At 65.1% G+C, this 56406-nt stretch carries 53 protein-coding genes (2 of these 53 running past the window's edge); 35 read left to right on the top strand and 18 right to left on the bottom strand.

What is annotated here, in order from left to right; translation table 11 throughout:
• A protein-coding gene (locus tag BM118_RS23095; protein WP_092187786.1) for an OmpA family protein crosses the window boundary here: on the bottom strand, positions 1-567 show its 5' portion. Its footprint begins 75 nt before the window's first position; 567 of the gene's 642 nt are visible here — the first part of the coding sequence; it begins with the start codon at positions 565-567; its stop codon lies beyond the left edge, outside the window.
• Positions 568-1110: 543 nt separating this feature from the next.
• On the opposite strand from BM118_RS23095, the gene BM118_RS23090 reads away from it, so the two are divergent.
• The 3 genes from BM118_RS23090 (at position 1111) to BM118_RS23080 (ending at position 3015) form a co-directional block, all read left to right on the top strand.
• A complete protein-coding gene (locus BM118_RS23090; protein ID WP_060912949.1) occupies positions 1111-1356 on the top strand; it encodes a hypothetical protein in 246 nt (81 codons plus the stop codon).
• 122 nt (positions 1357-1478) lie between these two features.
• Positions 1479-1733: a hypothetical protein gene (locus BM118_RS23085; protein WP_092187785.1), complete on the top strand. Its 255-nt coding sequence runs from the start codon at positions 1479-1481 to the stop codon at positions 1731-1733.
• A 115-nt stretch (positions 1734-1848) separates the two neighbouring features.
• Complete coding sequence (locus tag BM118_RS23080; protein WP_092187784.1) at positions 1849-3015, top strand: winged helix-turn-helix domain-containing protein; 1167 nt, start codon at positions 1849-1851, stop codon at positions 3013-3015.
• Between the two features lie 18 nt (positions 3016-3033).
• Here the strand turns inward: BM118_RS23080 and BM118_RS23075 are convergent, their stop codons facing one another.
• Positions 3034-4086: an NAD(P)-dependent oxidoreductase gene (locus BM118_RS23075; protein ID WP_244550202.1), complete on the bottom strand. Its 1053-nt coding sequence runs from the start codon at positions 4084-4086 to the stop codon at positions 3034-3036.
• A 106-nt stretch (positions 4087-4192) separates the two neighbouring features.
• On the opposite strand from BM118_RS23075, the gene BM118_RS23070 reads away from it, so the two are divergent.
• The gene (locus BM118_RS23070; RefSeq protein ID WP_177234590.1) at positions 4193-5227 is read left to right on the top strand and encodes a LacI family DNA-binding transcriptional regulator; all 1035 of its coding nucleotides are present in this window, start codon (positions 4193-4195) and stop codon (positions 5225-5227) included.
• Here the strand turns inward: BM118_RS23070 and BM118_RS23065 are convergent.
• On the bottom strand, positions 5193-5669 hold the full coding sequence (locus BM118_RS23065) for a ribosomal maturation YjgA family protein (RefSeq protein WP_177234635.1): 477 nt from the start codon (positions 5667-5669) through the stop codon (positions 5193-5195). The genes BM118_RS23070 and BM118_RS23065 overlap by 35 nt on opposite strands.
• An 80-nt stretch (positions 5670-5749) precedes the next feature.
• Here BM118_RS23065 and BM118_RS23060 point away from each other — a divergent pair, with 80 nt between their 5' ends.
• The 10 genes from BM118_RS23060 to BM118_RS23015 all read left to right on the top strand — a co-directional run bounded on the left by BM118_RS23060 (position 5750) and on the right by BM118_RS23015 (position 19934).
• Complete coding sequence (locus BM118_RS23060) at positions 5750-7081, top strand: MFS transporter (RefSeq protein WP_092187780.1); 1332 nt, start codon at positions 5750-5752, stop codon at positions 7079-7081.
• 235 nt (positions 7082-7316) lie between these two features.
• Entirely contained in the window at positions 7317-8423 is a 1107-nt protein-coding gene (locus BM118_RS23055; protein WP_092187779.1) for an efflux RND transporter periplasmic adaptor subunit, read from the top strand.
• Between the two features lie 181 nt (positions 8424-8604).
• Positions 8605-11742 (top strand): efflux RND transporter permease subunit, encoded by a 3138-nt coding sequence (locus BM118_RS23050; protein WP_092187778.1) that lies wholly within the window; start codon positions 8605-8607, stop codon positions 11740-11742.
• Between the two features lie 33 nt (positions 11743-11775).
• On the top strand, positions 11776-12375 hold the full coding sequence (locus BM118_RS23045) for a TetR/AcrR family transcriptional regulator (protein WP_092187777.1): 600 nt from the start codon (positions 11776-11778) through the stop codon (positions 12373-12375).
• A gap of 181 nt (positions 12376-12556) precedes the next feature.
• Complete coding sequence (locus BM118_RS23040) at positions 12557-13180, top strand: flavin reductase family protein (RefSeq protein ID WP_092187776.1); 624 nt, start codon at positions 12557-12559, stop codon at positions 13178-13180.
• A gap of 289 nt (positions 13181-13469) precedes the next feature.
• The gene (locus BM118_RS23035; RefSeq protein WP_092187775.1) at positions 13470-15737 is read left to right on the top strand and encodes an acyl-CoA dehydrogenase; all 2268 of its coding nucleotides are present in this window, start codon (positions 13470-13472) and stop codon (positions 15735-15737) included.
• Positions 15737-17020, top strand: coding sequence for an acetyl-CoA C-acetyltransferase (locus BM118_RS23030; RefSeq protein WP_092187774.1), 1284 nt, complete (start codon positions 15737-15739; stop codon positions 17018-17020). Before BM118_RS23035 ends, BM118_RS23030 begins: the two co-directional genes overlap by 1 nt.
• A gap of 2 nt (positions 17021-17022) precedes the next feature.
• Entirely contained in the window at positions 17023-19119 is a 2097-nt protein-coding gene (locus tag BM118_RS23025; protein ID WP_177234589.1) for a 3-hydroxyacyl-CoA dehydrogenase NAD-binding domain-containing protein, read from the top strand.
• Positions 19120-19140: 21 nt separating this feature from the next.
• Positions 19141-19551: an acyl-CoA thioesterase gene (locus tag BM118_RS23020; RefSeq protein ID WP_092187772.1), complete on the top strand. Its 411-nt coding sequence runs from the start codon at positions 19141-19143 to the stop codon at positions 19549-19551.
• A gap of 191 nt (positions 19552-19742) precedes the next feature.
• Positions 19743-19934, top strand: a complete 192-nt coding sequence (locus BM118_RS23015; RefSeq protein ID WP_092187771.1) for a single stranded DNA-binding domain-containing protein — start codon at positions 19743-19745, stop codon at positions 19932-19934.
• A gap of 111 nt (positions 19935-20045) precedes the next feature.
• Here BM118_RS23015 and BM118_RS23010 read toward each other — a convergent pair whose 3' ends face one another.
• A complete protein-coding gene (locus tag BM118_RS23010; RefSeq protein ID WP_092187770.1) occupies positions 20046-20528 on the bottom strand; it encodes a nuclear transport factor 2 family protein in 483 nt (160 codons plus the stop codon).
• 155 nt (positions 20529-20683) lie between these two features.
• Here BM118_RS23010 and BM118_RS23005 point away from each other — a divergent pair, with 155 nt between their 5' ends.
• Together BM118_RS23005 and BM118_RS23000 are read left to right on the top strand one after the other, a co-directional pair.
• A complete protein-coding gene (locus tag BM118_RS23005) occupies positions 20684-21370 on the top strand; it encodes an HAD family hydrolase (protein ID WP_177234588.1) in 687 nt (228 codons plus the stop codon).
• 91 nt (positions 21371-21461) lie between these two features.
• A complete protein-coding gene (locus BM118_RS23000; protein ID WP_092187981.1) occupies positions 21462-22295 on the top strand; it encodes a DeoR/GlpR family DNA-binding transcription regulator in 834 nt (277 codons plus the stop codon).
• A 2-nt stretch (positions 22296-22297) separates the two neighbouring features.
• Here BM118_RS23000 and BM118_RS22995 read toward each other — a convergent pair whose 3' ends face one another.
• Together BM118_RS22995 and BM118_RS22990 are read right to left on the bottom strand one after the other, a co-directional pair.
• Positions 22298-22720, bottom strand: coding sequence for a type II toxin-antitoxin system VapC family toxin (locus BM118_RS22995; RefSeq protein ID WP_092187768.1), 423 nt, complete (start codon positions 22718-22720; stop codon positions 22298-22300).
• A complete protein-coding gene (locus tag BM118_RS22990) occupies positions 22717-23001 on the bottom strand; it encodes a type II toxin-antitoxin system Phd/YefM family antitoxin (protein ID WP_092187767.1) in 285 nt (94 codons plus the stop codon). The genes BM118_RS22995 and BM118_RS22990 overlap by 4 nt, the downstream gene beginning before the upstream one ends.
• Before the next feature lie 233 nt (positions 23002-23234).
• Between BM118_RS22990 and glpD the strand changes: the two genes are divergently transcribed.
• The 7 genes from glpD (at position 23235) to BM118_RS22955 (ending at position 30949) form a co-directional block, all read left to right on the top strand.
• Positions 23235-24785 (top strand): glycerol-3-phosphate dehydrogenase, encoded by a 1551-nt coding sequence (glpD, locus tag BM118_RS22985; protein WP_092187766.1) that lies wholly within the window; start codon positions 23235-23237, stop codon positions 24783-24785.
• Positions 24782-25858 (top strand): ABC transporter ATP-binding protein, encoded by a 1077-nt coding sequence (locus tag BM118_RS22980; protein WP_092187765.1) that lies wholly within the window; start codon positions 24782-24784, stop codon positions 25856-25858. The genes glpD and BM118_RS22980 overlap by 4 nt, the downstream gene beginning before the upstream one ends.
• 12 nt (positions 25859-25870) lie before the next feature.
• Positions 25871-26956, top strand: coding sequence for an ABC transporter ATP-binding protein (locus BM118_RS22975; protein WP_092187764.1), 1086 nt, complete (start codon positions 25871-25873; stop codon positions 26954-26956).
• A complete protein-coding gene (locus BM118_RS22970) occupies positions 26956-27930 on the top strand; it encodes a carbohydrate ABC transporter permease (protein WP_092187763.1) in 975 nt (324 codons plus the stop codon). Before BM118_RS22975 ends, BM118_RS22970 begins: the two co-directional genes overlap by 1 nt.
• Positions 27930-28736: a carbohydrate ABC transporter permease gene (locus tag BM118_RS22965; protein WP_035699955.1), complete on the top strand. Its 807-nt coding sequence runs from the start codon at positions 27930-27932 to the stop codon at positions 28734-28736. The genes BM118_RS22970 and BM118_RS22965 overlap by 1 nt, the downstream gene beginning before the upstream one ends.
• A 10-nt stretch (positions 28737-28746) precedes the next feature.
• Positions 28747-29076, top strand: coding sequence for a DUF2160 domain-containing protein (locus BM118_RS22960; protein ID WP_092187762.1), 330 nt, complete (start codon positions 28747-28749; stop codon positions 29074-29076).
• Between the two features lie 130 nt (positions 29077-29206).
• Entirely contained in the window at positions 29207-30949 is a 1743-nt protein-coding gene (locus BM118_RS22955; protein ID WP_177234634.1) for an ABC transporter substrate-binding protein, read from the top strand.
• Between the two features lie 237 nt (positions 30950-31186).
• Here the strand turns inward: BM118_RS22955 and BM118_RS22950 are convergent, their stop codons facing one another.
• The 5 genes from BM118_RS22950 to BM118_RS22930 all read right to left on the bottom strand — a co-directional run bounded on the left by BM118_RS22950 (position 31187) and on the right by BM118_RS22930 (position 38008).
• The gene (locus tag BM118_RS22950) at positions 31187-32287 is read right to left on the bottom strand and encodes an alkene reductase (protein ID WP_092187761.1); all 1101 of its coding nucleotides are present in this window, start codon (positions 32285-32287) and stop codon (positions 31187-31189) included.
• A 182-nt stretch (positions 32288-32469) separates the two neighbouring features.
• Positions 32470-32973, bottom strand: a complete 504-nt coding sequence (locus tag BM118_RS22945) for a DUF1993 domain-containing protein (RefSeq protein ID WP_092187760.1) — start codon at positions 32971-32973, stop codon at positions 32470-32472.
• Between the two features lie 306 nt (positions 32974-33279).
• Positions 33280-34584, bottom strand: coding sequence for a lytic murein transglycosylase (locus BM118_RS22940; RefSeq protein WP_092187759.1), 1305 nt, complete (start codon positions 34582-34584; stop codon positions 33280-33282).
• A 122-nt stretch (positions 34585-34706) separates the two neighbouring features.
• Positions 34707-36644, bottom strand: a complete 1938-nt coding sequence (locus BM118_RS22935; protein ID WP_244550219.1) for a glycosyltransferase — start codon at positions 36642-36644, stop codon at positions 34707-34709.
• A gap of 5 nt (positions 36645-36649) precedes the next feature.
• Positions 36650-38008, bottom strand: a complete 1359-nt coding sequence (locus BM118_RS22930) for an HlyD family secretion protein (RefSeq protein ID WP_092187758.1) — start codon at positions 38006-38008, stop codon at positions 36650-36652.
• 287 nt (positions 38009-38295) lie between these two features.
• Here BM118_RS22930 and htpX point away from each other — a divergent pair, with 287 nt between their 5' ends.
• Together htpX and BM118_RS22920 are read left to right on the top strand one after the other, a co-directional pair.
• The gene (gene htpX / locus BM118_RS22925) at positions 38296-39240 is read left to right on the top strand and encodes a zinc metalloprotease HtpX (RefSeq protein ID WP_092187757.1); all 945 of its coding nucleotides are present in this window, start codon (positions 38296-38298) and stop codon (positions 39238-39240) included.
• Positions 39241-39376: 136 nt separating this feature from the next.
• On the top strand, positions 39377-40018 hold the full coding sequence (locus BM118_RS22920; RefSeq protein WP_177234587.1) for a tetratricopeptide repeat protein: 642 nt from the start codon (positions 39377-39379) through the stop codon (positions 40016-40018).
• A 242-nt stretch (positions 40019-40260) separates the two neighbouring features.
• Here the strand turns inward: BM118_RS22920 and BM118_RS22915 are convergent, their stop codons facing one another.
• Together BM118_RS22915 and BM118_RS22910 are read right to left on the bottom strand one after the other, a co-directional pair.
• Positions 40261-40608, bottom strand: a complete 348-nt coding sequence (locus tag BM118_RS22915; protein WP_092187755.1) for a hypothetical protein — start codon at positions 40606-40608, stop codon at positions 40261-40263.
• A 173-nt stretch (positions 40609-40781) separates the two neighbouring features.
• Positions 40782-41588 (bottom strand): hypothetical protein, encoded by an 807-nt coding sequence (locus BM118_RS22910; protein ID WP_177234586.1) that lies wholly within the window; start codon positions 41586-41588, stop codon positions 40782-40784.
• Between the two features lie 228 nt (positions 41589-41816).
• Between BM118_RS22910 and BM118_RS41585 the strand changes: the two genes are divergently transcribed.
• Positions 41817-42110 carry an antibiotic biosynthesis monooxygenase gene (locus tag BM118_RS41585; protein WP_027543691.1) on the top strand — a complete coding sequence of 98 codons (294 nt, stop codon included), beginning with the start codon at positions 41817-41819 and terminating at the stop codon, positions 42108-42110.
• Positions 42111-42292: 182 nt separating this feature from the next.
• On the opposite strand, the gene BM118_RS22895 is transcribed toward BM118_RS41585, so the two are convergent.
• Positions 42293-43738 (bottom strand): helix-turn-helix domain-containing protein, encoded by a 1446-nt coding sequence (locus BM118_RS22895; protein ID WP_092187752.1) that lies wholly within the window; start codon positions 43736-43738, stop codon positions 42293-42295.
• Between the two features lie 230 nt (positions 43739-43968).
• Here BM118_RS22895 and BM118_RS22890 point away from each other — a divergent pair, with 230 nt between their 5' ends.
• From BM118_RS22890 to BM118_RS22880, 3 genes are all read left to right on the top strand, one after another.
• A complete protein-coding gene (locus tag BM118_RS22890; protein WP_092187751.1) occupies positions 43969-45600 on the top strand; it encodes an isocitrate lyase in 1632 nt (543 codons plus the stop codon).
• 69 nt (positions 45601-45669) lie between these two features.
• Positions 45670-45879 carry a DUF4170 domain-containing protein gene (locus BM118_RS22885; RefSeq protein WP_018323282.1) on the top strand — a complete coding sequence of 70 codons (210 nt, stop codon included), beginning with the start codon at positions 45670-45672 and terminating at the stop codon, positions 45877-45879.
• Positions 45880-46067: 188 nt separating this feature from the next.
• Entirely contained in the window at positions 46068-46622 is a 555-nt protein-coding gene (locus BM118_RS22880; protein ID WP_177234585.1) for a hypothetical protein, read from the top strand.
• Positions 46623-46720: 98 nt separating this feature from the next.
• Here the strand turns inward: BM118_RS22880 and BM118_RS22875 are convergent, their stop codons facing one another.
• On the bottom strand, positions 46721-47602 hold the full coding sequence (locus BM118_RS22875; RefSeq protein WP_092187749.1) for a metallophosphoesterase family protein: 882 nt from the start codon (positions 47600-47602) through the stop codon (positions 46721-46723).
• Positions 47603-47706: 104 nt separating this feature from the next.
• Here BM118_RS22875 and BM118_RS22870 point away from each other — a divergent pair, with 104 nt between their 5' ends.
• From BM118_RS22870 to BM118_RS22845, 6 genes are all read left to right on the top strand, one after another.
• Positions 47707-48198, top strand: coding sequence for an NUDIX domain-containing protein (locus BM118_RS22870; RefSeq protein ID WP_092187748.1), 492 nt, complete (start codon positions 47707-47709; stop codon positions 48196-48198).
• A 100-nt stretch (positions 48199-48298) separates the two neighbouring features.
• A complete protein-coding gene (locus BM118_RS22865; RefSeq protein WP_244550201.1) occupies positions 48299-49207 on the top strand; it encodes a glycosyltransferase family 2 protein in 909 nt (302 codons plus the stop codon).
• A 123-nt stretch (positions 49208-49330) separates the two neighbouring features.
• Complete coding sequence (locus BM118_RS22860; protein ID WP_092187746.1) at positions 49331-49846, top strand: GNAT family N-acetyltransferase; 516 nt, start codon at positions 49331-49333, stop codon at positions 49844-49846.
• Between the two features lie 36 nt (positions 49847-49882).
• A complete protein-coding gene (locus BM118_RS22855) occupies positions 49883-50554 on the top strand; it encodes a class I SAM-dependent methyltransferase (RefSeq protein WP_027543683.1) in 672 nt (223 codons plus the stop codon).
• A gap of 36 nt (positions 50555-50590) precedes the next feature.
• Complete coding sequence (locus BM118_RS22850; protein ID WP_092187745.1) at positions 50591-51748, top strand: hypothetical protein; 1158 nt, start codon at positions 50591-50593, stop codon at positions 51746-51748.
• A 127-nt stretch (positions 51749-51875) separates the two neighbouring features.
• Entirely contained in the window at positions 51876-52358 is a 483-nt protein-coding gene (locus BM118_RS22845; RefSeq protein ID WP_092187744.1) for a GNAT family N-acetyltransferase, read from the top strand.
• A gap of 102 nt (positions 52359-52460) precedes the next feature.
• Here the strand turns inward: BM118_RS22845 and BM118_RS22840 are convergent, their stop codons facing one another.
• The 3 genes from BM118_RS22840 to BM118_RS22830 form a co-directional block, all read right to left on the bottom strand.
• A complete protein-coding gene (locus tag BM118_RS22840; RefSeq protein WP_092187743.1) occupies positions 52461-54857 on the bottom strand; it encodes a TonB-dependent receptor in 2397 nt (798 codons plus the stop codon).
• Positions 54858-55013: 156 nt separating this feature from the next.
• Complete coding sequence (locus BM118_RS22835) at positions 55014-55418, bottom strand: DUF2946 domain-containing protein (RefSeq protein WP_177234584.1); 405 nt, start codon at positions 55416-55418, stop codon at positions 55014-55016.
• Positions 55419-55814: 396 nt separating this feature from the next.
• Positions 55815-56406 carry the final stretch of a hypothetical protein gene (locus BM118_RS22830; RefSeq protein WP_092187741.1) on the bottom strand. It continues 1472 nt past the right edge of the window, so the window shows 592 of its 2064 coding nt (coding positions 1473-2064); its start codon lies off the right edge, out of view; its stop codon occupies positions 55815-55817.

Below are 56406 nucleotides of genomic sequence, written 5' to 3'. Positions count from 1 at the left end.
ATCCTTCAGCTTGGTCTTGCCGTAGCCGACGGTGACGAGATCGGTGCCGTTGAGGCCGTAGTTCTGCACCAGGTACTTCTTGATGGTGTCGGCCCGGCGTTCGGAGAGCCCTTGATTGTACTCTTCGCCGCCGATCGCGTCGGTGTGTCCGGCGACCACGAAGGTCGAGCCCTTCAGCGCCGGGTCGGAGAGCGCCTTGCCGAGCGCCTGCACCGACGGCACCGACGTCTTGGCGATGTCGGCCGAGTTGTAGTCGAACTGGATCTCCAGATCGATCTTCGGCTTGGTCGCAGCTAACTCGGCGATCTGCTCGCGCTCGCCGGTCGAGAGCGACCGGGTCGAGCGGTTACGCACGGTGTTCAGGAACGTCGTTTCCTTGGCCTGCACCGCCGGATCGGCCTGCGGACCGGCGGAGAGGCCGCGCGTCACCGGCTTCGGCTTCAACGCATCCAGGATCTTGTCGGAAGAGACGTTGTTGTCGCCGGCCAGTGCCAGGCCCGCCGTCATCGACAGCGCGGCCGTGAGAGTAATCGCCTTCAGTCCAAAAAACTTATCAAAACGGGTCATTGTCGTATCCTCGCTGTTACGCCTTATGGCGATTTGATGCTGCGAGCGTAGGGCAGGTTCAAAAGCCCTGATGTGATCCTCGTCACGTTGGAAACAGCAGATTCCGTGGTTATCCTAGCGCGGTTTAGGCCGGTTCGGGTGTGAGATCAGGCAGCCGGTGCTCCGCACCGGGGGCAGGCGCGACGAGGTGAACAGCAATTGTCGCCTCTGCTTCCGTGCGGGGTTCGAGACGCCGAAATCCTGGCGTGATCCAGATCACATTGATGACGTGCGGCCGGGCCTGGCGGGCAAAGGTCCAGCCTCATGCCGGAGCGGGGGCTGCCCGTGAGGCCCGGTTCGCTTGCGGAAACCTTTGCACACCGATGGTCGCAAAGCCGTCTCCACAGGGCCCGCTCGCGAACAAGAAATCGGCCAGATGCACGCCTAGCAGAGTTCGCCACCAACCGCAGACGAAGGGGAGCCGAGTTCCATCCAGTGCCGAGGCCGAGTGATTATCAATCCTACCGCAGTGGCCCGCCGGATCGGACTGTGTCCCTGAGCTCCATGCCCATCTATATCGGCGCGGCGATGATCGCGGTGGCGATCCTGCTGTCGACCCTGATCACGGGCCTGACCTCCCGCTATGTCGGCCTCGACGGGCCGAACGACGAGAACATGTGGCTGGTCGACCGTCTCACCGGCAGCGTCTATCGCTGCCAGGCGGAGGGGCGCGGCAAGGCCTCGTGCGAGCCCGATATCGCCACCGGCAGCCTCAGCGATCGGCCCAGAGCGCCGAAAGACGGCCGTTGAGGCCTTTCGTCTTCGCAGCGCAGCAAGAAAATTGTCTTCTCCGCGAAACGTCTGAGCGAGAGAATGCGTAATTGCGAGGGCCGGCATGACGCCGGTTTCGTTTTACGGAGGAGATTTTTCCAATGAAGATCTTGCTCACGACCGCAGCCTTTGTCGCGTTCACTCTTTCCCTGTCCCCCGCATCGGCCGCGATGATGGCGTGCACCAAGGACAACATGATGAAGTCCGCCGCCATGATGGGCGGCACGGCCGACACGCCGGCCAAGATGGCGTCGAACAAGGAAATGGCCATGGCCAACGCGGACATGAGCAATGGCAAGATGAAGAGCGCCTGCATGCACTACATGAAGTCGCAGAAGGCCATGACGGCGAAGTAGGCGCCGGCCACATCAAACAGCCGCGCTGTCAGCAGATGGCAGCGCGGCATTTTCTTTTGTTGTTCCTGGTCCGCTTCTTTCTCCCGGCGCGAATCCCGCTACATTGCGTCCTGCAATGTCACGCGCGCCCAAACCGCTCCCACTCACCACCACACAGGCCCGACAGATCTGGCTGCACGCCCAGCGGCTGGATGAGCGCACCCCGTTCGGCGAGGGTGCGCGGGCCGTTGCGGACGCGACCGCTCATCTCGGCTACGTGCAGATCGACACCATCAACGTCATCGAGCGCTGCCACCACCACATCCTGTTCAGCCGCATTCCGTCCTACCGCCGCGCCGATCTGCGCCAGGCCCAGAGCGTCGACAGAAGCGTGTTCGAATACTGGACCCATGCGCTGTCCTACATCCCCTCGGACGATTTCCGCTTCTTCCTGCCGGCGATGCGCGAGCACCGGCGCGAAGGGCACCGATGGTTCGCCTCGGTGAAGCCGGTCGATACGCGCAAGGTGATGCGGCTGGTGCGCGCCGGGCCGCTGACGATCCGCGACATCGAGGATGACGTGCTCACCGAGAAGGAGCATCTGTGGCAGAGCCGCAAACCCTCGAAGCGCGCGTTGCAGCTTGCCTTTTACACCGGCGCCGTGACCATCAGCGAGCGCCAGGGCATGCTCAAGACCTACGAGCTGATGACGCGCCATTTCGGCTGGGACAAGCTGCCGAAACCGGCATCGGCAAAGGACATCACGGCCTATCTGCTCGATCGCGCGCTGCGGTCGCAGGGCGTGGTGAGTCTCGATTCGGTCTGCCATCTCGACGCGCCGAGCAAGAAGGCGGTCGCGCGCCTGATCGCCGCGCGCGTGCGTCGCGGCGAGCTCGTCCCTGTCGCGATCGACGGCGCCGGCAGGCAGGACCATTGGGCAGCGCCCGCGGTGCTGGAGGCCGGCGGCGAGGGGCCATCGCCCGATCTCGTCCACATCCTTTCGCCGTTCGATCCCCTGATCATCCAGCGCAAGCGCACCAGCCTGATCTTCGGCTACAACCATCTGTTCGAGGCCTATGTGCCTAAGGCCAAGCGCAAGCTCGGCTATTTCGCACTGCCGGTGCTGGTCGGCGACGAGATCGTCGCCGCGCTCGATCTCAAGACTTACCGGCAGGCCAGGAAGCTCCTGATGCAGAAATGGACGTGGGTCGGGGAGGGGAGGAAGACCGCGAGGCGCAAGGAGCTCAAGCGCGTGATCGAGGAGGAGCTCGATCGCTTCGAACGGTTTCAGCTCGCGGAGTGAGCGTCATGATTCCCCTGTCTAGGGCCTGTCCCTGAGTTCGTGCAAGTCTCGTGGCTCGGCTCCCGGACCGGACAGCACGTGCGCGTACCGGTCCAGCACCTCGTCGGCGGAATAGCCCGAACGTCGCGCGAACTCGTCCCGTAGCCCCAGCCGCGCGGAGACTCTCAAGCGCTCGGTCGTGGCGGTGGTCATCACGGGGTCGAAGCCCAGTTCCCGCAGGCCCGCCGCCACACCATCCATCTCCACCGCACGGCGCTCGGCATGCAGGACGTCGGAGCGGACGCACATGTCCAGGAACTTGCTGAACGTGGTGGCATCCATCGACGTGCAGAGCCCGCGCATGGTTTCATCGCGCACGCCGGCAAGCGTCGCGGCGGTCAGAGCTTCGACCAGCAGCGCCTCCATGCCTTTCGTCACCACGCTCCGCAGCATCTTCACGGCCGCTGCGGTTCCGGCTTCGGGACCCGCCACATCGATGCGGAAGCCGAGTGGTTTGAAGATTTCCGCGAAGCGCTCGGCACCGCTGCCGGACGTGTAGAGCGTGACCGCGGCACCATAGAGATCGACGGAGCCCATCAGGTTCGCATCCGCGAACAGGCCTCCGCGCGCCTCGACGGCTTCGGCGATACGCTTCTTCGTTCGCGGGGTCGCAGCGTTGATGTCCACCACGAGACAGCCGGGACGGACGATCTTCGAAATGGCCTCACCCGTCTCAGCCGCGACGGCAACGACGACGGCGGAAAAGATCACGTCCGCGTCCGTGAGATCCTCGAGCCGATCGGCGAGCATGACGCCACAATCGGCCGCCACCGCGCGAAAAGCCTGAGAGTAGGGCGGCGCGTTCGTCTTGCCCTGACAGAATGCGACGACCTGCGCTCGGGTCTGGGTCGCGAGATGCTTTGCGAAGCATTGCGCGGCCTCGCCAAATCCAACGAAGGCGATCTTGGGCTGCTGCATGGCTGAGCTATCTCCTGTCTCCGACCGGTCCGATGGAGGGTGAGGTCTCCTCGCGCGACCTTTCACCGCCGCCATTGTGGCGAGTTCGACGCTGGAGTCAATGAACCGGTTCATTAGCGGGGCGATCGTTGGAAGCAGTGTCTGAGTAGATCGTCTAATTATGAGGCAAATCCTGATCGGACGAACTTGCCTGAGGCTGTGAACCGGTTCATATAGCGTTATGCCGTCACAGACTCGCCGATCGCAAACCGTGAAGGTCAGGGACGTCGCCCGGGAGGCTGGCGTCGCGGTCGGCACGGTATCTCGTGTGCTCAACGATCATCCCACGGTGACCAGGGAGCTGCGCGAGCGCGTCGAAAGGGCCATGGCGCATCTCGGCTATGAGGTCGACGTCACGGCCCAGAGCATGCGCGCGGGCCGGTCGCGGCTCGTCGCCTGCGCCATTCGTGATTTCGACATCCCGCGCTTCGCGCTGTTCATCAAGGAGGCCGAAGCGGTCCTGCGTGAGGCCGGATACACCTTGCTGCTGGCGAGCACGACGAATCGTCCCGAAGTCGAGATCGCCCTGTTGAGTGCTTTCCGCAGGCGCCGGGTGGATGGCGTGATGATGACGCTGAGCGATGAGCAGCATCGCGACGTGCGCGAAGCGCTGTCGGAGGCGCCGATGCCGGTCCTGCTCATCGACCGGGATCGTATCGAGGCGCTGGATCGCGTCACAGCCGATCATCGCCAGGGCGCGCGCCTTGTTACGAGCCATCTGCTCGGCCTTGGGCACCGGCGAATCGCCATGCTTGTCGGCGACACCAAGGCGTTCCCGTCGCGCAGCCGCCTCGAGGGACTTCGTGAGGCCTATGCGGCGGCGGGCGTCATGCCGGATCCGAGGCTGCTGCGCGACAATGTGCTCTCGAGTGAAGAGGCCTATCGGGCGACGGCGTCGCTGATGAGCCTTGCCGATCCCCCGACGGCGCTCTTCGTCGCGGCGATGGACATGCTCGGCGGTTGCCTGAGAGCGCTGCGGACGATGGGCATCGCGGTCGGGGACGGGATTTCGGTGGTGGCCGGCAGCGATTCGGATCTCGCCGAATTGCACACGCCGCCCATCACGGCGATTGCGTGGGATCTGGCGGCGATGGGCCGCCATGCCGCGACCATGCTGCTGGAGCGGATGCGCGGCGATGAGATCGAGCGCGGCCGTGGTCTCGCCGTGCCGACGGAGCTGATCATTCGCGGGTCGACGCGGCCTGTTGCGAATTGAGCGTGCTTGGCCGGGGCTGGATCCGGTTTCTCGCGACGCGGCTGTCGAGCCAGATGCCGACGACAATACCGATGAGGTAGGCGACCAGATTCCACAGCGAGAAGATACGACCGAGCAGCAGCGCGCCGGCCGTGGTCAGCCGGAACGCATCGAGCCACGGCACATGCACCAGCCGGGAAAATTCCACGACGACCGCGATCACCACCGCGATGGCCGCAAGCTGCATCCGCGACAGCTTCGGCAGCAAAACCCCGACCAGCAAAAACACCATCGTCGCCCACAGCAGCGAGCCGCCGTACTTCACGACGAAGGCGGGAAGGCCGAGCGGAAAGCCGTACCAGCGCAGGGAGAGGCCGCAGACGATCACGACCAGCGCCAGCCCGGCCCGGACCAGGGATGTCCGAAGTGGCGCAATGGGTTTGGCCGGCTGCGCCCCATGCATTGCTTGCTCCATTGACTCTTTCGCGGCGATGCTCAAAACCCCGGATCAGCCCATAAAAGCAACAACCCTGGGGGGAAGCCATGAGCCAGACCACGACCTTTGCCGGTTCCGCCGGCACAGCCAAGACGGAAGTCGAGACCTCGACCATCCGCGCCATCTCCTGGCGCCTGATCCCGTTCCTGGTGCTGGCCTACTTCTTCTCCTATCTCGACCGCGTCAATCTCGGCTTCGCCGCGCTGACCATGAATGCGGAGCTGAAGTTCACGCCGCTGATCTTCTCCTGGGGCGCCGGCATCTTCTTCATCGGCTATTTCATCTTCGAGGTGCCGAGCAATCTGGCGCTGGAAAAGTTCGGCGCCAGCCGCTGGATCGCCCGCATCATGGTGACGTGGGGCATCATCTCGGCGCTGATGGCGATGGTCAGCGGCGTGACGAGCTTCTACGTCCTGCGCTTCCTGCTCGGCGTCGCCGAAGCCGGCTTCTTCCCCGGCATCATCCTCTATCTCACCTATTGGTATCCGGCCGAATATCGCGCCCGCTTCCTTGCGGCCTTCGCCATCGCTGTCCCGGTCTCGACCGTGATCGGGGCGCCGGTCTCGGGCCTGCTGCTCGGGCTCGATGGGATCATGGGCCTGAAGGGCTGGCAGTGGCTGTTCATCATCGAGGGCATTCCTTCCGTGCTGCTCGGCATCGTCACCTGGTTCTATCTCACCGACAGGCCGGAGAAGGCGGATTGGCTCTCGGCCGAGCAGAAGGCCTGGCTCAAGGCGAAGCTCGATTCGGAAATCGCGGCCAAGCAGGCGGTGAAGCATCTGTCGCTCGGCGAAGCGCTGTCCTCGCCGAAGGTGATCGCGCTCAGCCTGATCTATTTCGGATTCGTCGGCGCGCTCTACGGCATGCAGTTCTGGCTGCCGCAGATCGTGAAAGCGTTCGGCCTGACCAATGCCCAGACCGGCTTCGTCACCGCGATCCCGTATCTGTTCGGCACCATCGCGATGATCCTGTGGGCACGGCACTCCGATGCCACACGCGAGCGCGTGATGCATGTCGGCGCGCCGTTGCTGCTCACCGCGGTCGCGCTCGGCGTCTCCTCCTATCTCACCGATCCCACCATGACGATGGTGGTGCTGACGGTGGCCGCGATCGGCGTGTTCTGTTGTTTTGGTGTGTTCTGGACCCTGCCGACTGCCTGGCTGTCCGGCACGGCCGCGGCCGGCGCCATCGCCCTGATCAACTCGATCGGCAACCTCGCCGGCTTCGGCGGGCCGTATCTGATCGGCTGGGTCAAGGAAGCCACCGGGCAGACCTCGACCGGCCTGCTCGTGCTCGCGGTGCTGCCTCTCATCGCCGGCATCCTGGTGTTTGTCGGCCGCCACGACAGCAAGCACGAGTTCGCCGAACAGGGGCGATGAGCCAAGGTCGCCCTGGCGAAAGCCAGGGCCCATACTCCGCGGCTCCTCTCGGGGGGCGCGGGGAGACGGCTTCTCCCAGCAACCGACTTCAGGGGTAATGGGCCCTGGCTTTCGCCAGGGCGACGGAGGGTTACCACCCCTTAACGATCACAGATTCCTGATGACTGACGATTATTGACTTTTATCAGTGATTAGTCGACATTCCTCTCATTGCAGTCGCAGGAGTGTCCTCCCGATGTTCGTCCGGTCGGTTTTATCCAGCTATTCCAAGCTCTTGGCGGGTGTGTCGCTGGCCCTGATGGCCGCAGCCCTGGCCGGGTGCAATGACACCGTCGCCGAGAAGGCCGAGCCGCCACGGCCGGTTCTGGTCGCCACCGCGCATTATGATGCCGAAACCCCGGAGCGGAGCTTCGTCGGCACCGTCAGGCCGCGGATCGAGAGTGATCTCGGCTTCCGCGTCGCCGGCAAGGTCGCCAAGCGCCTCGTCGAAGTCGGCCAGACCGTCGAGATCGGCCAGCCGCTCGCCACCCTCGATGAGGTCGATCTGAAGCTCCAGGCCGAGCAGTCCGTGGCCGAGCAGACCGCGGCGACCGGCGTGCTGGCCCAGGCCGCCGCCGCCGAGCAGCGCGCCAAGGATCTGAAGGCCAAGGGCTGGACCACGGACGCGCAGATGGATTCGAGCCGCGCCGCCGCCGATGAGGCCCGCGCACGGTTGAACCGGGCCGAGCGCTCGGTCGAACTGACCAAGAATTCCCTTTCCTACGCGACGCTCAACGCCGACGCCCGTGGCGTCGTCACCGCAACGCTGATCGAACCCGGCCAGGTGGTTGCCGCAGGCCAGGCTTCGATCCGTGTCGCCCGCTTTGCCGAGAAGGAAGCGGTCGTCGCGATCCCTGAGACGCTGGTCGGACGTGCCAAGTCGGGCGCCGCCAGCGTCACTCTTTGGTCGGAGCCGGGCAAGAAATATACGGCCAAGCTGCGCGAGATCGCGCCCACCGCGGATACCGCGACGCGCACCTATCTCGCAAAATTCTCGCTGCCCGAAGCCGACGACAAGGTTTCGCTCGGCATGACCGCGACGCTGACGCTGTCGGACGCCGCCACCGAGCGCGTCGCGCGGCTGCCGTTGTCGGCGCTGTTCAACGAAGGCGGCAAGCCCTCCTTCTACGTCGTCGACGACAACGGCGCGGTGACGTTGAAGCCGGTGGTGGTGAAGTCCTACGAGAGCAACGACGTCGTCATCACCAGCGGTGTCGAAGAGGGCGCCAAGATCGTCGCCCTCGGCGTGCAGAAGCTCGATCCGGGCCAGAGGGTGCGGATCGTCTCGTCACTGTCCTTTTAAGTCGCGTCTTACGAGTTTCGTCGTGTGAGGTGAGTTTCGGCCCAAGCGCAAATGCTGGGGCTGAAGCGGCGAAGCGATCCAGAATCTGCCCAGCCCCCTGGATTGCTTCGCTGCCTCGCGACGACGGGTTGAACAGAGTGGCTGACGTTTTTGCAACTGGATCGTCTTTTCGGAGAGAGCGATGAAGCGCTTCAACCTTTCGGCCTGGGCCGTCAGCCATCCGACGCTGGTCCTGTTCCTGATGCTCATACTCGGCGTCGCCGGCTTCTTCTCCTATCAGAAGCTCGGGCGAGCCGAGGATCCGTTCTTCACGGTGAAGGTGGTCAACGTCTCCGTGATCTGGCCGGGCGCGACCGCGCAGGAGATGCAGACCCAGGTCGCCGATCCCATCGAGAAGAAGATCCAGGAGCTGCCTTACTTCGAGAAGGTGCAGACCTATTCCAAGCCTGCCTTCACCGCGCTCCAGGTGACCTTCCGCGACTCGACGCCGCCGAAGGACGTGCCTTACCTCTTCTATCTGCTGCGCAAGAAGCTGGTCGACGTGCAGGGCCAGCTGCCCTCGGGCATCCTCGGACCCGTCGTCAACGACGAGTTCTCCGACGTCGATTCGATCCTCTACATGATGACCGGCGACGGCGCCGACTATGCCCAGCTCAAGAAGGTGTCCGAAGGCTTCCGTCAGCGCCTCCTGAAGGTGCCGGGCGTGACCAAGGTTGACGTCTACGGCAATCAGGACGAACGCATCTTCGTCGAGTTCAGCCACGCCAAGCTCGCCACCCTCGGCATCACGCCGCAGGCGCTGTTCGACTCGCTCGCCAAGCAGAACAACGTGACCCCGGCCGGCACGGTCGAGACCTCCTCGCAGCGCGTGCCGCTGCGTGTCACCGGTGCGCTCGACGGCGCCAAGGCCGTCGCCGAGACCCCGGTCGAGAGCAACGGCCGCGTCTTCCGCCTGGGGGATATCGCCACCGTCACCCACGGCTATGTCGATCCGCCGAGCTTCGTCGTGCGCCAGGAAGGCAAGGCCGCGATCGGCATCGGCGTCGTCACCGCCAAGGGCGCCAACATCCTCGATCTCGGCAAGGAGGTCGAGAAGGCCACCGCCGAGTTCATGAAGGCGGTGCCGCAGGGCATCGATGTCAAGCTCATCGCCGACCAGCCCAAGGTGGTCGAGCACGCCGTCGGCGAGTTCGTGCACTCCTTCATGGAAGCGCTCGTCATCGTGCTGTTCGTCTCGTTCCTGGCGCTGGGCTGGCGCACCGGCATCGTGGTCGCGCTGTCCGTGCCGCTGGTGCTCGGCATCGTCTTCATCGTCATGAACACGATGTCGCTCGACCTGCACCGCATCACGCTCGGCGCGCTGATCATCGCGCTCGGCCTTCTGGTGGATGACGCCATCATCGCGGTCGAGATGATGGTGGTGAAGATGGAGCAGGGCTGGGACCGCATGCGCGCGGCGTCCTTCGCCTGGGAATCCACTGCGTTTCCGATGCTCACGGGAACGCTGGTCACGGCCGCTGGCTTCCTCCCCATCGGCTTTGCCAATTCCGCGGTTGGCGAATATGCCGGCAGCATCTTCTGGATCGTGGCGATCGCGCTGGTCGCCTCCTGGTTCGTGGCGGTGATCTTCACGCCCTATATCGGTGTCATGCTGCTGCCGAACATCAAGGTGCACCACAACCACGATCCGCACGCCGTCTATGAGACCCGCATGTACCGCGGCCTGCGCGCCGTCGTGCAATGGTGCGTCAATCACCGCATCACCGTGGTGGTCGCGACCGTCGGTGTCTTCGCCGCCTCGATCGTCGGCTTCGGTCATGTCCAGCAGCAGTTCTTCCCGCTGTCGGAGCGGCCCGAGCTGTTCCTCCAGCTGCGCCTGCCCGAGGGCACCGCCTTCAACGTCACCGAGAAGGCGGTGAAGAAGGCCGAGACGCTGCTCAAGGACGACAAGGACATCGAGACCTATACCGCCTATGTCGGCCAGGGCTCGCCGCGCTTCTGGCTCGGTCTCAACCCGCAGCTGCCGAACGAGGCCTTTGCCGAGGTCGTCATCGTCGCCAAGGGCGTCGAGGCGCGCGAGCGCATCAAGGCCAAGATCGAAAATGCGGCTGCCGAGGGCTTTCTGTCCGAGGCGCGTGTCCGTGTCGACCGCTTCAACTTCGGTCCGCCGGTCGGCTTCCCCGTGCAGTTCCGCGTGATCGGCCCCGACGCCAACAAGGTGCGCGAGATCGCCTACCAGGTCCGCGACGCCATGCGGCAGAACAAGAGCGTCAAGGATGTCCAGCTCGACTGGAACGAGCAGTCGCCCTACCTCAAGCTCGTCGTCGACCAGGATCGCGCCCGCGCCATGGGCCTGACCCCGCAGGACGTGTCGCAGGCGCTCGCAATGCTGATCTCGGGCTCGCAGGTCACGACCGTACGCGACGGCATCGAGAAGGTCGGCGTGGTCGCCCGTGCGGTTCCGTCCGAGCGCCTCGACCTCGGTGGCGTCGGCGACCTCACCATCACCTCGCGCAATGGCGTTGCCGTGCCGCTCCAGCAGATCGCCAAGATCGAGTACGCCCACGAGGAGCCGATCATGTGGCGGCGCAACCGCGACATGGCGATCACCGTGCGCTCCGATGTCGTCGACGGCGTGCAGGCGCCCGACGTCACCAACCAGATCACGCCGAAGCTGAAGGCGATCAAGGATCATCTCGAGCCGGCCTACCGCATCGAGCCGGGCGGCGCGTTCGAGGAATCCGCCAAGGGCAACGCCTCGATCTTCATCCTCTTCCCGGTGATGGTCATGGTGATGCTGACGCTGCTGATGATCCAGCTTCAGAGCTTCTCGCGCCTGATCCTGGTGTTCCTGACCGCGCCGCTCGGCATCGTCGGTGCGTCCCTGGGCCTCAACGTCGCCAACGCCCCGTTCGGCTTCGTGGCGCTGCTCGGCCTGATCGCGCTCGCCGGCATGATCATGCGCAACACGGTCATCCTGGTCGACCAGATCGAGACCGACGTCAGCCACGGCCTGACCCGGCGCGAAGCGATCGTGGAGGCGACCGTCCGCCGGGCCCGCCCCGTGGTGCTGACGGCGCTCGCCGCCATCCTGGCCATGGTCCCGCTGTCGCGCTCGGCGTTCTGGGGCCCGATGGCGATCACCATCATGGGCGGCCTGTTCGTGGCGACCTTCCTGACGCTCCTGTACCTGCCGGGCCTCTACGCCCTGTGGTTCAGGAAGAGCCTGGACGAGGCCGGCACCCCCGAGCAGCCTGCCGCGCCGCAGCATGGGAGCGATGACCCGCACGCAATTCCGCTTGCTGAAGCGGCTGAATAAATGAGAAGACTGCTGACTGACGAGTCCTGACACATGACACTGATTGCGGAACATATCGAAGGCGACACCCGGGATCGTATCCTCGAGGTGGCCGAGCGGCTGTTCCGCCAGATCGGCTACCAGAAGACCACGGTCGGGGACATCGCCAAGGAGCTCAGGATGAGCCCCGCCAACGTCTATCGCTTCTTCGAATCGAAGAAGGCGATTCACCAGGCGGTGGCGCGGGGCCTGATGGGCGAGGTTGAGCTGGAGGCCCAAGCGATCGTGGCGCGGCCCGGCGCGGTACTCCCGCGCTTCCGCGAGCTGCTCACCACCATCCACCGCATGAACACCGAGCGCTATGTCGGCGACAACAAGCTGCACGAGATGGTCGCGATCGCGATGGAGGAGGACTGGGACGTCTGCGTCGCCCATATGGAGTGTATTGCCGGGGTGATCGGCCAGATGATCGCGCAAGGCGTTGCCTCCGGCGAGTTCGAGGCGCCCGACCTGCAACTGGCTTCGCTGTGCGCCTGCACTGCGATGATACGCTTCTTCCACCCCCAGATGATCGCCCAGTGCGCCACCAAGCCGGGCCCGACCATCGACCAGATGATCGATTTCGTCATCGCGGGTCTGTCGCCGCGTCACTGACGGGCTGGGCCGTTTCCTCCTATAAGCAAGCTGTCCGCCCCGGAATGACGGGCCGGTGGCGGGCAAGGACGGACCAACAAACTCCGTCATTGCGAGCGTAGCGAAGCAATCCAGAGTCCCTCCGCGGATACATTCTGGATTGCTTCGCTGCGCTCGCAATGACGATCAGGGGAAAGCCAGCGTGACCGACAAAGACCTGTACTTCTACGAGCCCTCCAAGGGCCACGGCCTAAAGCACGATCCCTTCAACGCCATCATCGCGCCGCGGCCGATCGGCTGGATCTCGTCCCGCAACTCCAAGGGCCACGTCAACCTCGCGCCCTACAGCTTCTTCAACGCGTTCTGCTACGTGCCGCCGATCATCGGTTTCTCCTCCACCAACTGGAAGGACACGGTCGAGAACATGGAGCAGACCCGCGAGTTCGTCTGGAATCTCACCACAATGGACCTCGCCAGGCACATGAACGCGACCGCCGCGCATGTCGCGCCTGAGGTCGACGAGTTCGAGATCGCGGGCCTCACCGCCGTGCCCGGCAAGCTCGTCAACGTGCCGCGCGTCGGCGAGAGTCCCGTCGCCTTCGAATGCAAGGTATCCGACATCGTCCGCCTCAAGGGCGCCGACGGCAAGGAGGCCGACGCCTGGCTGACGCTGGGCGAGGTCGTCGCCGTCCACATCGACAAGGCCATGATCAAGGACGGCGTCTACCAGACCGCCGCCGCCCGCCCCATCGTCCGCGCCGGCCGCCGCGGCGACTATTTCGAGATCAAGCCGGAAAACATGTTCGAGATGGTGCGGCCGGATTAGGCCGGCGCTTCTCTCTCTACCGTCATTCCGGGGCGCGCCGTCAGGCGCGAGCCCGGAATCCATACTCCCGATCGCGGTTATGGATTCCGGGCTCACGCTTCGCGTGCCCCGGAATGACGATGTGGAGGTATCTCCCCCATTCCCCCTCCCGGAACTGCCACCACGTCCCGCCCGTTATGGCCCCTGGGCGGCCGCCCGGCCGCGTCAATTTCGCAGGCGAAGTGTTCACCTCCGCCCGCCACTTTCCGCTAAAATGTCGGTCACCCGCGCTGATCCATGAGGTTTTGCCATGAGCTTCCGCCGCGACACCATCACAAAACCGATCTTCTCCTGGGCGCGCGGCGTGCTGCCGGCGATGTCCGACACCGAGCGCGAGGCGCTGGAGGCCGGTGACGTCTGGTGGGACGCCGATCTGTTCACCGGCAATCCCGACTGGGCGAAGCTGCTGAAGGTCCCGCAGGCGACCCTGACCGGCGAGGAGCAGGCCTTCCTCAACGGCCCGGTCGACGAGCTCTGCGCCATGCTCGACGAGTGGAAGATTTTTTGGGAATGGCGCGATTTGCCGCCGGATGTCTGGCACTTCGTCAAGCGCGAGAAATTCTTCGGCATGATCATCCCGAAGGAGTTTGGCGGCCTCGGCTTCTCGCCCTACGCCCATTCGGAAGTCGTGCGCAAGATCTCGACCCGCTCGATCGCTGCCGCCGTCACGGTGATGGTGCCGAACTCCCTCGGCCCCGGCGAGCTCCTCATGCGCTTCGGCACGAAGGAGCAGCAGGCGCGCTGGCTGCCGCGGCTCGCCGACGGCCGCGACATTCCCTGCTTCGGCCTCACCAGCCCCGAAGCCGGCTCCGACGCCGCCTCGATGGTCGACACCGGCATCATCTGCAAGGGCGAGTTCGAGGGCCGCGAGGTCATTGGCCTCAGGCTCAACTGGCACAAGCGCTACATCACGCTCGGCCCGGTCGCGACGCTGCTCGGGCTCGCCTTCAAGGCCTATGACCCCGACCACCTCGTCGGGAGCCAGGAAGAGCTCGGCATCACCGTCGCACTGATCCCGACCAATCTGCCCGGCGTCAAGATCGGCCACCGCCATTTGCCGTCGATGCAGGTCTTCCAGAACGGCCCGAACTGGGGCCGCGACGTCTTCATCCCGCTCGACTACGTCATCGGCGGCAAGGAGCGCCTCGGACAGGGCTGGAAGATGCTGATGACGGCGCTCGCCGCCGGCCGCGGCATCTCGCTGCCGTCGCTGTCCGCGGCCGGTGCCGCCTATGCCGCCCGCACCACCGGCGCCTATGCCCGCATCCGCGAGCAGTTCGGCATCTCCATCTCCAAATTCGAGGGTGTCGAGGAGCCGCTCGCGCGCATTGTCGCCACCGCCTATCAGCTCGACGCGGCGCGCCGGCTGACCTGCGCGGCGCTGAATGCCGGCATCCATCCCGCCGTCATCTCCGGCATCATGAAGCTGCACGCGACCGAGCGGATGCGCATCGCAGTCGACGACGCCATGGACATTCACGGCGGCAAGGCCGTGATCGACGGTCCGCAAAACTATCTCGGCAATCTGCACCGCGCCGTGCCGGTTGGCATCACGGTCGAGGGCGCCAACATCCTGACCCGCAACCTCATCGTGTTCGGGCAGGGCGCCATCCGCGCGCATCCCTATCTGCTCGACGAGATGAACGCGCTTGCGGACACCGACCGCGCGCGCGGGCTCACCGCGTTCGACAAGGCGTTCTGGAAACATGCCGGCCACAGCTTCCAGACGCTGTTGCGTGCGTTCGGCCGGAGCTGGAGCTTCGGCGCCTTTGCGCTTGCGCCGGATGCGGGCGATGCCACGCGATTCTATCGCCAGCTCGCGCGCTACTCCGCGGCCTTTGCGCTCTGCGCCGACATGGCGCTGCTCACGCTCGGCGGCGCGCTCAAGCGCAAGGAGATGCTGTCGGCGCGCTTCGGCGACATCCTCTCCGAGCTCTATTTGCTCTCGGCCGCGCTGAAACGCTGGCAGGACGAGGGCCGGCAGAAGGAAGACTTCGCTGCGCTGGAATGGTGCATGGCGACCGGCTTCAAAACGATCGAGAACCGGCTTGCCGAGATCCTCGCCAATCTGCCCAATCGTTTTGTCGCTGTCATCCTCAAGCTCATCGTCCAACCCTTCGGCGCGCGGGTGCTCGGCCCGTCCGACCGTGTCGTGCACCAATGCGCCAGCCTCGTGCTGGAGCCTTCGGCCGCGCGCGAGCGTCTCACGCCGGATCTCGCTTATGTCGACGACGATGGCGGCTTTGCCCGGCTGGAGCGCGCGTTCAAGCTGGTTGCGGGCACCGATGCCATCGCCAAGCGCCTGCGCGCGGCGCATGTCCGGGACTGGAAGGATGGCGTCGCCAAGGGCGTGATCACGCAGGCCGAAGGCGAGCAGCTTGCTGCCGCTCATGAAGCCGTCACAAAAGTGATCGAGGTCGATGATTTTGCGCCGGAAGTGCTGTCGCCGATTTACAAGAAAACCGGAGATGTGCATCAGTTCTTCCAGGAACTCGGTGAACAGAGGGCGGCGAGCTGATGGCACGACCGGTATTCATCGTCGACGGCAGCCGGACGCCGTTCTTGAAGGCGCGCTCGGGGCCGGGGCCGTTCACACCGGTCGATCTCGCCGTGCAATGCGGACGGCCGCTCTTGGCGCGCCAGCCGTTTTCGCCCACAAGCTTCGACCAGGTCATCCTCGGCTGCGTCAACGTGATCGCGGACGAGATGAATCCGGCTCGCGTCGCGGCGCTCCGGCTCGGCATGGGCGAGGACATGGTCGCCTTCACCGTGCAGATCAATTGCGGCTCCGGCATGCAGTCGATCGACACCGCCTACCGCTACATCCGCGAGGGCCACGCCGACATGATCCTGGCCGGCGGCACCGAGGCGCTGAGCCACGCGCCGCTGGTCTGGCCGAATTCCGGCGTGCGCTGGTTCGCCGGCCTTGCCACCGCCAAGGGCGTCGCCGCGAAATTGGCCGCCTCCTTCAAATTGCGGCCGCGCTATCTCAAGCCGATCATCGGGCTGGAGCGCGGGCTCACCGACCCCATCACGGACTTGAACATGGGGCAGACCGCCGAGGTCGTCGGCCATCTCTTCGGCATCACCCGCGCGCAGTCCGACGCCTACGCCGCCGAGAGCCATCGCCGGCTCGCGCATGCGCAGGCCGAATGTTTTCTGAAGGGCGAGGTCGAGACGGCGTTCTCCCGCGACGGCAAGTTCTTCGACCATGATGACGGCGTGCGGCCGGACTCCACGGCCGAGACGCTCGCAAAACTGAGGCCGGTGTTCGAGCGCCCCTGGGGCCAGGTGACAGCCGGCAATTCCTCGCAGATCACCGACGGCGCCTCCTGGGTGATCCTCGCTTCCGACGCGGCAGTCGCAAAACACAAGCTGACGCCGAAGGCCGTCATCGTCGACAGCAACTGGGCCGCGCTCGATCCGGCTATCATGGGGCTTGGCCCCGTGATGTCGGCGACGCCGCTGCTCCAGCGCAACAACCTCACCATCAACGACGTCGAGACCTGGGAGCTGAACGAAGCTTTCGCGACGCAGGTGCTCGGTTGCCTCGCCGCCTGGAACGACGACAAGTTCTGCCGTGAGATTTTGGGGCTCGACGGTGCGGCCGGCGAGATCGACCGTGACAAGCTCAATGTCGATGGCGGTGCGATCTCGCTCGGCCATCCGGTCGGCACCTCCGGCAACCGCATCGTGCTGCATCTGGTCAATGCGATGAAGCGCCTCGGCACCCGGCGCGGCGTCGCCACCGAATGCATCGGCGGCGGGCTTGGCGGCGCTATGCTGATCGAGGCGGTGTGACCATGGATTCCAGGATCATGTCCGCTCTCGGCGACCGCGTGCTGACGCTCGGGCCCCAGCCCGCGGCCGACGGCCCCTACAAGCACTTCAAGCTGACGCGCGATGCCGACGGCGTCGCCTGGCTGCTGTTCGACCGCGCCGAGACAAGCGCCAACACGCTGTCCTCCGACGTGATGGAGGAGTTCGACGCGGTGCTCGCGGCGGTCGAGACCGAGCGCCCTGCAGGCCTCGTGATCCGCTCGGCCAAACCGTCCGGCTTCATCGCCGGCGCCGACGTCAACGAATTCCGCGGCGCATCGGATCCCGAGATGGTGGAAACGCGCATCCGCGCCGCACATGCCGTCGTCGATCATCTGGAGGCCTTGAAGCTGCCGACGGTCGCGGTCATCCATGGCTTCTGCCTCGGCGGCGGCCTCGAGGTCGCGCTCGCCTGCCAGTCGCGCATCGCCATCGACGGCGCGCGCTTCGGCTTCCCCGAGGTGATGCTGGGCCTGCATCCCGGTCTCGGCGGCACTGCGCGCTTTACCGCACTGGTCAATCCGACCCAGTCGATGGCGCTGATGCTGACCGGCCGCACCATCGATGCACGCCGGGCCAAAGCGCTCGGCCTCGTCGACACCGTGACGCAGGAGCGCCACGTCCGTGGCGCCGTGAAGGACGTGCTGTTCGGCCGGCTGAAGCGGGCCAGGCCTGGTCTGCTCACGCGCGCGGCCAATCTCGGACCGGTGCGTGGACTGCTCGCCAAGCGCATGCGCTCGGAGGCTGCGAAGGCGGCACCGCGTGAGCACTATCCGGCGCCTTACGCGCTGATCGATCTCTGGGAGACGCATGGCGGCAGCAAGGCTGCGATGCTGGGGGCCGAGCAGGCGTCATTCGCCAAGCTGATGGTGACGCCGACGGCGCAGAATCTCATCCGCGTCTTCTTCCTGCGCGAGCAGATGAAGAAGGCGGCAGGCTCCGGCAACACGGTGAAGCATATCCATGTCATCGGCGCCGGCGCCATGGGCGGCGACATCGCGGCGTGGTGTGCGGGGCAGGGGCTGCGGGTCTCGCTCGCCGACATGAAGGCGGAGGCGGTCGCGGGCGCGGTGAAGCGCGCGGCCGAGCTTTACGGCAAGATCATCCGCAAACCCACCGAGGTGCGCGACGCCCTCGATCGCCTGCTTCCGGACATGGATGGGGAGGGGGTCCGCAACGCCGATCTCGTCATCGAAGCGGTGCCGGAAAAGCTCGAGCTGAAGCAGAAGGTCTATGCCGGTCTCGAGCCGCGGATGAAGCCGGGTGCGATTCTTGCGACCAACACCTCGAGCATTCCGCTTCAGGATTTGCGCACCACGCTGGCGCGGCCGGAGCGGCTGGTCGGACTGCACTTCTTCAATCCGGTGTCGCGGCTGCAACTGGTCGAAGTCGTCAGCCATGACGGCAACGATCCGCAAGTGTTGAAAGAGGCGCTCGCCTTCGTCGGCGCGATCGACCGCCTGCCGCTCGCCGTGAAGAGCTCGCCCGGCTTCCTCGTCAACCGCGCGCTGACGCCCTACATGCTGGAGGCGATGGTGATGCTGGACGAGAAGACCGACCAGCGCCTGATCGACGCCGCGGCCGAGCAGTTCGGCATGCCGATGGGGCCGATCGAGCTGGCCGACCAGGTCGGGCTCGACATCTGCCTCGATGTCGGCGACATGCTGCGCACCAAGTTCGGCGATCTGTTGCCGCCGACACCCGCCTGGCTGCGCGAGAAGGTCGCCAAGGGCGAGCTCGGCCGCAAGACCGGCAAGGGCTTCTACACCTGGAGGGACGGCAAGGCGGAGAAGGCGCCGCTCTCCGAGACCGGCCCGCGTGTGACCGACCAGATGATCGACCGCCTGGTGCTGCCGATGTCCAACGTCTGCGTCGCGGCGCTTCGCGAAGGCATCGTCGACGATCCCGATGCGGTCGATGGCGCCATGATCTTCGGCACGGGGTATGCACCGTTCCGCGGCGGTCCGCTGAACTATGCGCGCTCCCGCGGCGTGGATAATGTCGTGTCCACCTTGCGTGAGCTCGCCGATCGATTCGGCGGACGTTTCGCGCCTGACGCGGGCTGGGACAATTTCAAGTGAGCAATCTCAAGTGAGAGAGGCATGAACGAGCAGGCGAATACCGGGCCGAGCGGCGATCTCTGCATCCGCACGCTGGCGATGCCCGCCGACACCAACGCGAACGGCGACATTTTCGGCGGCTGGCTGCTCAGCCAGATGGACGTCGGCGGCGGCGTGTTCGCCTCGAAGGTCGCGAAGTCGCGCACCGTGACGGTTGCGATCGAGGCGATGAACTTTCGCAAAGCCGTCTATGTCGGCGATCTCGTCTCGGTCTATGCCAATCTCGTGCGTGTCGGGCGCACCTCGTTGACGGTGCATCTGGAGGCGTGGGCGCTGCGCCGCGGAGAGGAACATCCGTTCCTCGTCACCGATGGCAACTTCACCTACGTCTCGATCGACGAACACGGCCGCCCGCAGGCGGTTCGCCCGTCCGACACGGTGATCGCGACGTAATCGCGCGCGGTGTATGACCGCGCGGCGTTGCATCCGCGCTCGTCGCGTCTTCGCCAAGAACAAGTCATAAAACGGATGAGGTCCCGGCGTACTCCATTGCGAGTCGATTCGGGGTGGAAACGGCCTCAAATGCCCAGGAACCTTTGGGCAGAAGTGTCGTTATTTGCCCGCACTTGAGGAATCCACGGGCCATGCCGGACAGCTACATCATCGAAGTCAATTCGCAGACCGCAGGTATCGTCGTTCGTTCTCAAGGAGGCTACTGCTTTTTCGCCTCGTCCGACCGCTTCTACCGCCTCGAAGGCCAGCTCTTCCGCAACGCCCGCGAAGCCGAGCGCGCCGCGCGCAAGCTGGTTAACGGCGATGTGACGGAAGCGGCGTAATTTCGCCTGTCATTCCGGGGCGCGCGGCCGGAATCCATCGTGCCACAGAGAATGTCGATGAATGGAGTCCGGGTCCGCGCCTTTCGGCGCGTCCCGGAATGTCGCCGTTGATCACAATTTCGTCGCCGCGCGTGACAGCAGCTTCCAGTCGTCGCCCTGCTTCTGCCAGTTCATCAGGATGTGAAGGTTGGTCGGCACTTTTTTCCCATCGGCTGCCATCTCCTGTTCCGCCACCCAATGGAAGCGCACGATCGCGGCCGGGCCGACGACCTTGATGGTCGGGTCCTTGTATTCGACCGACAGGAATTTCGATTTGCCGTCGGTGGCGTTGGTGATGAAGGTCGCCTTGTCCTCCACCTTGCCGCTGGAATGGCTGTAGCTCAGATCGTCCCAGCACAGCGTGCCGAGCGCCTTCGGGTCGGCCGCGATCTGGGCGAGGCGGAAGGCCTCCACCTTCTTCGCCACGGCCTCTTCGTCCGCTGAGGCGGCCAGCGCCGGTGTCGCGAGAGCGAGCGCGGAGACGGCAAGAGCCGGAACGGCAAGAGCCGGAACGGCAAGGGTCGAGAGAGCCAGATCGCGTCGGTTGATCGTCATCGTTTCCTCCTTTTTGATCTTGAAGAGAGTGTTGCAGCCACGCGCGGCTTTGTCGAGTGGTCACGTCGTCGTCATGCGCATGCGTCATTGCGTGATCGCAGCCATATTGATACGTGTCGCGCATCGATGCGTCGTGCATTTGGGAAAGTACGGAAATGATCGAGGCCAAGGACAATGCGACGGGCAGGGCATTGCTGTTCGACATCGACGGTACGCTTGCCAATACCGATCCGCTGCACCTGAGGGCTTTCAACGAGGTGCTCGGTCCTCACGGCCATGTCTTCGATCACGCGCGGTTCTCGAGGGAGCTGCAAGGGTTCGCCAATGTATCGATCGGGGAGCGCTTTCTGCCCGACGAGGCGCCGGAACGGCGCGCCTTGATCCTCGATGAGAAGGAGGAAGTCTTCCGCGCGCTCGTCGCCGGGCAGATCGAGCCGCTGCCGGGCCTGATGGCGCTGCTCGACCGGGCGGACGCGGCCGGCGTTCCCATGGTTGCCGTGACCAACGCACCGCGTCTCAACGCCGAGCTGCTGCTCTCCGGCCTCGGCATCACGCACCGTTTCAAGGGCCTTGTGATCGGCGACGAGCTGCCGCACGGCAAGCCGCATCCGCTGCCCTATCAGGAAGGGCTGCGCTTCGCCGGCGCGAGGCCGGAAACCTCGGTCGCATTCGAGGACTCCCGCACCGGCGTGCAATCGGCCACGGCGGCCGGCATTCCGACCATCGGGATCCGGACCAGCCTCGGCCATGCCGACCTGATTGCAGCCGGCGCGGTCGCCTCCGCCAGCGGCTTCGACGATCCGGACCTGCTCGCGCCTCTGGCGGCCGCGATGGCGTGGTGAGAGGCCTCGTCCGTTAACCGTGATCGGCGCGCGCATTGACCGATCGCCCGAACCGCCGCACCATGCACCTTCCAGACTTGAGGCCATTGCCGTGACCGGATTGACCCATCGCCAAGCCGAAATCCTCAACATCGCGCGCGCCTCCGGCCGCGTCATGGTCGAGGAGCTGGCGCGCCGGTTCGAGGTCTCGGCGCAGACCATCCGCAAGGATCTCAACGACCTCTGCGAACGGCGCTCGCTGACCCGCATCCATGGCGGCGCCATCATCGCCTCGGGCGTGGAAAACCTCGCCTATGAGGCGCGCCGCTTCGTCGCCGCCGAGGAGAAGAAGGCGATTGGGGCTGCGGCCGCCTCGCTGATCCCGAACGGATGCTCGCTCTTCATCAACATCGGCACCACGACGGAGGAGGTCGCGAGCGCGCTGACCTCGCATGAGGATCTCCTCGTCATCACCAACAACCTCAATGTCGCGATGCTGCTCTACCGCCATCCCCGTATCGAGGTGGTGGTCGCCGGCGGCACGGTGCGGCGTGCCGACGGCGCAGTGGTCGGCTCGACCGCGACGCAGCTGATCGGCCAGTTCAAGGTCGATTACGCCATCATCGGCGCCTCCGCGATCGACGAGGAGGGCGCGCTGCTCGACTTCGACTATCGCGAGGTGCAGGTCGCGCAAGCCATCATCGCCAATGCCCGCAGCGTCATGCTGGTCGCGGATTCGACGAAGCTTCGCCGCAGCGCACCGGTGCGCATCGCCCACATGACCCAGATCCAGACCTTCGTCACCGACCAGGAGCTGCCCGAACGCCTCGCCACCATTTGCCACAGCAAGGGCATCGAAGTGGTGGAGGCGATGCCGAAGGGAGCGGATATTGATGATGTGCAGGCCGACGCTCAGGAACCCGCACCGGTGGTGCGGCTGAGATAGGACTATGGGTCCCACGGGTTGAGCAGGGGGACGCCGAATGCCGCAAAATCCTTCACATTGCGCGTGACGAGCGTGAGGTCGTTTGCAAGCGCAGTCGCGGCAAAGAAGCCATCCATGACGGACAGGGCAACGCCGCTGCGGCGGCTCTGAGCCGTCAGGTCGCCCCAGCGCTCGGCCACCGCCTGGTCGATCGGCAGGACACGTTCGGCAAACCGCGTCGGCAGATCGTGGGTAAGCCACGCGGCCAGTGCCGAGCGCCGCCGGCCATCCTCCAGCAATGCGATGCCGCGGCGAAGCTCGGCGATCGATGCAACGCTGATGAACGCGCGATCCTCATCGATCGTATCGAGCCACGCCAAGACTTTCGGCGAAGGCGCGGGCCGCTGAACCTCCGACAGCACGTTGGTGTCGAGCAGCAGGTTCACGGCATCTCGTCGCGTGGCGCGTCGTGCACGCGTTCAAGTTCAAGGTCGGCGCCGCGCAGCGGAGAGGCCAGCAGGAATTCGGCCAGCGTGCCTTTGCGTGCGGCCTTGCGCGCCCATTCCTCGGCGGAAACGACCACGGCGTTCGGCTTGCCGTGACGGGTGATGACCTGGGGGCCGGTTTGGGCACGGTCGATCACCTCGGACAGTCGTGCCTTGGCGTTGGCAAGCGTCCACGTGCCATCAGCCGGAAGCGTGTCGGGTGCAGGGTTGTGATCGGCCATTCGGGTGAGAACCAATATAACTATAATGACTATAATTCTGTGTGGCTGACCATTCAAGAGTGCGGTTGCTTATGGAATCGCAGTCCAAGCTGCTCATTTCCTCGGCCGATTGCCCACCAAAAAAGTTCCGCTTTCACTTCCTTTCGCCTCTCTTTCATCTTGCTTTCGCTTTTCGGTGTGATCTAATCAAAAACGAAAGTAACCACTCGAAGGAACGAGTGAGTCGCCGGGGGATGCGTCTGTTGGAGCGTATTTTCGACCTCGCCATCATCGGAGGCGGTGTTAACGGCTGCGGCATCGCGCGCGACGCGGTGGGCCGCGGCAACACGGTTTTCCTGTGCGAAATGAACGATCTGGCGAGCGGGACGTCGTCCTGGTCGACCAAGCTGGTGCATGGAGGCCTGCGCTATCTCGAATATTACGAGTTTCGCCTGGTCCGCGAAGCGCTGATCGAGCGCGAGATCCTCTGGGGCATCGCGCCCCACATCATCCGCCCGTTGCGTTTCGTTTTGCCGCATCACGCAGGGCTCCGCCCGGCCTGGCTGCTGCGCCTCGGCCTCTTCCTCTATGACCACATCGGAGGCCGCCACCTGCTGCCGGTGACGCGCTCGGTCGATCTCAGGCGCGACGAGGTCGGCCGTCCGCTGATCCCGAATCGCTATACCCGCGCGTTCGAATATTCCGACTGCTTCGTCGATGACGCCCGCCTCGTCGTGCTCAACGCGCGCGATGCCGCCGACAAGGGCGCCGAGATCCGCACCCGCACCCGTGCCACCGAGATCCGCCAGGCCGACGGCATCTGGACCGTCAGCATGGTCAACACGCTGACCGGTGCACGCTCATCCATCCAGGCCCGGGCGCTGGTCAATGCCGGCGGCCCCTGGGTCGAGGACGTGCTCGGCCGCGGCGCCGGCGTCAACGCGAAAGCCAAGGTGCGCCTGGTGCAGGGCTCGCACATCGTGGTGAAGAAACTCTACGACCACGACCGCGCTTACATGTTCCAGAACGCCGACGGCCGCATCATCTTCGTGATCCCGTATCAGGACGATTTCACGCTGATCGGCACCACCGACCGCGACTATGATGGCGATCCCGCCAAGGTGAAGGCGACGGCCGAGGAGATCCAGTATCTCTGCGCCGCCGCGAGCGAATATCTGGCCAAGCCGGTGACGCCGGAGGACGTGGTCTGGACCTATTCCGGCGTGCGCCCGCTCTATGACGACGGCGCCAGCGAAGCCAAGGCCGCAACGCGCGACTACGTGTTCGAGCTCGACACGCCCGGCGGCGCGCCGCTGCTCTCGATCTATGGCGGCAAGATCACGACCTACCGCCGCCTTGCCGAAGAGGCGCTGGAGCGGCTTTCGCCCTATCTCCGCAGCGCGAAAGCCCGCGAAGGCTGGACCGGCAAATGGCCGCTGCCTGGTGGCGACATGGATGTGTCCGACATCGACGGGCTGATCGCCGAGCTCCAGCGGGGCTATCCCTTCCTCGGCCACGCGCATGCGCGCCGCCTCGCGCGCGCCTATGGCACCCGCGCCATCAAGCTGCTCGGTGACGCGAAATCGGCCGCCGATCTCGGCCAGTCCTTCGGCGCGACGCTCACCGAGCGCGAGGTCCGCTACCTCATGGCCAACGAATGGGCTGTGACCGCCGAGGACATCGTCTGGCGCCGCTCCAAGCTCGGCCTGCGACTATCTGCCGACGAGATCGCGGCGCTTGACGACTGGATCAGGACCCACGCCGTGCCGCAAAGTCCCCTGCTGGAAGCGGGAGGACGCTCATGACCGTCATGCTCGATCACGTGACCAGGACCGTCGATGGTGTTGCGCACATCCGCGATGTCTCGCTGACGCTCGAGAGCGGCACGCTCAACGTGCTGCTCGGGCCGACGCTGTCGGGCAAGACCTCGATCATGCGGCTGCTGGCCGGCCTCGACAAGCCGACCACGGGCAAGGTGCTGGTCAACGGCAAGGACGTCACCGGCGTCGACGTGCGCCAGCGCTCGGTCGCCATGGTCTATCAGCAGTTCATCAACTACCCCTCGTTCACGGTCTACGAGAACATTGCCTCGCCCTTGCGCGTGCAGGGCAAGCCGCGCGATGAGATCGAGGCGCGCGTGGCGGAAGCGGCAAGGCTGCTCAGGCTCGAGCCGTTCCTGAAGCGCACACCGCTCCAGCTTTCCGGCGGCCAGCAGCAGCGCACTGCGATGGCGCGCGCGCTGGTCAAGGGCGCCGATCTCGTGCTGCTCGACGAGCCGCTCGCCAATCTCGACTACAAGCTGCGCGAGGAGCTGCGCGCCGAGCTGCCGCGCATCTTCGAGGCCTCGGGCGCGATCTTCGTCTATGCCACCACCGAGCCGACCGAAGCGCTTCTGCTCGGCGGCAACACGGTGTGCATGTGGGAGGGCCAGGCGCTTCAGATCGGCGGGACGCCCAACGTCTACCGTCGTCCGCAGACGCTGCGCGTCGCGCAGGTGTTCTCGGATCCGCCGCTCAACCTCGTCGGCATCGAGAAGAAGAACGGTTCGGTGCAATATGCGGGAGGTATCGCCGCGCCGGCGTCCGGCCTCTATTCCTCTCTCGCCGACGGCGTCTATCGCGTCGGTTTTCGCGCGCATCAGCTTGCGCTCGCCAATGGCGAGACCGACCGCCACGCCTTCCATGCCACGGTGACGGTGACCGAGATCACCGGTTCGGAGAGTTTCGTGCATCTGACCCGCGACGGATTGAACTGGGTGGCGGTGCTGCACGGCGTGCACGAGTTCGAGCCCGGCCAGTCCATCGATGCCGTGCTCGATCCCAACGACGTCTTCGTATTCGACGCGGCTGATCGCCTCGTCGCAGCTCCAAGCTCGTGAGGGGGATGCGCCATGGCCCGCATTGACCTCGTCGATCTCGCCCACTCCTACGGCGGCAACTCTGCGCCGCAGGAAAGCTTTGCGCTGAAGCCGGTGACCATGACCTGGCGGCAGGGCGGCGCCTATGCGCTGCTCGGGCCGTCCGGCTGCGGCAAGACCACGCTGCTCAACGTCATCTCCGGCATCATCACGCCGTCGCGGGGGAAAATCCTGTTCGACGGCAAGGACATCACACCGCTGTCAACCCAGAAGCGCAACATCGCCCAGGTGTTCCAGTTTCCGGTGATCTACGACACCATGACGGTGGGGCAGAACCTGGCGTTTCCGTTGAAGAACCGCGGCGTGCCGAAAGCCGAGATCGACAGGCGCGTCGCCGAGATCGGCCGCCTGCTCGACCTCGAGCCCTACCTGAACCGCAAGGCGACGCGGCTCACGGCCGACGCCAAGCAGAAGATCTCGCTCGGCCGCGGCCTCGTGCGCAACGACGTCGCCGCGGTGCTGTTCGACGAGCCGCTGACCGTGATCGATCCCGAGCTGAAATGGCAGCTGCGCTCGAAGCTCAAGGCGCTGCATCGCGAGCTCGATCTCACGATGATCTACGTCACCCACGACCAGACCGAGGCGCTGACCTTCGCCGACACCGTCGTCGTCATGCATGACGGCCGCGTGGTGCAGAGCGGCACGCCGGCGGAGCTGTTCGACAAGCCGGCGCACACCTTCGTCGGCTATTTCATCGGCTCGCCCGGCATGAACATCCTGCCGGCCGAGGTGAGGGGACGAGAGGCGCTGATCGACGGCCACGTCATCGCGCTGAACCGTAGCTACGATCATTTGCCCGCGGGCGCGAAGATCGAGATCGGCGTTCGGCCGGAATTCGTCGAAGCCGTCGCGCCGGCGCCGGGCCTGCTCTCCGCGAAGATCGAACGCATCGACGATCTCGGTCGCATCCGCTTCGCGCGCACGCGCCTCGGCGATGCCAAGCTCGCGGCGCGTGCGCCGGCGGGCTTCACCGGCGCGGACGGCACCGCCGGGCTGAAGTTCGATCCGTCGCATGTTCACGTCTATGCCGACAGCCTTCTGGTGGAGGGAGCCGCCTGATGGACAAGACCATCAACCAAAAAGCCTGGTTCCTGGTGCTGCCGGTGTTCCTGGTCGTCGCCTTCTCGGCCGTGCTGCCGTTGATGACGGTGGTGAACTATTCGATGCAGGACACGTTCGGCAACAACCAGTTCTTCTGGAACGGCGTCGGCTGGTTCAAGGAGCTGCTCGATCCCTCGACCGATCTCGGCGGCCGCTTCCTCGCCTCGCTCGGCCGTAATCTGTTCTTCTCGCTGGTGATCCTCGCCATCGAGGTGCCGCTCGGCATCGTCGTCGCGCTGTCGATGCCGCGCGACGGCTGGACCGTCGCGGCCTGCCTCGTCATCCTCGCGCTGCCGCTGCTGATTCCGTGGAACGTGGTCGGCACCATCTGGCAGATCTTCGGCCGGCCGGACATCGGCCTGCTCGGCTATGTGCTCAACCACATCGGCTTCGACTATAATTACGTCTCCAACGACATCGACGCCTGGGTCACCGTCATCGTGATGGACGTCTGGCACTGGACCAGCCTGGTCGCGCTGCTCTGCTACGCCGGCCTGAAGTCGATCCCGGAGGCCTATTACCAGGCGGCGCAAATCGACGGCGCCTCGCGCTGGGCGGTGTTCAAGGCGATCCAGCTGCCGAAGATGAACCGCGTGCTACTGATCGCGGTGCTGCTGCGCTTCATGGACAGCTTCATGATCTACACCGAGCCGTTCGTCGTCACCGGCGGCGGACCCGGCAACTCGACCACCTTCGTCTCGATCGAGCTGGTCAAGATCGCGCTCGGCCAGTTCGACCTCGGCAAGGCTGCCGCGCTGTCGCTGGTCTACAACCTCATCATCCTGATCGTCTGCTGGATCTTCTACACCGTCATGACCAATGCCGGTGTCGAACGCAAAGTCCAGGCGGAGAGCGAGCCGGGGGTGGAGCCCAAGGCTTCGGCCGCGCTCAAGCCCGTGCCCGCGTTCAAGCCAAAGGAAGGAGTGGCCTGATGCATTCGATCCCCGGCCGCCGCCTCATCATGGGGCTGTTCCTGGTCTTCCTGCTGCTGCCGATCTACTGGCTGGTCAACATGAGCTTCAAGACCAACAGCGAGATCGTCTCGACGATGACGTTGTGGCCGCACACCCCGACGCTCCAGCACTACAAGCGCATCTTCACCGACGAGAGCTGGTATTCCGGCTACATCAACTCGCTGGAATACGTCGTCCTCAACACCATCATCTCGATCTCGGTGGCGCTGCCGGCGGCCTACGCGTTCTCGCGCTACCGCTTCCTCGGCGACAAGCATCTGTTCTTCTGGCTGCTGTCGAACCGCATGGCACCGGCTGCGGTCTATGCGCTGCCGTTCTTCAACCTCTATTCGGCGATCGGGCTGTTCGATACGCCCTGGGCCGTCGCGCTCGCGCACTGCATCTTCAACGTTCCGCTGGCGGTCTGGATCCTCGAAGGTTTCGTCTCCGGCGTGCCGCGCGAGATCGACGAGACCGCGTTCCTCGACGGCTATTCCTTCCCGCGCTTCTTCATCAAGATCCTGGTGCCGCTGATCGCCAGCGGCATCGGCGTCGCCGCGTTCTTCTGCTTCATGTTCTCCTGGGTCGAGCTGCTGCTCGCGCGCACGCTGACCTCGGTGCAGACCAAGCCGATCGCGGCGATCATGACGCGCACGGTGTCGGCCGCGGGCATGGATTGGGGCCTGCTGGCCGCGGCCGGCGTGCTCACCATCATTCCGGGCGCGCTGGTGATCTGGTTCGTCCGCAATTACATCGCGCGCGGCTTCGCGCTCGGCCGGGTGTAGGGAGGCTGTTATGGAATCCATCGCATGGATGGCCTGGACGCTGCCGACTGCGATCTTCTTCGCCGCGCTTGCCTGCACGCTTGCGGCGATGACGTGGCTCGCGGCGGTCTATCCCGAGGCCGAGCGCGTCGGCGTGCTGCGCATCCCGACCACGCGCGGCGACCGCCTGTTCGTCTCGCTGATTGCGGCCGCCGTCATCCACCTCGTGTGGATCGGCCTCGTCGGCAACGACGCGATCGCCACGCTGCCGATCGGCGAGGAGGGTTTTGAGATCTCGAGCCTGTGGCTCGCGAGTGGGATTTCGCTGGCCACGGCCGTGCTCATTTTCCGCACGGTCTGAAGCTCGCGAAGGGACGGCCAGATCCGGGGGCAACCCGGGCCTGTATAAAATTTTGTCGCTGCAACGGAGGAACAACATGCGACAGTTTAGGAGAAGGAAAGGTCCATTGACCAAGAGCAGTTTTCTGACCATGTCCAGCACTGCCGCGCTTCTGGCGGCGTCGTTCGCCGTCTCGGCGCCGGCTCGTGCTGCCGACGACGCCGCGATCCAGAAGTGGATTGCGGAATTCCAGCCCTCGACGCTGTCGAAGGAAGACCAGAAGAAGGAGCTGGAGTGGTTCGCCAAGGCCGCCGAGCCCTTCAAGGGCATGGAGATCAACGTCGTCTCCGAAACCATCACGACCCACGAATACGAATCGCAGACGCTGGCCAAGGCGTTCTCCGAGCTCACCGGCATCAAGCTCAAGCACGACATCATCCAGGAAGGTGACGTCGTCGAGAAGCTGCAGACCCAGATGCAGTCCGGCAAGAACGTCTATGACGGCTGGATCAACGATAGCGACCTGATCGGCACGCACTTCCGCTACAATCAGACGATCGCGCTGTCGGACTACATGACCGGCGAGGGCAAGGACGTCACCGATCCCATGCTCGACGTCAACGACTTCATCGGCAAATCGTTCGGCACGGCGCCGGACGGCAAGCTCTACCAGCTGCCCGACCAGCAGTTCGCCAATCTCTACTGGTTCCGCTACGACTGGTTCACCAACCCCGACTACAAGGCCAAGTTCAAGGCCAAGTACGGCTACGAGCTCGGCGTGCCCGTGAACTGGTCCGCCTACGAGGACATCGCCGAGTTCTTCACCAACGACATCAAGGAGATCAACGGCGTCAAGGTCTACGGCCATATGGACTATGGCAAGAAGGACCCCTCGCTCGGATGGCGCTTCACCGACGCCTGGCTGTCGATGGCCGGCAACGGCGACAAGGGCATTCCGAACGGTCTGCCGGTCGACGAGTGGGGCATCCGCATGGAAGGCTGCCGTCCGGTCGGCTCCTCGGTCGAGCGTGGTGGCGACACCAACGGTCCGGCCGCGGTCTACTCGATCACCAAGTACCTCGAGTGGATGAAGAAGTACGCGCCGCCGCAGGCCCAGGGCATGACGTTCTCCGAGTCCGGCCCCGTGCCGGCCCAGGGCAACATCGCCCAGCAGATGTTCTGGTACACCGCCTTCACCGCCGACATGGTGAAGCCGGGCATCGCCGTGATGAACGCGGACGGTACGCCGAAGTGGCGTATGGCTCCGTCGCCGCACGGTTCGTACTGGAAGGAAGGCATGAAGCTCGGCTACCAGGACGCCGGCTCCGTGACGTTGTTGAAGTCGACCCCGGCGGATCGCCGCAAGGCAGCCTGGCTCTATCTCCAGTTCATCGTCTCCAAGACGGTGTCGCTGAAGAAGAGCCATGTCGGTCTCACCTTCATCCGTGAATCCGACATCTGGGACAAGTCGTTCACCGAGCGTGCGCCGAAGCTCGGCGGCCTGATCGAGTTCTACCGCTCGCCCGCGCGCGTGCAGTGGACCCCGACCGGCAACAACGTGCCCGACTATCCGAAGCTCGCCCAGCTCTGGTGGCAGAACATCGGCGATGCGTCGTCCGGTACGAAGACGCCGCAAGCCGCGATGGACGCACTGGCCGCTGCCCAGGACTCCGTCATGGAGCGCCTGGAGAAGTCCGGCGTACAGGGCGCCTGCGGTCCGAAGCTGCACAAGAAGGAGTCGGCCGAATACTGGTTCGCCAAGGCCCAGAAGGACGGCACCATCGCTCCGCAGCGCAAGCTCGCCAACGAGAAGCCGAAGGGCGAGACGGTCGACTACGACACGCTGATCAAGTCGTGGCCGGCCACCCCGCCCAAGCGCGCGGAAGTGAAGTAAGCCTCGCGCAGAGCGTCATCAAGCACGAAAGGCCGGGAGCGATCCCGGCCTTTTTCTTCTGGTCGAGTCAGGTGCGCTCGCAATGGCGAGATTGTGGGACGGCCTTACCGCACCACAACGGTCATCGCCCGCGAAGGCGGGCGATCCAGTACGCCCCGGCCTCTCGGATGAATCTCACTGCTGGTGGAATACTGTCATGCCCCGCCTTCGCGGGGCATGACGGCGTGTGGAGAGGACCTACTCCGCCGCCTCGGCCGCCAGCGTCGGGTAGTCCGTGTATCCCTTCGCGCTGCCGCCGTAGAACGTCGTCTTGTCCCAGTCGTTGAGCGCCGCGCCGGTCTTCAGCCGCTCGACGAGGTCGGGGTTGGAGATGAACGGCTTGCCGAACGCGATGAGATCGGCGGCGTTCGCGTCCAGCACCTTGGTCGCGAGATCGAAATCGTAGCCGTTGTTGGCGACGTAGGCGCCGGAGAAGCGCTTGCGCAAGGACGCGTAGTCGAACGGGGCGAAGTCGCGCGGCCCGCCGGTGGCGCCCTCGACGACGTGGAGATAGACCAGCTTCAGCGCGCTGAGGCCGTCGACGATGTGATCGAACAAGGCTTGCGGATTGCTGTCGGAGACGTCGTTGGCCGGCGTCACCGGCGAGATGCGGATGCCGGTGCGGTCGGCGCCGGCCTCGGCGGCAACTGCCCTGGAGACCTCGAGCATCAGCCGCGCGCGGTTCTCGATGGAGCCGCCGTAGGCGTCGGTGCGCTTGTTGGCGCCATCCTTGGCGAACTGGTCGAGCAGATAGCCGTTGGCGCCGTGAATCTCGACGCCGTCGAAGCCGGCCTCCAGCGCATTCTTCGTGGCGCGCTTGAAGTCGTCGATGATCCCTGGAATTTCGGAGAGCTCGAGCGCGCGCGGCTCGGAGACGTCGGCAAAGGTGCCGTTCACGAAAGTCTTGCCCTTGGCACGGATCGCGCTCGGCGCCACCGGGGCTGCGCCATTGGCCTGGAGGTCGACATGCGAGATGCGACCGACATGCCAGAGTTGGATGAAGATCTTGCCGCCGCGCTCATGCACCTTGTCGGTGACCTTGCGCCAGCCGGCGACCTGGTCCTTCGAGTAGATGCCGGGGGTGTCCTGGTAGCCCTGGCCCTGCTGCGAGACCTGGCTCGCTTCGGTGATCAGCAGGCCCGCGGAGGCGCGCTGGCCGTAATAGTCGGCGGCGAGCGCGCCGGGGACGAACGTGCCGGGAATGGCGCGGTTGCGCGTCAGCGGCGCCATCACCAGGCGATTGGCCAGCGTGATCGGGCCGAGCTTGTAGGTCTCAAACAATTTGGTCGAACGGCTCATGGGATGCTTCCAGGCGGTGAGAGGTCCGGAACACTTGTGCATCGCGGCAATCAGCGCAAGGGAGGAGCCATACGGAAAGTGCAGGCGAGCTACGCGGCAAGGTCCGCGTAGCATAATTCATGTGCAATTCGGGCCGCGGCGGCGGATTTGATCTCCCTGCCGCGCCCGCTTGATATGCGGGCTTAGTTCGCGCCGAGGAAATCGCGCTTGCCGATCTCGACGCCGTTGTGGCGCAGGATGCCGTGCGCGGTCGTGGCGTGGAAATAGAAGTTGGGCAGCGAGAACGCGCTGAGGAATTGCTGGCCCTTCATGGTGATGGATTTGTCGGGGCCGGCCGGGAAGGTGACGTCCTTGGTGTCGGCGCCCTCGAATTGCGCGGGCTTGAACGACTTCACGTAGTCGATCGTCTTGGCCAGCCGCTGCTTCAATTCGGCAAAGCTGGTCTCGGTGTCGGGCGTCGAGGGCACGTCGCTGTGGGTCAGCCGTGCGCAGCCCTTGGCGGCGAAATCGCTGACGAGCTGGATCTGCTTCGACAGCGGCAGCATGTCCGGGAACAGGCGGGAGCCGAGCAGGACGCTCGGGTCGACCTTCTTGGCCGCGCAATGCGCCTCGGCTTTGGTGAGCAGGCCGGTCAGGCTGTTCAGCATCTGCAAATAGGCGGGGACGACGGCGTCGTAGAAGGACATGTGATGCTCGCTTCAATGGTGGGAAATCTCAGGAGAAAACCTGAGCCACTCACATGGGAACGTCATGGAAAAATACAATCGCGAAAGCGGCTTGTGCGGTGCGAAAATTCTACGGCGCCGGCTTGCCACGATGCCGTTCGTGCCACTCCCTCGCTGTCGTCGCCCGGCTTGGCCGGGCGATCCAGTACTCCGAGACGTTTGTGGTCAAATCGATGGGCCGCGGCGTACTGGATGCCCCGCCGGAGCCTGTCATCGGGCTCGCCAAAGGCGAGACCCGGTGGCGGGGCATGACGGAGAGTAGGTGGGCTACCGCACTGTCGCCTGGGGCTGTGCCTGCGCCGTGCCGCCGCCGCGCATGCGCGCGAGCAGCTCCGCGGTCGGCCAGGAATCGGCCGGCAGGCCGTACTTGATCTGCATCGCCTTCACGGCGGCGCGGCTCTGCTGGCCCAGCACGCCGTCGACCTTGCCGACATTGAAGCCGGCCTGGACCAGAAGCTGCTGCAATTGCTTGAGCTCGTTGAACGGCAGTTGTGCGACCGGCGCGGCTGGCTTGCGCATCGGAGCCGCGCCCGCGATGCGGGTGGCGAGATAGCCGGCCGTGGTCGAGTAGATCAGCGAGTTATTCCACTCGGTGTAGGCCGCGAAATTCGCATACGCCATGAAGGCAGGACCGGTCCGTCCCATCGGCAGCAGCACGGAGGCCGGCAGATTGTCGTTCGGCAGCGGCCGGCCGTCGGGATAGGTCACCCCGAGCTGCGCCCATTTCGAGCGCGGCTGCTGCACGGTGAGGTCGGTCTGCTCCCATGGCAGGTTCTGCGGCACCTTGATCTCCTCCAGCCACGGTTCGCCGCGCCGCCACTTCAGGCCGTTGGCGATGTAGTTGGCGGTCGAGCCGATCACGTCGGGCTCGCTGCGCAGGAGGTCGCGCCGTCCGTCGCCGTCGTAATCGACGGCGTAGTTGACGTAATGCACGGGCAGGAATTGCGTCTGGCCGAGCTCGCCGGCCCAGGAGCCGATCATCTCGTCGGGTGTGAGATCGCCACGGTCGATGATTTTCAGCGCGGCGATGGTCTCGTTCACGAACATCTCCGAGCGGCGGCAGTCATAGGCGAGCGACACCAGCGATTTCAGCGTCGGCAGATTGCCCATGTTGGCACCGAAGTCGCTCTCCAGGCCCCAGAACGCAGCGATCACCGCCGGCGGCACGCCATATTCCTTTTCGGCGCGCGCGAACGCGGCGGCGTGGGCCTTGATGTGCTGCTGGCCGTTCTGCATGCGATAGGGCGCGGCCATGCGGCCGGCGAACTCGGTGAAGAGCTGGCCGAACACGCGCTGGCCGCGGTCGCGGTTGACGATGCCCTGGTCGTAGACGAGGTAGGGCGAAGCCTCTGAGATCGTCCGCTGCGACACGCCGGCGGCCACCGCCTGCTGTTTCACGTCGGCGAGGAAGCGATCGAAGCTCGCGCCATTGTGGCACGAGGCCGCACGCGGCGAGGAGGCGGTGGCCTTCGGCGCCGCAGGCCTTGCGGGCAGCGGCGCGAGCTGGGCGGAGGCAGTGGCGGAGCATGCGAGGAGCGCGACGGCCGCGATCAGAAATCGGGTCTGGACCATAGGGGTTCCGGCGGGGAGGGAAGGCGTGGATTCGCCTGAAGTCTAGGTGAAGTGACGGCCTCAGGCCATCCTTTCCATGCCATGCCAACATGCCGAATGCGAGGGAGCGGATGTCGCGCGGCCTAGCCGAACAGCCGCATCAGCAGTGCTTTCCCGACAGGGAGCGCTCTGACGCCGCGATAGGCGCGGACATATTCGCCGGCATAGAATGCCCGGATCGCATGCACACGCGTATCCATGCCTTCCTCGAACCGCACCGCGAATCCGTCCGTGGTTCGCCGCACGACGATCGCCGCGATCGAGCGGCCGTAGATCCGGCATTCGATCGTGCTGCCGAGGAGCGGCGGATCGGAATCGATCAGCCGCGCGCCGGTAATGGAGATGTCGGCGAGCCGTGCGAGATGCGACTTGCCGTCCTGACGCAGCAGCACCGGCTCATTGCGATGAAAGCGCTCGGCCTTGCGCTTGCGCGGCTGCTCGATGCAGACGAAGCAGACCACGGTGAGGATGAGCGCGTTGTAGAGGCTCCAGGCCAGGGCCAGTCCGCCATAGGCGATGTTCTCGCCGCGCAGGTCCAGGATGAAGGCATAGGCAATGGCCGCCAGCGTGATGAGAAGCGCGCAGCCGTAGATCCGCAGGAGCGGCCATTCGACAAATCTCCTGTCGCGGTCGCCGCCCTTCGCCGTGACCTTGAATTTGTGTCCCTTCGGCTTCAACAGGCCGGCTGCCACCGCCTTGAGCACCGCGGGCGCGGCGATGAATTGCGAGACGTCCGTCATCATGGCGAGCGAGCGGCCGTGCGACAGCCAGGCCATGGTAAGACCGTGCCAGACGTAGAACGGCAGGAAGAAGCGCAATAGCTCGGTGAGATCCGCCTGCACCGCCTTGACGCCGAACAGCAGGAACAGCCAGGGCACCATGAGCCCCGCGACCTTCGACGTGTAGACCGCAGACCAGCTCATGAAGGCATCGATCAGCGAGAGCCGGTCGATAAAGGACAGCTTTGAGTCCTGCGAGAGCGGTCCGCTGCGGCCGCGCACGATTTGCATCAGGCCGAGGCACCAGCGCGCACGCTGGGTGATGTATTCCTTCAGCCCCTCGGGCGCGAGCCCGATCGTCAACCGTTCGTTGAGATAGATGGTGTTGAAGCCGTTCTCCTTCAGGCGAAGGGTGACGAGGTAGTCTTCCGTGACGGAGTCGGTTGGAAAGCCGCCGATCTGCACCAGCCCGGCGTAGCGAATGAGGGATGAGGTGCCGCAGCAGAAGGCGACGCCCCAGGCGTCCTTCGCCGGCAGGAGGATGTCGAAGAAGAAGCGCTGCTCGTCCGGCCATACATCGGTCGCAGCGAGGTTGGTCTGGATCGGGTCGGGATTGATGAAGTGCTGCGGCGTCTGCACCACGCCGACCGATGCGTCGTCCATGAGCGAGATGGTGCGCGCGAGGAAGTCGGGCCGCGGCACGAAGTCCGCGTCAAGAATGGCCACGAAATCCGGCCGCTCCGGCAGGGCGCCGACGTGCTTGAGCGCATGATTGATGTTGCCGGCCTTGGCGTGGTGGTTGTCGGGCCGTGTGAGATAATGGCAGCCGAGTTCGCCTGCGAGCCGCCGCAGCCAGGGGCGTCGGCCGTCGTCGAGCACCCAGACGCGATAATGGCCGTACGCCAGACCGGTCGCACCGATGATCGTGCGCTCGAGGATCGATCGCTCCTCGTTGTAGGTGCAGATGAAGACGTCGATCAGCGGCGCGCGCGGATCGATGGCACGGCCGTCGATCCTGGCCGCGCCGGTGCGGTCGATGGTCCGGCTCAGAAACAGCAGGGACAATGCGACTGCGACGAGCGAGGCTGTCTCCAGCAGCATGAAGGGATAACCGATCACGGCGTCCGCCGTCAGATGCGGTGGCGGGAGCGTCGCGGTGACACGCCAATAAAGATAGCGGAGCAGGAAAACCAGCGACACGACGGCCAGGAATGAGCGCGCCATCGTGCTGTCGCGCCTGAGCAGCGGCACGACCGCCATGAAGGCGCCGAGCGTAATCAGGCCTGGCGTCAACGCCATCATCACGATCACGGCGCGGTCTCGAGCCGGGCAAACACGACGCGGCCGGTGCGCCCCACGGTGCAGGCGAGGGCAGCGGCATCGCGAGGTGCCACGGTCACGCGATAGGGCGCCTTGCTGAGCGCATCCGGATTGATGGCGAGATTGGCGGGCGCGCCGGCGGCGCCGGTCAAATTGACCACGGTGCCGGAGATCGGCTCGCCGCCGTCATTCGGCTCGAAGGTGGCGCGGTCGCCGAGCTGCAGGCGATTGTAGACGCTCTCGGTGACATTGGCCGTGATGACGGCGCCGCTGCAATCGAGGATCTTGAGCAGGGGCTGGCCGGCCTGCACGTCCTCGCCGGGCGAGGTCATCATCTCCCAGACGCGGCCCGCAACGGGTGTCGTGATGTTGGCTTCGGACAGATCGGCGAAGCGGGCCTCCTCGATGATGATCTCGTTGGCGAGCCAGGCGATCTCGGTGTCGATGCGCGCGAGATCAGCCTCGAGATCGCCGGCGCGCTGACGCATCTCCTCCTCGCGCTGCACCGAGCTCGGGCGGTCGTTGTAGCTGTCGCCGAGGAAGGAGCCGCTCCGTGCCGCGGCGAGCTCGACCTTCGCAGCATCGAGCCGCTTGCGGGCACCGAGCTCGGTTTGCTGTGACACGGAAAGCTCGCGCGTCAGCCGCGCCAGCTCGACCGTTGAGACATTGCCGGACTTCGCGAGCGAGGATGCGCGCTCGACGGCGGCGCTGGCTTCGTCCCGCCGCGCTGCCGCGGCCTCGATCGAGGTCTGGATCTCGGCGATGCGGGCCTCGAGCTGAAGCACGCGTCCCTCGCGGAATTGCGTGGCCTGCCGCGCCAAATCCTTTTGGGCTGCCTGGGCCGCGGCAAGCTTGGTGGCGAGACTGGGCCGCTCGTTCTCCAGGCGCGATTTCTGCCGCCGGAGATCGTCGAGCCTGGTGCGATCGCCGCGCGAGTTCACGACGCGCAGGAGCACGGTTCCGGCACCAAGCTTGGCCTGATCGGTGATGCGCTGGGCGGCTACCACGCGGCCGCCGATCGGCGCACGCAGGGTGACGAGACGAGAATTCAGCACGGCCTCGACGCTCGAATACTCCCAGATCGCACGCAGCGGCAGCCACCCGAACACGGCGATGATGGCAAGTCCGATGGCGATCTTGGCGCCGCGTCGCAGATGCGGCCAGCGCCGCCCGGATTCCGGCGCCGTCTGCGCCTCGGGGGCGTGGCCGGTTTCGTCATCGGCGAACAGCTGCTCGTGCAGCGCCTCCTGTAACCCCTTGGCGTCGGTCTTGATCTCGCTCTTGGTCTCGTGAGGGGAAGGCGTGGATGCAGGGTCGACGGAAGCGGCGCGTAAGCGGTCTACCATGACGGTCACCTTGCTGACGGGAGGTCAACGGAGCCGGTCAATGCGCAAGGGCCGCGCAGCGTGCCCGGTTACCGCGGATTAAGCCGAAGCTGCGCTTTCCAGGTTGCTAAGCGTCCGCGCGTGTTTTTGCGCAAATCCCGGTCAAGCTTTAGCTACGGGGGAAAGGCTGGCCGCGCGCGGCCTTGAATCTGCGGCTCCGCGCCGCATGAACCTTGCGATGCTCGGCGGCATTCATACTTCGAAGACGCCGGCCGGAGGCTCGCCAGCGGCCGGTTCGGGAGACGGCCATGAACTATTTTCGTACCGCAATGCTGCTCGCAGGCCTGACCGCCCTGTTCATGGGCGTGGGCTATCTGATCGGCGGTGCCGCCGGCGCCATGATCGCGCTCGTCATTGCCGCGGCCACCAATCTCTTCACCTATTGGAACTCCGACCGCATGGTGCTCTCGATGTACGGCGCCCATGAGGTCGACCGTTCGACCGCGCCGGAACTGGTCGGCCTCGTCGCCGAGCTTGCGGGCCGCGCGGGCTTGCCGATGCCGCGCGTGTTCCTGATGGACGAGGCGCAGCCCAACGCGTTCGCGACCGGCCGCAATCCCGAGAACGCGGCCGTTGCCGTCACCGCCGGCCTGATGCACCAGCTCAGCCGCGAGGAACTCGCCGGCGTGATCGCGCATGAGCTTGCGCACATCAAGCATCACGACACGCTGCTGATGACGATCACCGCGACCATCGCGGGCGCGATCTCGATGCTGGCGCAGTTCGGCATGTTCTTCGGCGGCCACCGCGACAACAACAACGGCCCGGGCATCGTCGGCTCGATCCTGATGATGATCCTCGCTCCGCTCGGCGCCATGCTGGTGCAGATGGCGATCAGCCGCACCCGCGAATATGCCGCGGACAATCTCGGTGCGCGCATCGTCGGCCAGCCGATGTGGCTGGCGTCGGCGCTGGTGAAGATCGAAAGCGCTGCACATCAGGTTCCGAACTTCGAGGCCGAACGGAATCCCGCGACCGCGCACATGTTCATCATCAATCCGCTGTCGGGCCACGGCGTGGACAATCTCTTCGCCACCCACCCCTCGACGCAGAACCGCATCGCGGCGCTCCAGCAGCTCGCGGCCGAGCTCGGCGCGCAGGCGGCGCCGTCGGTCGGGGCCAACGAAAACTATCCGCCGGCGAGCCCGTGGGGCCGCTCTTCGCGTGGTCCTTCGCGTGGTCCTTGGGGCTAACCGGAACCGGTAAGGATTTGCGCGCGGGTTTGTGACCTGGCGCACACAGGATCGTCCCGGCCGGTGTTAACACCTCGCCGTGATACTTCCTTCGAAAGGGGATGCGTGGCCGGCCCGTTGCCGGTCACCGTCGAAGATGACCAGAGCTGCCGTACTATTGCTGATCGTCCTGGGCGTGCTCGTCGGCCTGTCCACGCACATGGTCGTCAATTGCGGGGACGAGGACGATCCCGACGTCTGCGCGGCCGTGATCGGTTTCTCGCCGCTCCGCGGCTCGCTGATCGCCTTTGCCTATGAAGGGCGCGGGCGGATCGCGCTGCGCCACGGCGACTTCAGGCGGGCGATCGCCGATTTCGACGAGGCCATTCACCTCAATCCCAATCGCGCCTCGCTCTATCGCGACCGCGCGACCGCGCGCCGGCAGAGCGGCGACCTCGAGCTCGCCATCGCGGATTACGACGAGGCGATCGCGCATGATCCCAAGCTCGCCGCGCCCTATCACCAGCGCGGTCTCGCGCTCGCCGCCACCGGAGATCTCGATCGCGCCATCCTGAGCTACAACACGGCGGTCCGTCTCGACCCCTCCGATGCGCAAGCCCGCCTCGATCGTGGCCTGGCATTCCTCGCCCGCGGCCAGGCCGACGATGCGCGCGCCGATTTCGAAGCGGCGCTGGCGCTGCCCGCCGGCAAGGATGTCCGCACGCGCGAGGCAGCGCGCGCCAAGCTCGCCGAACTCGCCAGCGCCGAGCCGACCCGGGTTTCAGCACCGCCGCGGTGAAAGTATCTAACGCTGCGCTCGCCGCTGTGCCCCTCTCCCCCTGTGGGAGAGGGTGGCTCGCCGCGTAGCGGCGAGACGGGTGAGGGGTCTGTCTCCGCGATTGATCCTCTCACAGACGAGTGCGCGGATAGAACCCCTCATCCGGCGCCATAGCCGAAGCTTCGCTTCGGCGTTCCTAAGAACGGCGGCCGAAGGCCGCCTATGCCACCTTCTCCCACAAGGGGAGAAGGAAGAAGTGTCCGCTACTTCGTCTTCTTGGCTTTCGCCTTCGCGGCCTTCTTCACCGGCTTCTCCTTCGCCGGCTTCTTCTCCACCTTCGCCGCGATCGGCGTGCTGGCCGCGATTCGCATCGATCGCGCGTAGCTGTCGGCGACGTTGTCGGCGGACATCTGGAGGCGCTTGGCGGCGGCGGTGGCCTGCTCCATGGTGGCCTTGGCCATCATCTTGAAGCGGTCGCCGGTCTCCTTGCCCTTGGCCTTGGCCGCAAGGCCGTTGAAGCGATCCCGCCGCTCCTTGGCGCGGGTCATCAGGCCCGTATGCAGCTGTCTGGCCAGTTGCCGGATCACGACATCCAGGTCGGCGTCCGCCATGTTCTTCTATCCCCTTGAAAACAGTATCGATGCGGGCGGGACTATGCAGATCGGGCCCCGCCTTGGCAATTCCCGGCCGGGCGTCATCCGCAGCTTCCCGTCACCAAAACAAAAAAAAGCCGCGCATTTCGCGCGGCTTTTTGCCGGGTTGGTGCGGATGGGCTACGTCCGCCTCACTTCAGCGAGGCCACCGGGCCGCTTGAAGCCGCCGGGTCGGGGTCGAAGCCGAACACGCCGACCAGATATTTGTAATAGTCCGGCATCTTCTCCTTCAGCGTCTCGCGCGATTTGGGGTCGTGGAATTCGCTCTTTCCGGCCAGGAAGATGCTGGCGGTCACGGCGAAGAACTCCATGGGATTCTTCAGCGCATAGGATTCCTTGGGCAGGAGGTCCTTGGACTTCGCCAGGGCATAATAGCCGATCACGCCCTTGTTGGCGTAGCCGTCCGGCAACAGGCGCGCGTGGTAGGCGTGCAGGAGCTCGTGCAGCAGCACCGCCTCCTTCTCGTACCGCATCATGTCCGGCCGCAGCATGATCACGCCGAGCCCCGAATCGACCGCGAGGTCGATGGCGTTCGGATTGGTCCAGCGCTGCTTGTTGGGATCCCAGACCGTCAGCGTCCGGGGAGCGGTGCGCTGCATGTCCGGCGTGACCCTGCCGTAGCATGCGGTCGCGGCGCCTTCGTCGAGGCAGGCCAGCTCGTTCGCGACGATCGGGACGGTGTGGAAGAAGCGCAGCACGCGCGGGGAGAAGCCGACGCCTTCGACGACGTCGATCTGGCGCTTCAGATTGTCAGTGAGCTTGTCGACATCCTTGCGATCGGAATTCTCCGACAGGTCGAACATGTAGCCGCGGTAGCTCTGGAAGCCCGGCGGCAGCGCCTGCGCTGCCTCAGCGGACGCATCGAGCGGTCCGGCATTGGATGGACTGGCGAAAAGCGCGCCGACGATGGTCGCGGTCAGCAGCAACGCAATGCGCATGTTGAACCCCCTGATGTCACTTCGCCCGGCAGAATAGGCCACCGTTGTTTGCGAAAAGTGAGTGGGGCGAGACTAGGGCAGCGATGTTGAGGCGTGCTTAACCGTTGGTTGCAGATCGCTCCGACGGATTAGTGCCGGGTTAACCAAGGAGGGTATCCGGGCCCGGCGCTTCGGCGTAACATCCGGTCCGGGTACAAAGCCCACATCAATAGCCGGGAGGAGGAAGTCATGTATGCCGCCATCCGTCAGGCCAAGGCGAAAAGCGGGAGCGCGGAGGAGCTGGCGCGCCGCATCAAGGACGGCGCCGTTCCGATCATCAGCGACGTCGACGGCTTCCGCGCCTACTACGTCGTCTATGCCGGCGACGACACGGTCACCGCGATCTCGATCTTCGACAAGTTCGAGCAGGCGGAGGAGGCGAACCGGCGCGCGATCGCCTGGATCGAGAAGGATCTCGGCCCGCTGCTCGCCGGCGACGCGCGCGCCGCGGCGGGGCCGGTGATCGTGCATACGCTGGCGTAGGGCCGCTCTCTCCCAATGTCGTCCTGGCGAAAGCCAGGACCCATTACCCCAGGGAGAAGTTGTGGCGCGAGATCGTAGTTATCTGTCTTCGCCAAACCAAATCCTGTGGTTATGGGTCCTGGCTTTCGCCAGGACGACAGCAAGTTTGTGGCGTCTAGCTATCGCCAAACGCGCATCCGCCCTCACAACTCCCGTGCGTTCGAGAACGCGAACGAGCTCACCCGCCGCGTCGTCTCGTCGAGGATCAGCGTGCGCGTGATCGGCGGCTCGGCGCGCTGGGCGCAGTTTTCGCGCTCGCACAGGCGGCAGTTGACACCGATGGGCGTGCCTTCCGCCTTCTCCAGGTCCATGCCGGCGGCATAGACGAGGCGCGCGGCGTGGCGGATCTCGCAGCCGAGGCCGATGGCGAAGCGCGGCTGCGGCAGCGGGTGCGGCGCCACCGGCCGGCGCACCATCTGCGCGATCGAGAAATAGCGCGTGCCGTCGGAGAGCTCGATCACCTGTTTCAGCAGGCGATCCGGTGTGTCGAAGGTCGAGTGCACGTTCCACAGCGGGCACGTGCCGCCGAATTTCGAGAACGGGAAGGTGCCGGAGGAAAAGCGCTTCGAGACGTTGCCGGCATTGTCGACGCGGAGCAGGAAGAACGGAATGCCGCGCGCGTTCGGCCGCTGCAAGGTGGTGAGGCGGTGGCAGACCTGCTCGAAGCCGGAATTGAAGCGCTGCGCCAGCACGTGGATGTCGTAGTTCAGGGCTTCGGCTGCGGCGAGGAACGCGGGGTAGGGCATCATCACCGCCGCCGCAAAATAGTTGCCGAGCGTGATGCGGAACAGGCGCCGCGGCGCGTCGTCGAGCGGGCCGGCGCGGCCGATGATGGTCTCCAGCTGCTGCGTGCATTCGCCAAGGCCGAGCTGGAAGGCGAGCTGGAACGCACGCCCGGACGGGTCGACCAGCTCCGAGATCAGCAGCTGGCGGCGGTGGCGGTCGAAGCGCCGCAGCGTCTCGCGCATCACGTCAACAGGCATGATGCGGGTCTGGACCGAATGCTTTTCGCGCAGGCGCGCGGCCAGCGCCGCGTAGAGCCCTTCGGCCGGCACGTTCAGTTCGTCGCGCAAGGCTTCTGCAGCCTGCTCGAGCTCCGGAAAATAGTTGCGGTTAGCCTCGATCAGCTCGCGCACCCGTTCGACCGGATTTGTCTCGTAGCGCGTGCCGACGTCGCGGTCGGCCATTTGCGCGGCCGCCAGCGTCTCGCCCTGACGGGCCTCGGTATAGGCCGCGTAGAGCCGCTGCAGCGCGTGGGTGACGCCGGGGCAGAGCTCGGCGAGGTCGCGCAGCTCCTGCTTGGGCACGTCGATCTGGCGGAACAAGGGATCGGAGAAGATCTCGTTGAGCTCGGCGAAGAACCGGTCCTCGTCGGCGGTGGCGAGGTCGCGCAGGTCGAGGTCATAGGTCTCGGCCAGCCGCAGCAGGATCTGGGCGGTCACCGGGCGCTGGTTGCGCTCGATCAGGTTGACGTAGCTCGGCGAGATCCCGAGCCCCTCGGCGATCTGGGTCTGCGACAGCCCCAATTGCTGCCGGATCCGCCGGAAGCGCGGGCCGACGAACAGTTTCTTCCCGGATTCGGCGGCCATTTCTCAGATCTCCAGGGCGATTAAGGACAGTCTCGCTGACCTATAACTTTACAAACTTTACAAAATAACATATGTTACATGTTCTGATGTTACATGACATCACCAATAAAAAACAAGCCATCTATACGAAGTTTCCGTTTTCGCGTTTAGCTCCTGACACGCATTTCGCAATGCACTGTCAAGAATGTCGATGGCCAGACATCGCCATCGTCAGCGAAAGGATCAGGCACATGAACTACCAGCCCCGTGGCATCAGCACCTTCCAGGCTCCGGCCTCGTATCAGGGCGAGATCGATGCAGCCCAGGCGCTTCTCGAGACCCAGCCGACCTGGAACGGGGTGACGGCCGAGCACGTCGCGCGCATGCGCCTGCAGAACCGCTTCAGGACCGGTCTCGACGTCGCCCGCTACACCGCGGCGCTGATGCGGGCCGACATGGCCGCCTATGACGGCGATCCCACCAAGTACACCCAGTCGCTGGGTTGCTGGCACGGCTTCATCGCCCAGCAGAAGCTGATCTCGGTCAAGAAGCATTTCGGCAAGACCGATCGCACCTACCTGTATCTCTCGGGCTGGATGATCGCGGCGCTGCGCTCCGAGTTCGGACCGCTGCCCGACCAGTCGATGCACGAGAAGACCTCGGTGCCGGCGCTGATCGAAGAGCTCTACACCTTCCTGCGCCAGGCGGACTCGCGTGAGCTCAACGACATCTTCCGCCTCCTCGATAAGGCGCGCAAGGAAGGCGACAAGACCCGCGAGAAGGAGCTGATCGCGAAGATCGACGGCTTCCAGACCCACGTCGTGCCCGTCATCGCCGACATCGACGCCGGCTTCGGCAACGCCGAGGCGACCTATCTGCTCGCCAAGAAGATGATCGAAGCGGGCGCCTGCGCGCTCCAGATCGAGAACCAGGTCTCGGACGAGAAGCAGTGCGGCCACCAGGACGGCAAGGTCACCGTGCCGCATGACGTCTTCCTGGCGAAGATCCGCGCCTGCCGCCACGCCTTCCTCGAGCTCGGCGTCGAAGACGGCATCGTCGTGACCCGCACCGACTCGCTCGGCGCCGGCCTGACGCAGCAGATCGCCGTCAGCCACAAGCCCGGCGACATCGGCGACCAATACAACAGCTTCCTCGATTGCGAGGAAATCACGGCGGAGAACGCCCGCAACGGCGACGTCATCATCAACCGCAACGGCAAGATGATGCGTCCGAAGCGGCTGCCCTCCAACCTCTACCAGTTCCGTCCCGGCACCGGTGAGGACCGCTGCGTGCTTGACTGCATCACCTCGCTTCAGAACGGCGCCGACCTGCTCTGGATCGAGACCGAGAAGCCGCATATCGAGCAGATCGCCAAGATGGTCGATCGCATCCGCAAGGTGGTTCCGAACGCCAAGCTGGCCTACAACAATTCGCCGTCGTTCAACTGGACCCTCAACTTCCGCTGGCAGGTCTACGACGCGATGAAGGAAGCCGGCAAGGACGTCAGCAAGTACAACCGTGCCGAGCTGATGAAGCCGGAATACGACGATACGCCGCTGGCCATTGAAGCCGACGAGCGCATCCGCACCTTCCAGGCCGATTCAGCGAAGCGTGCCGGCATCTTCCACCATCTGATCACGTTGCCGACCTATCACACGGCAGCTCTGTCGACTGACAATCTCGCCAAGGAGTATTTCGGCGAGCAGGGTATGCTGGGCTATGTGAAGAATGTTCAGCGCCAGGAGATCCGTCAGGGTATCGCCTGCGCCAAGCATCAGAACATGGCCGGCTCCGACATCGGCGACGACCACAAGGAGTACTTCGCCGGCGAGGCTGCCCTGAAGGCGGGCGGCGCGCACAACACGATGAACCAGTTCGGCTAACGGCGGAATTGATCAGTCCGGGGTCCCCTCGGAGCCCGGGCTGGTCACGCACTCAACAGGAGACTGACAATGACCAAAGGCAGCAATTTCTGGGTGATCGGCGGCGAGTTCGGTTCGATGAACTTCCACAAGCTCGTGGAAGGCTCGGCCCAGGTGCAGGGTCCGTTCAAGACCCGCAAGGAAGCCGAAGATGCCTGGCGTACGGTCTCGGAAGAGAACCGCCACAAGGCCGGCGTCCGCTTCTCCATCGTGGAAGAGCCGTCGCGGGTCTCGGCCTGACGGCTGCCTGACCAATCAAGAAGACGTCCAAGGACGGAGGGTCCCATCCGGCGCAAGCCGGGTGGGATCGTCTGTTTTTGGCACAGGTGAGACAGCTGTGGGCGCCGTAAGTATCTGGAATTGTGGACCCTTTGCGGAGGGTTTGGTTGCTGATAGGTTAATGGAGGCAAGTGAGGACGAGGCCGACAATGTCAGAGCCCGAGACCAGCGGGACCCATCCCAGCCAGCCGCGCCCGGTGCGGCTGCGCGACGCGCTGTTGCGCGCGCGGATCGAGGCCGCCGACCGGACCGGCGTCGTCGTCGATTTGCGCGATGCCGAGGTGGCCCGGCTCGAGATCCTCAACGACGCGCTCGATCCCTTGTTTGCACAGGTGCCCGAGCAGATCGACCTGTTCGATCGCGGCATCAGCCAGCGCGATACGCCCCGACTCTGGATCGACGTCGTCGCGCACATCATGATGGGGCGCGACAAGCGCATGTACCGCTTCGTCCAGGACACCCGCTTCGGCCGCATCGTGCTCGCCGAATCGCACGACACCTCCGTGATCGTCGAGGCTGTCACCGACTATGTCGCGCGACGCATGATCGAGCGCGAGCATGCGATGGTGGTGCTGCCCGAGCCGAAGCCGGAAGCCGCGGAGCGGCCGGCCCGCTCGCGCGTCTGGCCGTTCGTGTTCGGCTTCATCCTCGGCGCCGCCGCCTTGTTCGGCGTCGCCGTGCTGGCGGCCCTGCGGAGCTGGTGAGACGCCCTCCGTCGTCATTGCGAGCGAAGCGAAGCAATCCAGAAATGTTTCCGCAGAGGGACTCTGGATTGCTTCGCTTCGCTCGCAATGACGGTGAACTAGACCAACCTTGCATGCTTGATCTCTCGGATCTGAAATCCGGATCCGAGTCCGCGCACCGTCTGCTCGCAGCGCCAGCCGGCATTGTCCTTCTCGATCGTGAACAGATTATACGCCGCCGCCGGGTAATGCCCGTGTGCGAGCGCGGACGCCGACGGCACGCCGATCACGGGTATGTTGCCGTTGGGCCCCTCGAACCACATCGTCGAATGAATGTGGTCGTGGCCGTGCAGGACCAGCTCGACGCCATGGCGCTTCAACAGCGCCAGCAGATCGGCCGCGTCCGTCATCCGCTTGTGGCGCGCGTCGGACTTCAAGGGATGATGCACCAGCAGCACGCGGAAGACGTCTTCAGTCGCGAGCCGCTCGAGAACCTGTTCGAGGGCTGCGAGCTGATCGCGCCCGAGCGTGCCCGTCGCCATCAGCGGCAGGGTCGGCACCGCCGTGGACAGGCTGATCAGCGCGAGCGGCCCGCGCCGGCGCAGGGCCGGAAAGCCGACGCTTCCGTCGTCGCTCGCAAGATAGGGCGCAAAGGTCTCGCCGAAGCGATCAAAGGTGGCGCGGACATAGGCGTCGTGATTGCCGGGAATCGTGGTGACGCGGTCGGGCGGGCCGACGTCGTCGAGCCAGGCGCGCGCCGGCGCGAACTCCGCCTCCAGCGCCAGATTGACGAGATCGCCCGTCACCGCGATGTGGTCGGGCGCCTGCGCCTTGGCGTCGGCGACGAGTGCGTCGAGCACCTCGCGGCGCTGGTACTTGTGGCGGTTGCGCGTCCAGTTGACGTAGCCGAGCGCGCGCTTGCCGGCGAGCTCGATCAGCCGCGGCTTCGGCAAGGGCGGCAGATGCGGGTCGGACAGATGGGCGAGCGTGAAGGGAGCCATGGCGCGCGATTGCCTCGCTATTGCTCCGCTGTAATGGCAAGGTCGCAGGCAACGTGCAAGCCAGGCCTCGAGCAAGGCCTGAAGAGGGGACTCAAGAGAGCCTGATGGGAGATCGTCTGGACCGCGCCCGACGGAGATTCGAGCCGCTGCTGCGGCGAATCTTCCACGCCTATTTCCTGCTGGTTCGCGGCATGACCCTCGGCGTTCGTGCCGTGGTGCTGGATTCCGAGAACCGGGTGTTCCTGGTCAGGCACAGCTACATCTCCGGCTGGTATCTGCCCGGCGGCGGCGTCGATCTCGGCGAGAGCATGGAGCAGGCGATGCGGCGCGAGCTCAAGGAGGAGGGCGACATCGACCTCACCGCAGATGCCGCGCTGCACGGCATCTTTCTCAACAGCCACGTCTCCCGCCGCGACCACGTCGCGGTCTACGTGGTCAGGCAGTTCAGGCAGGATCGCCTGCCCGCGCCCAACCACGAGATCGTCGAATGCGGGTTCTTCGCGATCACGGCGCTGCCCGAGGGGACCACGCAGGGGACGCGGTTGCGGATCGCGGAGGTACTGGGCGGCCAGCCCCTGATTGCGACGTGGCGGTGAGGGCGGCCTATGCTAGTAGTCACCGTGTCTGCGGTCTCGACAGATGGACGAGGGATGAAGATTGCCTGAATCGACGAGGTCATGGCCATTTCGGGTCGCCGTGCTGGTTCCCTGTTACAATGAGGAAGCCGCCGTCGCGACGGTCGTCGCCGATTTCCGCAAGGCACTGCCTGCGGCCGACGTCTACGTGTACGACAACAACTCGACCGACCGTACCGCGACGATCGCGCGCGAGGCCGGCGCGATTGTGCGTAGCGAACGGCGCCAGGGCAAAGGTCACGTCGTGCGCCGCATGTTCGCGGACATCGAGGCGGACATCTACGTGCTCGTCGATGGTGATGCGACCTACGACGCGCCGAGCGCTCCGTGCATGATCGACAAGCTGCTCGATGAGCATCTGGATATGGTCGTGGGGCTCCGTGTCGATCAATCGCAAGCGGCCTACCGACGCGGTCATCGCATGGGCAACCGGCTGTTCACCGGTTTCCTGGCGTCAACCTTCGGTCACGCCTTCAAGGACATGCTGTCCGGTTACCGCGTGTTCTCGCGCCGCTTCGTCAAATCCTTCCCCGTCTTGTCCGACGGTTTCGAGATCGAGACCGAATTTGCGGTCTATGCGCTGGAATTGTCGCTCCCGGCCGCCGAGATCGAGACGCCCTATTACGCGCGTCCGGAAGGTTCCTTCTCCAAGCTCAATACCTGGCAGGATGGTTTGCGCATCTTCAACATGATGCTGAAGCTCAACCGATCGGAGCGGCCGCTGCGCTTCTTTTCGGCGATCGGCATCGTCCTCGCGCTGCTGTCGATGGCTCTCGGGCTGCCCGTCGTCATCACCTTCCTCGAAACCGGCCTCGTGCCGCGCCTGCCGACCGCCGTGCTCTCCATGGGTCTGATGATCATGGCGCTGCTTTCGGCTTCGTCGGGGCTCGTGCTCGACACCGTGACGCGCGGCCGGCGGGAAATGAAGATGCTCGCCTATCTGTCCCAGCCGCCGCTCGGGAGGAACTGAAATGGCGTCGGAGGCGGACGCAATCCCATGGACCACCGCCCTCCGAGGTGATATCCCGCCGACGCCGCCCGGCTGTTTTTTCCGATACGAACCGATGATTCCGCTTGAAGACGCTGTAACGCGATGAACGATCTCTCACTCACCATTCTGCCCGAAGCCGCCGGCGATGCTCAGGCAATCGAACGGCTGCACGAACGCACCTTCGGACCAGGCCGCTTTGTGCTGAGCGCCTATCGCATCCGCGAGCACGTCGATCATGTGCTCGAACTGTCCTTCACCGCCCGCGTCGGTACGTTGCTGGTCGGGTCCGTGCGGCAATTGCCGATCTGCGTCGGCGACACGCCGGCGCTGCTGCTCGGGCCGCTGACGGTCGAGCCTCCGTTCCGCGGCCGTGGCGTCGGCCGGCAGCTGCTCGAGCGCGCGCTGAAGGATGCGAAGGCGCAAGGCCACCGCCTGGTGCTGCTGGTCGGCGACGAGCCCTATTACAGCCGCGTCGACTTTAAGCCGGTGCCGAAGGGACGAGTCACGATGCCGGGCCCGGTCGATTACGCCCGGCTCCTCGTCGTCGAGCTCGTCGAGGGCGCGTTCGAAGGCGTATCGGGGCCGGTCGGTCCGGACTGGAGCAAGGCGCCAACCTGACGCGCCATCGCTTCGAAGCTCACATGAGGTAGGGTAGTGCCGGTCGATCAGCAATATTACCGGGAGGTGGCGTCCGGGGGGACGGCGGAAAAGCTGCTCATCGCGGCGCGTGACCGCATATTCCAGGATTTCATCGCCCACATGCAGCCGTCCGCGTCGGACGAGATCCTGGACGTCGGAGTGTCCGACGTGATCAACGACGGCGCAAACGTGCTGGAAAGAAGCTACCCACATCAGCACAAGATCACGGCCTGCGGGCTCGGCGAAGGAGTCGAGTTCAAGGCGGCCTTTCCGCTTTGCCGTTACGTGCAGATCGAGCCGAATACACGGCTGCCGTTTGACGACAACGAGTTCGACGTTGCGACGTCCAATGCCGTGCTCGAGCACGCCGGAAGCCACGAAAACCAGAGGCTCCTGGTCAAGGAGCTTTGCCGCGTTGCGAGGCGGGTGTTCATCACGGTGCCCAACAGGTTCTTTCCGGTCGAGCACCACACGGCCATCCCGCTGGCACACTACCTGGATGGCACCTTCAGGATCGCCTGCATGATCACCCGCAAGTCGGAATGGACCGACGAGCAGAACCTGATCCTGATGACGCGAAAACGGCTGCTGGAGTTCACCGCGCTGATCGCCAAGCCGGCGGCGGTGGGCTACACCGGCTTGTCGCTCGGCCCGTTATCGTCCAATCTCTATCTTGCATTCCGCTAGAGCAGAGCCAGCGCCTCGCGCCGCGGCAGGATTCCAATGCAAAAAATCCGTACGTGCAAAGCCGTCTTCGCCGTCTTGTTTCTCGCGGTTCTGGTCGGCCATTTCTGGACCATGTTGCGATGGAATGAGGCTCGCGGCGTCTACGACGACATCTGCTACCTGCGGCAGGCGCATCTGTTCCAGAGGTTCGGGCTGGTGGGAGGTTTCGACACCAACCTCGCCCGCGACGACGATGGCTATCTGAAAGCAAAGCTGAAGGCGATCGACTACCCGAAGTGGGACGATACGACCGATGCGCCCTGTCACAATTTGATGCCGGCCACTGGGAAGGTCGTCATCCAATACCCGCCGGGTGTCGGCCTCGTGTTGGCGTTGTTTCCGCCAGGTCACCAGGTCGCACCCATGTACATGCTTGCGACGTTTGTCGTCTTCGGCTTCGCGCTATTTGCTCTCTCTCTCGCGCGCACCGCAAGGTCGGTGCTGATGGCCGGGACGTTCGGCTGTCTTGCAATCTACGTGATGGTCAATCCGGTCAAGGCCAGCTATTCGATGGCCCCGACGGCCGTCGTGTGCGTGCTCGCAGGATGTCTCACGGCGCGATGGCTGACGAGCCCGCAATCTCAACCGAGGATCGGGCTGTTGGCGTCCATCGGCTTCCTGCTCGGCTTGACGGTCGATTTCCGGTTGGCCAACCTCTTCCTGGCGTCCGGCTATTGCATGTTTCTCCTCGTCGCGTTCCTGGCGGAACGCACGATGCCCCGGTTCTTGCAGGGGGGCGCGTTCGGCATCGCGTTGCTCGCCGGCGTGATGCCGACCATCGTCTCTTACGCCGTCAATGCCGGCAGTCCGTTCGCGTCGACCTACGGCAACAATCCCGATGTCAGGCCGCTGGATTTTTCGTTCGCAGTGATCCGGGACTATCTCGCCGACCCGCTCCAGACGCTGTTGATCGTCGTCGGAATCGCGAGCTCGATCTGGCTGTTGCGGCAGCCCAATGGCGCTCGCCGTGTCGCACAGCTCACGATCGCCAATCTGGCGATCAATCTCGCCTTCTTCTTCACCTATCCGATCGCGACGCCATACTACACCATCCCCATTTCTCTCCTGACGCTGTGGAGCCTGCTTTTTGCCGGCCTGTTCCAGGAGGCGGCAGAGGATGCCCCTGAGGCGGCGGCCTGGGCCGAAGCGCGATGAATTCAGGCGGGACCATCTGCCGCGACAGGTTTCCCCCGGATTGCGCGGAGCCTGTCATCGCGCGGCGCTTCGCGCCGACCCGTTGGCTTCACGCGGGCACTGCCCTTGCCCGGAGGGAGTAGCGACGATGCAGGTGCGCCCCGCTGATGTCGATGAGATCGATCATCTCGCCAGCTTGTGGCACGACGTCTGGCATGAATCGCACGCGGCGTTTGCGCCGCCTGAACTGGTCCGCCTCCGTACGCTCTTGAGCTTTCGCGATCGCCTCGCGGTCATGCTTCCCGATCTCTGCGTCGTCGGCCCGGCCGGCGCGCCGCTCGGCCTCTGCGCCATCAGGGGTGACGAATTGTACCAGCTCTTCGTGTCGTCACAGGCGCACGGGACAGGCGTGGCCGCAGCGCTGATCGCCGACGCGGAGGCACGGCTCGCGGCGCGCGGAGTGGAGCTGGCGTGGCTGGCATGCGCCATCGGCAATGATCGCGCCGCACGGTTCTACGAGAAGAGCGGCTGGCGCCGGGCCGGCACGTTCGTGATGTTGTCGGAGACGTCGAACGGACCGTTCCCTGTCGACCAATGGCGCTTCGAGAAGCCGCTGACGCGATTGGCCTAAGTCTCGCGGCTCGCAGCCCGGATTTCGTCGCGCTCCATCCGGGCCACAGTCCACCACTCAAGTTGAGTGCGTCGGGGCCCGCAGGCCCCGACTGGATCGCGCTCAGAACTTGAAGTTGGCGAACGCCCGCACGCCGATGCCGGGCATCAACACCTCGTCCTTGGTGTAGGACACCGAGTTGCGGATGTTCTCGTTGAGGAGATTGTTGCCGACGACGCCGGCAATCATCTCGCGTGCGCCGAACCAGTTGCGGTCGAGCTTCGTCTTGTAGCTGACCTCGGCCTTCAACAAATTGTAACCCGCCGTCGGCGTCTCCGCGATCACGGCCACGTTGTTCTGCGCGAAGGCGTGCAACAGGTTGACGCGCATCAGCCAGTTGTCGTCGCGCCAGAACACGCCGCCGCCCATTCGAAGCGGCGGGATCCGCGGCACGTTGGTGCCGTCGGTAAAGGTGGCGCGGACCACGTCGAGCTGGTTCTCGATGCCCCAGATGCCGCCCTGGAACGCGCCGACATCGAATTGCGACTGGAATTCGCCGCCGCGGAAATTGGCATTGCGCTGCGAATAGACGGCCTGGTTCAGTTCGGCGCCGGGCGTGCCGCAGGAGGCAAAGTCGTCATCGCACATCACGCCGGTGAGGCGGCGATAGATGAAATTGTCGAAATGCGTGTAGTAGACCGTTGCCTCGAAGCGGAACGGCCCTGTCGCCTTGCGCACGCCGACCTCGACGGACTTCGCGGTCTCGATGGTGAGATTGGGATTGCCGATGTCGAAGGTCGCCGTCGCGTCATGGGCGCCGCGCGAGAACAGCTCGGCCGCCTTCGGTGCGCGCTCGACATATTGGGCGGTGATGCTGCCGACCATGCCGCCGGGCAGGTCCTGCAGCAGGCCGATGCTGCCGCTCTTCGGCGTGTAGGACGGATTGCGCGCGATCGCCACCTGCGGCGTGCCGTCGGGCAGGTAGTCGGCCGGGAAATTCGGCGTGGTGCCGTGCAGCTCGACATGCTCGATGCGGCCGGCGATCTGGGCTCGCGTCGCGTCCGTGAACTTGAACTCGTTGAAGGCGTAAGCAGCAACGCGGGTGTTGTTGTTGGGGTCCCAAAGGCCGTTGAACAGCGTGCCGGGATTGTCGGGGCTCGGTGCCGTCAGCTCCTGATGACCGACCTGGAAGCCCAGCGCCGTCGTCACCTCGGCGAAGCGCGCGTTGAACGGCATCAGCTGCACCTCGGTGCGGATCTCCTGCTCCTTGTTGGTGAAGGTCTGCCGCACGCCGTCAGTGTTGGGATCGGCGGGATCGGCAAGGCCGATCTCGTTGTGCCGGTAGTCGGTCGCGCCGGCCCAGAACCGGACGGTGTCGATCGCCGCAGCGTCGGGACGGTACTCGCCCTTGACGTTGATCTTGGTCTGGTGGCCGTCGATGCGCGTGTTGTGGTCGGCGCCGTCGATGCCGGGGATGTGGTAGAGCGAGTCGTTCTGCGTGATCGCGGCCCCGATGTAGCCGCCCTGGAAGAAGTAGGAGCCGCCGATCGAGGCGCCGTCCGAGCGCGTCGCCGAGTTCGGCTGGCGGCCGTTGGCGACGGATCGCGTCTGGTCGTTCAGATAGGGATAGCTCGGGATGCCATAGTCCGTGGTGGTGCGGCCATAGACGTCGGCATGGAACGCAAAATTGCCGCCGCCGGTGTCGAGCAGCACGCCGCTTTCGACGCCGCGATCGACCGAGCTGAACGCCGTGCGCGTCTCGGCCGTGACGCAAGGCGAGGTCGCGGCGGTGGCCAGCGGCGCCTTGGTCGGCAGACCGTAGGTCTGGAACGATGGCGCGCAAGCAGGCAGCGCATCCGGAATCCGGTTGTTGGTGGCGCTGACGACGCCGCCGATCGAGGTCGAGCCGTAGCGCAGCGCAGCAGGCCCGCGCACCACCTCGACCTGGTTGGTCGCGAGCGGATCGATCGGGACGAAATGATCCTCGCCGAGGTCGGAGGCGCCGCCGGAATTGGTGCCGTTCTCGACGATGCCGACGCGGTTGACGTCGAGACCGCGGATGATCGGCCGGCTGGAGGCGCCGGGCGCGAAGCTCGAGCCGGTGATGCCAGGCTTGGAGAACAGGAGATCGCCGAGCTGGCCGCCGCCCTCGCGGCGGATCTCCTCGTTCGGCACCACCGTCACGGTGGCGAACTGGTTGGTCACAATAGGCAGCACGCCTTGCTGAGCTGCGGCGGCGGTGGCCGCTTCCGCCGGCGCGGCTTCGGCCGTGTGTTGTTGGCTGCGCGACCGTCCGGTGCGCGCAACGCGGACCGGGCTGCGGGTCGGTACCACCCTGCGCACGATGGGGCTCGGCGCCGTCACGGTGACGGCGGGGATCTCGGTCGACGACTTGTCCTGCGCAGGCTGTTGTACCGGCTCTTTTGCAGGTTCTTGGGCGAACGCAGATGAGGCGGCGGCGCCGAGCAGGAGCAGGCTCGCCCCGGCGAGATGCTGCACGCGTCGCAATTCAAATGACATGGTCCTGATTCCATTCAGGCGCCGTCCGAATGCTTGTCTGTTGATCGGAGGCGGCCTGCCGTCGCGGTGCGACGGAATTCGGCTTCAACGGCTTCCCGGGCGATCGTCCGCGCATGTGGCGCGGCGAGCCCGGGCGTGATCCAGCGATGTCTAGAGTCAGGACGCGGGTGGGGCGCGCGGCTGGAACGCCGTGCCGGCCGATTTCAGATGGATGAACTCGGCGTCGGTGGTGCGGTGGAGCAGCTCGATCGCCTGCGGCAGCTCCAGGAGAGGCGGCGTCGAGAACAGGACGGTGCCCGCCATCGCGACCAATGCGCAGATCGCGCAATTGTCGTCGCCCGGCTGCTCGCGGTCGGGTCCTGAAGGCGATTGCTTCTGGACCGCGGCGCGGTCGTTCGAGGCAACGCCGTTGCTGCCGTCGGTCTGCTGGAGCGAGGACTGGGCGAGGGGGGCGGCCCGGGCGAACCAGTGGCTGTGGCCGAATGTCAGCGCGAATTGCACCAGCATCGCGAACAACGCGAGCCGGGCGCCGTGCCTGATATTCGACCGGAACCACTTCATCTGGAAACGCCACCCCACATCGCGAGGATCATCCTCTGATACCGCGATGTTATAATATAACATCGCAGGAACGAGGAACGGATGTCAACGGCAGTCAGACCATCTCGCGTGGGTGGCCGCGCGATGTGTCGTTCGGGCAACTAAAGCGAAATGGTCAAAGTCGAATCGAGTTGGGCAACAGCGGTGCTCTCTCCGTTCCCTCCCCCCTTGCGGGGGAGGGGCAGGGAGGGGGGCCACACGGGGACTCTTTCCGTCGCGCATCCACACTCGGTGCATCGCCAATAACCGGCACCTTTTCCTGGGCCACCCCTCTCCCTAGCCCTCCCCCGCAAGGGGGGAGGGAACGCACCGCCGTCGCGGCGCTAGGCGAGTCCGATCCCATCACGCCTTTGGAAATCAGCGCCCTTCGCGGACCCAGGTCGCGGCGAATGCGCCGAGCAGCAGCAACAGGCCGATCAGGCCGGCGAAGATCGGCAGCACGCCGACGCCCTTCACGACGCTGGCGTCGCGCATCCGCACGCCCATCCAGCCGTCGCCATGGAAGACGCTCACCGAGCGCACCGGCACGATGCGCGGCAGCTCGACGCTGGAGCCGTCGACCACGCGCACGGCATTGCCGCCGGTCGCCTGCGTCAGCGGCTTCAGGGTTTCGGTGGTGGAGGTGACCTCCGAAAACTCCTTCGGATTGGTCGGGCCGACATTGATCAGCGCCTTCAGCGTGCCGTCGGTCGCCTGCCACAGGCCGAGTTCGTTGGCCGGCAGGCTGGCGCGCCACTCGCCGGGATCGCCGGCGCTCAGCGTCAGGTCGCGCGACACGCCCGACGGCGAGGTCACGCTCACCGGCTGCACGCTGTCCGACATGGTCTGGCGCACCACCACGAGATCCTTGCCCTGCACCTGGAGGCGCAGCGCTTCTTCATCAAGATCGGGCTGCTTCATCAGCCAGTGCGACATCCGCCTGAGCAGGTCGAGATGCGGGCCGCCGCCC

The sequence above is a fragment of the Bradyrhizobium sp. cf659 genome (genome assembly GCF_900113725.1).
In the GTDB taxonomy this organism is placed as follows: domain Bacteria; phylum Pseudomonadota; class Alphaproteobacteria; order Rhizobiales; family Xanthobacteraceae; genus Bradyrhizobium.
This window is presented reverse-complemented; position numbering and strand designations above follow the sequence as displayed.

Coding starts and splice junctions, on each gene's coding strand:
- BM118_RS23090 (WP_060912949.1), top strand. CDS start 1,111: ATGCCCATCTATATCGGCGCGGCGATGATCGCGGTGGCGATCCTGCTG.
- BM118_RS23085 (WP_092187785.1), top strand. CDS start 1,479: ATGAAGATCTTGCTCACGACCGCAGCCTTTGTCGCGTTCACTCTTTCC.
- BM118_RS23080 (WP_092187784.1), top strand. CDS start 1,849: ATGTCACGCGCGCCCAAACCGCTCCCACTCACCACCACACAGGCCCGA.
- BM118_RS23075 (WP_244550202.1), bottom strand. CDS start 4,086: ATGAACCGGTTCATTGACTCCAGCGTCGAACTCGCCACAATGGCGGCG.
- BM118_RS23070 (WP_177234590.1), top strand. CDS start 4,193: ATGCCGTCACAGACTCGCCGATCGCAAACCGTGAAGGTCAGGGACGTC.
- BM118_RS23065 (WP_177234635.1), bottom strand. CDS start 5,669: ATGCATGGGGCGCAGCCGGCCAAACCCATTGCGCCACTTCGGACATCC.
- BM118_RS23060 (WP_092187780.1), top strand. CDS start 5,750: ATGAGCCAGACCACGACCTTTGCCGGTTCCGCCGGCACAGCCAAGACG.
- BM118_RS23055 (WP_092187779.1), top strand. CDS start 7,317: ATGTTCGTCCGGTCGGTTTTATCCAGCTATTCCAAGCTCTTGGCGGGT.
- BM118_RS23050 (WP_092187778.1), top strand. CDS start 8,605: ATGAAGCGCTTCAACCTTTCGGCCTGGGCCGTCAGCCATCCGACGCTG.
- BM118_RS23045 (WP_092187777.1), top strand. CDS start 11,776: ATGACACTGATTGCGGAACATATCGAAGGCGACACCCGGGATCGTATC.
- BM118_RS23035 (WP_092187775.1), top strand. CDS start 13,470: ATGAGCTTCCGCCGCGACACCATCACAAAACCGATCTTCTCCTGGGCG.
- BM118_RS23030 (WP_092187774.1), top strand. CDS start 15,737: ATGGCACGACCGGTATTCATCGTCGACGGCAGCCGGACGCCGTTCTTG.
- BM118_RS23025 (WP_177234589.1), top strand. CDS start 17,023: ATGGATTCCAGGATCATGTCCGCTCTCGGCGACCGCGTGCTGACGCTC.
- BM118_RS23020 (WP_092187772.1), top strand. CDS start 19,141: ATGAACGAGCAGGCGAATACCGGGCCGAGCGGCGATCTCTGCATCCGC.
- BM118_RS23015 (WP_092187771.1), top strand. CDS start 19,743: ATGCCGGACAGCTACATCATCGAAGTCAATTCGCAGACCGCAGGTATC.
- BM118_RS23010 (WP_092187770.1), bottom strand. CDS start 20,528: ATGACGATCAACCGACGCGATCTGGCTCTCTCGACCCTTGCCGTTCCG.
- BM118_RS23005 (WP_177234588.1), top strand. CDS start 20,684: ATGATCGAGGCCAAGGACAATGCGACGGGCAGGGCATTGCTGTTCGAC.
- BM118_RS22990 (WP_092187767.1), bottom strand. CDS start 23,001: ATGGCCGATCACAACCCTGCACCCGACACGCTTCCGGCTGATGGCACG.
- glpD (WP_092187766.1), top strand. CDS start 23,235: ATGCGTCTGTTGGAGCGTATTTTCGACCTCGCCATCATCGGAGGCGGT.
- BM118_RS22980 (WP_092187765.1), top strand. CDS start 24,782: ATGACCGTCATGCTCGATCACGTGACCAGGACCGTCGATGGTGTTGCG.
- BM118_RS22975 (WP_092187764.1), top strand. CDS start 25,871: ATGGCCCGCATTGACCTCGTCGATCTCGCCCACTCCTACGGCGGCAAC.
- BM118_RS22970 (WP_092187763.1), top strand. CDS start 26,956: ATGGACAAGACCATCAACCAAAAAGCCTGGTTCCTGGTGCTGCCGGTG.
- BM118_RS22965 (WP_035699955.1), top strand. CDS start 27,930: ATGCATTCGATCCCCGGCCGCCGCCTCATCATGGGGCTGTTCCTGGTC.
- BM118_RS22960 (WP_092187762.1), top strand. CDS start 28,747: ATGGAATCCATCGCATGGATGGCCTGGACGCTGCCGACTGCGATCTTC.
- BM118_RS22955 (WP_177234634.1), top strand. CDS start 29,207: ATGTCCAGCACTGCCGCGCTTCTGGCGGCGTCGTTCGCCGTCTCGGCG.
- BM118_RS22950 (WP_092187761.1), bottom strand. CDS start 32,287: ATGAGCCGTTCGACCAAATTGTTTGAGACCTACAAGCTCGGCCCGATC.
- BM118_RS22945 (WP_092187760.1), bottom strand. CDS start 32,973: ATGTCCTTCTACGACGCCGTCGTCCCCGCCTATTTGCAGATGCTGAAC.
- BM118_RS22940 (WP_092187759.1), bottom strand. CDS start 34,584: ATGGTCCAGACCCGATTTCTGATCGCGGCCGTCGCGCTCCTCGCATGC.
- BM118_RS22935 (WP_244550219.1), bottom strand. CDS start 36,644: ATGATGGCGTTGACGCCAGGCCTGATTACGCTCGGCGCCTTCATGGCG.
- BM118_RS22930 (WP_092187758.1), bottom strand. CDS start 38,008: ATGGTAGACCGCTTACGCGCCGCTTCCGTCGACCCTGCATCCACGCCT.
- htpX (WP_092187757.1), top strand. CDS start 38,296: ATGAACTATTTTCGTACCGCAATGCTGCTCGCAGGCCTGACCGCCCTG.
- BM118_RS22920 (WP_177234587.1), top strand. CDS start 39,377: ATGACCAGAGCTGCCGTACTATTGCTGATCGTCCTGGGCGTGCTCGTC.
- BM118_RS22915 (WP_092187755.1), bottom strand. CDS start 40,608: ATGGCGGACGCCGACCTGGATGTCGTGATCCGGCAACTGGCCAGACAG.
- BM118_RS22910 (WP_177234586.1), bottom strand. CDS start 41,588: ATGCGCATTGCGTTGCTGCTGACCGCGACCATCGTCGGCGCGCTTTTC.
- BM118_RS41585 (WP_027543691.1), top strand. CDS start 41,817: ATGTATGCCGCCATCCGTCAGGCCAAGGCGAAAAGCGGGAGCGCGGAG.
- BM118_RS22895 (WP_092187752.1), bottom strand. CDS start 43,738: ATGGCCGCCGAATCCGGGAAGAAACTGTTCGTCGGCCCGCGCTTCCGG.
- BM118_RS22890 (WP_092187751.1), top strand. CDS start 43,969: ATGAACTACCAGCCCCGTGGCATCAGCACCTTCCAGGCTCCGGCCTCG.
- BM118_RS22885 (WP_018323282.1), top strand. CDS start 45,670: ATGACCAAAGGCAGCAATTTCTGGGTGATCGGCGGCGAGTTCGGTTCG.
- BM118_RS22880 (WP_177234585.1), top strand. CDS start 46,068: ATGTCAGAGCCCGAGACCAGCGGGACCCATCCCAGCCAGCCGCGCCCG.
- BM118_RS22875 (WP_092187749.1), bottom strand. CDS start 47,602: ATGGCTCCCTTCACGCTCGCCCATCTGTCCGACCCGCATCTGCCGCCC.
- BM118_RS22870 (WP_092187748.1), top strand. CDS start 47,707: ATGGGAGATCGTCTGGACCGCGCCCGACGGAGATTCGAGCCGCTGCTG.
- BM118_RS22860 (WP_092187746.1), top strand. CDS start 49,331: ATGAACGATCTCTCACTCACCATTCTGCCCGAAGCCGCCGGCGATGCT.
- BM118_RS22850 (WP_092187745.1), top strand. CDS start 50,591: ATGCAAAAAATCCGTACGTGCAAAGCCGTCTTCGCCGTCTTGTTTCTC.
- BM118_RS22845 (WP_092187744.1), top strand. CDS start 51,876: ATGCAGGTGCGCCCCGCTGATGTCGATGAGATCGATCATCTCGCCAGC.
- BM118_RS22840 (WP_092187743.1), bottom strand. CDS start 54,857: ATGTCATTTGAATTGCGACGCGTGCAGCATCTCGCCGGGGCGAGCCTG.
- BM118_RS22835 (WP_177234584.1), bottom strand. CDS start 55,418: ATGAAGTGGTTCCGGTCGAATATCAGGCACGGCGCCCGGCTCGCGTTG.